This window comes from Spongiibacter thalassae, from assembly GCF_012272835.1.
In the GTDB taxonomy this organism is placed as follows: domain Bacteria; phylum Pseudomonadota; class Gammaproteobacteria; order Pseudomonadales; family Spongiibacteraceae; genus Spongiibacter; species Spongiibacter thalassae.
In genome coordinates this window covers 57,672-113,545 of the sequence record NZ_JAAWWK010000004.1, presented here as the reverse complement: position 1 = coordinate 113,545, position 55,874 = coordinate 57,672, and the positions used below count along the sequence as shown (strand labels likewise).

Sequence of the window (55,874 nt, the reverse complement as noted above, 5' to 3'; positions counted from 1 at the left end):
CGAGCCGAGAGGGTCTACCTCAAGGTGCAGCCCGCTCTTCAACTGATTACCGAAGGGGTCAGTGTCGGAGAGGTGTTTGACTCCGCCACGGAAGACCGGGAATTTGCCATAGCGGTGGACAGCTACATCGAGGTCGCGGCCCTGGGTAGTATTCTGTGCGGTCTTCAGGCCGCAGGGCCAATGTTGCGCCTGCGCAGTGAAAATTTGATCGGTGTCGATGTCAGCGCGGCATTGAATCGCCTTGAGCTGGATGTGGTGCTGGACTATTTGCAGGTGGATTCTCCCCGGGTGGACAGCGAGGTGCTGGGCACCGAAGAGCTTGTGGTTGTCGCCGCCGCCGATCACCCTGCATTGGCGGAGGGGGGCTGCACCATGGAAGCGTATCTGTCCTGTCGCCATGTACTGCTGCGTCAGCGCAGCGCAGCGGCGAGTCAGCTGGAACAGGCGCTGGGGGGCGCGCGTCTGGATCGCCAGGTCGCCCTGCATGTTCAGGATTACGCCGCGATGGCTGCGGTGGTGGCACAGAGTCGCGCCCTGGGCACCATGCCTCGACGACTGGCGCACGTGTACGGGCGTGCCCACGGCTTAACGGTCGCGCCCTTTCCTCTGGATATTGCACCGGTGTCACTGTGGATGATGTGGCCAAGGGCCTTGAGCGGTGATGCTGGCCACCGCTGGTTTCTCGACTTCCTGCGCCAACTGGCGTTGTGATGGGGCTTTGTGTTTGTCTGTGGAGCCGCCATAATCAAGGTTCTATCCCCCAGCTGTTGGAGCGGCACTGGCCATGACTCGAATTTCATCAATCGCCGCACTATTGCTGATGGTGGCCACCCTGCCTGCGACGGCTACCGAGGTGGTGGTGCGGGGGCTGTTTGATGGCGCCGCGTTGCTGGATGTGGCGGGAGAGCAAAAATTGGTGCGGGTGGGGGAGCATCACCCCAGCGGTGTGAAGCTGTTGTCCGCCAACAGTCACCGGGCGGTTGTTGAAATCAAGGGCCAGCGTCACCAGTTGAGCTTGAACAAGGGCATTGGCGCGATTTATCGCGAAGCGGATAAAAAAGAAGTGGTGCTACAGCGCAATGCCAACCGTGAGTACCGCACGCGTATTTATATCAATGGTCGGGGCATCGATGCGGTGGTTGACACCGGGGCGACCTCGATGGCACTCAGCTCGGCCCATGCCCGCCATCTTGGTATCAGCTACCAGGGCGGGGCGGAAATTGCCGTGGCGACGGCCTCGGGGGTCAGTCAGGGGTATGCCGTGCAACTTAATAAAGTCTCGGTGGGGAGTATCGAACGCCACCATGTCGAGGCGATCGTTATCGAGGGCAGCTTTCCCCATGTCGTCCTGCTGGGTATGACCTTTCTGGAGCATGTGGACCTGAGCGAGTCGGGCAATATACTCACCATGAGTACCCGCTGAGGCTGTTTCTGCGCGCAATTCCGGCGCGCGGTTCACGTTAACGAGCAAGAAACTCGCCTGCGGCGGCGGTCGCTGATAAAATGCGCGACCGGATTTTTTTGGAGATACCAGTGGCGGTCAGCTTTGTAGAATCCTCCAAGCTTCCCACCCCGTGGGGAGTGTTTGATATTCATGGGTTCGACGACCCCGATGTTGGCAAGGAGCACGTGGTGCTGAGTCTTGGTGATATCGGCGACGGCCAACCTGTGCTGGCGCGTATTCACTCTGAATGTTTGACCGGTGACGCCCTGTTCAGCATGCGCTGTGACTGCGGCTCACAGCTGCAGGCCGCGTTGCAGAAGATTGCCGAGGAGGGGCGCGGAGCGCTGTTCTATCTGCGCCAGGAAGGGCGTGGCATTGGTCTGCTCAACAAAATTCGCGCCTACAAATTGCAGGACGAAGGTGCTGACACGGTAGAGGCGAATGAGCAGCTGGGCTTTGGCGCAGATATGCGCGACTACAGTTTGCTTAAGGTGATGTGTAGCGAACTGGGTATCAGCAAGGTGCGCTTGATGACCAACAACCCCCGCAAGGTCAAAGCACTGACCGATCAGGGTGTGGATGTGGTTGAGCGCCTGCCCTTACAGACCGGCCAAAACCCCCACAATGCCAAATACCTGGCAACCAAATCCGGCAAGCTGGGTCATTTGTTCTGAGCCTCGCTCAGAGCTTTTGCCCCTGGAACGCCTGCATCTAGAATTCCTGCACATAAGTATTGCCGCCCTCATCGACAATAAAGCGCACCGGGCTGCTGTCGTAGGGTAGCTCGAATTCGTGTGTCGCTCCCGCGTAAATACGCTTTGCGCCAAGCATTTTGCAATTCTCCCCCTGATCATCACACTGCTGCCCGTCGAACAGCAAAAAATTGCTGTTGCCCAGATTGCTGACCGCCAGGCGTCGCTCCCGGCGTTCTGCGGCAAGGGTGCTCACCGGCGTGATCGGGCGGCGGATCAACAGCAGGTCGTAAGACAGGCTGATGTTAATCAGCTTGCCCGGTGACGCCGAGGTAGTTTGGCTCAGTGCTCTGGGCGCCACCCGCAGGCGATAGATAGCATCCTCGGCTTCCGGTGGCCTCAGCAAGGAAATGCGCACCTTGCGCTCCTCGCCGGGCTCGAGTTCGAATTGCCTCGGTGTCGCCAGCACGCCCAGCTCGCGGGGGTTATCCAGGGTATAGCGTTGTTCTGTCGCCAGCCCGGGAAAGGCTATGCGAAAAACGTCGATATCCACGCCGACCGCCTGTTGGCCGCTATTACTGATGACGATGTCGGCACGGCGGGTTTTGGCATCGGCGTCGATGATGTTCTTATCGACATTCAGTCGTGCCTCGGCGATTGAGGTATAGGCGCTAAGGGCGATCAAGCCAATCCACAGTGTGGTGCGGGAGAAGAATCCGTTCATGGGGGTCCTGCGATTGTGTCGAACTTGGTGTTAAATTTTGGTGAACGCACGCTATCTTCTCCCAAGAGCACCATTGTCGGCATGGTTGCCAAGTGAAAATGTGAATCCAGTCCCATATTTGCATGATTATATCGTAAGCGATTGACTCGTTCGCGGTGGGAAATAATAATTGCGCCCGCCTGCCGAACTGCGCGCATACCCTCTTGTGCGTCGTAGTGTTGTCGGCTGGGGCTCGGCCTGCAGCGAGGGAATCGTGCTGCAACGGCCACACCAAGGATTGGATGAGTAGTGGTTCGAGTTGTCCTAGCACCCAATCCTATAAAAGCTATTCATGAACCGACGTCGCGGGCATATGCGGCACGAGTTTTTACTATTGGCCATAAATCTAGGGAATTTGGATATGTTGCATTTACTTCGTCAGTCAAAAGGTCTTCTTGTTATTGCGCTCGCTGGCGCATCACTGTTTGCCGAGGCCGCCAGCCAGGGCACAAAGGGCAATACCTCGTCAGGTAGCGCACAGGTATCCAGCTCTGTCCCCAATAAAATCCGCATTTCAGGCTTGACCGATCTCGCATTGGGCGAATGGTCCGGCAGCGGCGGTCAAAGTGGTACTATTTCTGACATCTGCGTGTGGTCTTCCACCCGTGGTTACAATCTGACCGCAACCGGCAGTCTGACCGGCGGCGCTTTTGGTCTGGTGCACAGCACGGATTCCAGCTATGAAGTGCCCTTCGCGGTAACCTGGGACGACGGCGACGGCGATGCAGTCGACGCACTGACTGCCGGCACCAATGTGGCGGGTTTGACCGCAGACTCCAAGACCAATCAGTGTAATAACCCCTCCGACGTGACCGCCAGCCTGGGCGTGGCCATCACCGAAGCAAACCTTGAGGCGGTGATCGCGGGCAGCTATGCCGGCACGATCAATCTGACCGTAGCACCCGAGTAAGATCGCTACCTGCGTGGGGCGGGCCAGGATGGCCGCCCCTTATTTTCGGAAACTTCGTATTTCTTCCCATTGGCGTCTATCCTTTAATTGACGTTTTGGCGCCAATAAGCGAAGCATATTTATGTTGCGATGCCGACATTTCCATGGATTGATGACTCCACTACGCGGCCTGGTGTGGGCAGCGATGGCAGTGTGTTCTGCGCAATCTTACGGCGCAGACTCGGCAACGGCCTCTACTTCTGTGACCCTGTCAGTGCCGCCCTTGGTCAAATTGTCGAACCTTCAGGACATGGCCTTCGGCGAAGTGGACAAGGGTCAGGGGCTGGAAGCCGAGCAGAGTGTCTGCGTGTGGTCGTCAAGTCGTGGATACTCGCTGGCGGCGTTCTCCGAAAATGCGTCGGGTAGTGATTTTGCAATGATTGCTGCGGATGAATCCAAAGTCATCTACACGGTCTCGTGGAACGATGGGCAGTCCGGTGTTCAGCAGTTGTCCCACGGACAGGCGGTTGTCGCTGTCAGCAGCACAAGCCGCTCTGACTGCAGTGATGCCGCTGCGCAGCCCCAGCTGCGACTGGAGGTGGGCAAGGACCAAATGGGCCAGGCCAAGGCGGGGGTCTATCGCGACACGATCAGCCTCCTGGTGCGGGCGGAATAGACCTCCGTTAGCGTCGCTGGTCCGCTTACCGTCGTTCTACCTCTTTCTGATCGGACTGCTGTCCCTGTTTGCACCGCTGTCAAAGGCCGGTGAAATGGCCTTCGTCGATGTGTCCTATGGCGGCGAATTTCTGGTGTCCACCTTTGCTGAGTTTGACGGCGAAACCCTGCGATTTGATGTCCCTGAAGAGATTGCCGAGAGCCTGCCCGACACCGACAACGATAGCGCTGTAGCATCCGCGTTGGCCGCGGTACAGCGCTATAATCGCCCCGGCCATTGCCAGCGAAAGTCCCTGCAGCACTGCTTTGCCCCGCAGCAGTTGTTGCGAGTCGAGTTTGATCCGGCGAATTTCAGCGCGGAAATTCTGCTTAATCCGCGTATCCTAAGCCTTCAACAGGCCCATCATGCCGAATTTTTGCCTGAGCACCGTCACCGGGTCTCCTCGCTTTCCAGTCTGGCCCTTGCTGTCGATTACACCGAAGTCCGCCACGTGTCCCGCGACGAGCGGATCAACCTCGCGTGGCGGCAGCAGCTGAGTGCCGGCAACCGGCGTCTGCAGTTTGATACGGGCTTGCATAACAGCGACGAGACCTATCTGGGAGAATTTAACTTTGTTTATGAGCGACGCGACGAACGGCTGACGGCGGGTCGTTACTTCCTCGACGGTGATCGACTGTCCCCCAGTGCGATGGCGCTGGCGGTGGGTGTGCGTCAGGTCAACGAATTGCGCCTGGACCTGCAGCAATTGGGGGCGACTTCAATCGAGGTCTTTCTCGCCGAGGACAGTCGCGTGGAGTTCTACCGGGACGGGCGGCTGTTGGCCAGTAAAAACTATGGCTCCGGCCGACAGCAGCTCGACGTGTCGGAGCTACCCGATGGTGCTTACACCCTCACTGTGCGCGCGACCGCGGGGGGACGAGAGTTGCTCAATGAAGAACACTACTTTGTGAAATCAACACGGCTGCCGCCGCTGGGGGAATACCGGCTGGAAATGGATATGGGCGTGCTGGCAGAGGCGCTGGACCCGCAGTTGCTGGAGGGGGGCGAGTTTTTTCGCATGGGCTATGGTAGTCGCCTCAATCAATCGCTGTATAACCACAACTCGGTGTTGGTGACACCGCGCTGGCTGGCATTGCAGGGTGAACTGCAATGGCTGGCGCCCACCGTATTTGCCGAATTGAGTGGCCAGCTTGCCAGCGACCGCTATGCAGCGGCCACCGCGACATTGCGTTGGCAAACGCGTTGGGGAAGTCTGGCTGCCGAATGGTATCGCGCGGATAGTCGTGCGATGGCAACGGGCATCGAGCCCGACCCGCTGCGGCGCAGCAATCGGGATCAGGAGTCGGTGTCGCTCCGGTATTTGCGGGTAGCCCCAACCACTACCGTAAGTGCCGGGGTGCAATACCTTGAGCAGGAGGCACAGGAGTCCTACAGTTTTGGCGGTCGTTGGGACCACTACCTGCTGGCCGGGAAGCTGCGTGTATCGACTATGTTCCAGTACGACAACCTCCTGCGCGCAGCGGCGGGGGTGGAGCTGCGCTGGTCGCTGTACGGCGAGTCCGGTGTCGGCTGGGTGGCGGCCACCAATGGCGAGGGCGAGCGTTTTGCCGAGCGCTATACACTGGGTGCGATGACCCATCACTGGATGGAGGATGGGGCCGGGGTAAACGTCAATGTGCGGGGAGAGTCGGTGGATCACCGGCGCCTTGGCTTTGCTCAGGTGGATTACCAGTCGCCCCGGTTGCGGGCGTCGATGGACTGGGCCGATGAGTGGAGCGACAGCCGGGCAAGGACCGGGCGCCTGACCATGAGTACAAATATGCTGGTCAGCGATGGTGAGGCCGATTTTTTTACCGGGGGCGGTGTGCGTTCGGGGCTGTATGTGGTCGTTGCGGGTAAGCCCGGCTACCCGGTTGAGCTGGTGATCAACGAGCGCCGCCGTATTTCCCTGGTAACCGGGCAGCGCAAATTCATCGCTCTGCCCTACTATCGGGTGTACGACCTGCGTATTCAGGCGGCAAAGGCGTCGCCGCTGGAATTTGCCAATGCGCGCCAGCGGGTGGTGCTTTACCCCGGAAGTGTGCCATTGGTGCGCTGGCAGGCGGCGTCAATTGTAGCGGTGTATGGGCAGATCAATGCGCCCGAACTGGCGGCGACGGCGCCCCTGGAGGTGCGCAGTGGTATGAGTCGAGACCGGGTGCAAAACGGGGATTTCTTCGCCCTTGATGCCGCCAGCGATGAGCGCGCGCTGAGGGTCTACCAGCGGGGGCGATTGCTGTGCGAGCTGACACTGCCTGCGGAGCTTGCGACCGAGGAAGTGGTCGACCTGGGTGAGCAGGAGTGTCGCGGGGCGTCGAGCGAGAAGGGCAGCTAGCGGTTAATTGACGGCGGCGGTTTTGCTCAGCCCGAGCAGGGTGCAACGCTCGCGTATCGAGGCGGTGATGCCGGCGGCGTCCAGACCTTCCTGGGCCAAAAGCTGCCCGTGCTTGCCGTGGTCAATAAAACTGTCTTTCAAGCCGAGGTGAAGTATCGGCAGGCATACCCCCTGAGCCGCCAGGTATTCGGCCACGGCGCTTCCTGCACCTCCGGCGATGGCGTTTTCCTCCAGGGTGACCAACAGCGCATGTTGCGCAGCCAACTCGTCGATTAACGCGGTGTCCAGGGGCTTAACGAAACGCATGTCGGCCACCGTGGCGTCCAGGCTATCGGCGGCTTGCAGGGCATTGCCCAGTAGCGTTCCGAAGCTGAGAATGGCGACTTCCCGACCGCTGCGGCGCAGCAGTCCTTTGCCGATTTCAACAGCTTGCAGGTCTTGCTCAATCGGGGTGCCGGGACCGGTGCCGCGGGGGTAGCGCACCGCGGCGGGGCCAGGGTGGCGGTAGGCGGTGTGCAGCAGCTGCCGGGTTTCATTTTCGTCGGAGGGCGCGGCAATTACCATATTGGGAATGCAGCGCAGATAACTCAGGTCGAAGGCGCCGGCGTGGGTGGGGCCGTCTTCACCAACCAGCCCTGCGCGATCAATGCCAAAGGTGACGTCGAGGTTTTGCAGGGCGACATCGTGAATCAGCTGATCGTAGCCCCGCTGCAAAAAAGTGGAATAAATGGCGACCACCGGTTTGAGCCCGTCGCAGGCCATGCCTGCGGCCAGTGTCACCGCATGTTGTTCGGCGATGGCCACGTCGTAAAAGCGGTCGGCAAAGCGCTCTGAAAACTCGACCATGCCGGAGCCCTCGCACATGGCGGGAGTGATGCCGACCAATTTGCTGCAGTGTTGGGCTTCGTCGCACAACCACTGACCAAAAATATCCTGATACTTGGGCTTTTTCGGGGGTTTGGGCGCGACCGATGGTGTGGCCTCCGGTTCGATTTTGGAAATCGCATGAAAGCCCACCGGATCTTCTTCGGCGGGGGCAAAGCCCTTGCCCTTCCGGGTCATGATATGCAGCATCTGCGGGCCGTCCAGCGCGCGCAGGTTGCGCAGTGTGGGCACCAGCATATCCAGATCGTGACCGTCGATGGGGCCGATATAGTTAAAGCCCAGTTCTTCAAAAAGGGTGGCGGGGGACACCATCCCCTTCATGTATTCTTCCAGCCGCGCGGCGATATCGGTGGCGGACTTGGGGAACTTCTTCAGTACACTCTTACCGCCACTGCGCAACTGGTTGTAGGTTTTCGACGCCCAGATTTTGGAAAAATAGGTATTCAGGCCGCCGGTATTTTTGGAAATCGACATTTGATTGTCGTTGAGTACCACCAGCATATTGGCCCCGGTGTGGCTGGCGTGGGTAATGGCCTCAAAGGCCATGCCGGCGGTCATCGCGCCGTCGCCGATCACCGCGACGGTACGGCGATCAATACCCTGCTGGCGAGCGGCAATCGCCATACCCAAAGCGGCACTGATGCTGGTGCTGGAGTGGCCGACTCCAAAGGTGTCATAGGGGCTTTCTTCCCGTTTGGGGAAGCCCGCCAACCCGCCGGCCTTGCGCATGGTCGACATGCGGTCGCGGCGTCCGGTGAGAATTTTGTGGGGGTAACACTGGTGGCCCACGTCCCACACCAGCCGATCTTCGGGGGTGTTGTACACGTAGTGAAGGGCGATGGTCAGCTCGACGACACCGAGACCGGCGCCGAAATGCCCGCCGGTCTGGCCAACGGTGTACAGCAGATACTCGCGCAATTCGTTGGTCAGCTGGGGTAATTGTTCCTCGTTCAGGCCCCGCAGATCCTCGGGCGACGCCAGCTCATCGAGGAGCGGTGTGGCGGGGCGTTGCAGGGGAATGGTCTGAAACATGAAAATTGAAACCCGGAGCGGTGTAAAGTGGCAATTGTAAACGAAAACGCGCCGGGATACCCAATCGGCGCGTTTTCCCGGTCAGTGGCGGCGCTCGATAATATAGCTGGCCAGCAGGCGTAGCGATTCGGCGCTGTGGTCGAAGTCGCTCAAGGCCGCCAGCGCCTGCTCGTGGAGCTGCCGGGCCAGTTGCTTGGCACCGTCGAGGCCGAGAAAGGCGGGGAAGGTAGGTTTGTTCAGGGCGATGTCGGCACCCTGGGTTTTGCCGAGGGTCTCGGTGCTGCTCTCTATGTCGAGAATATCGTCCTGCACCTGGAAGGCCAGACCGATGGCGGCACCGTAAGTGTCCAGGCTTCGGCGCTGGTCGTCACTGGCACCGCAGGCCAGGGCCGCGATGCCAATGGCTGAGCGAATCAACGCGCCGGTTTTCAATTGGTGCATGGTTTGTAATTGTTGCAGGTTGATCTGCTGGTTGATCGCGGCGAGGTCGATGGCCTGACCTCCTACCATGCCCCGTGGGCCGCTGGCGGCGGCGACCAGCCTGATGATCCTCAGGCTGCATTCGGCGGCTAGCGGCAGGCTGGTAAGCAGTTCAAAGGCGCGGCTTTGAAGGCCGTCGCCGACGAGAATGGCGGTGGCTTCGTCGAAGGCAATGTGGCAGGTGGGCTTGCCCCGGCGCAGGTCGTCATTGTCCATGGCGGGCAGGTCGTCGTGCACCAGTGAGTAGGCGTGGATCATCTCCAGCGCTCCGGCGCAGATGTCCAGTGCGCGGTCAGATACCGATGCACTCAGCGCCTCGGCGGTGGCGTAGACCAGTGCCGGGCGCACCCGCTTGCCACCGTTCATCAGGCTGTATTCACAGGCTTCAAATAATCGAGCCAATTGGCTGCGGGCGTCGGCGTCGCAAAGTTCGCTGTCGCCCGCTGCGAGCAGTCCGGGTAGTACGGCGTGAAGGCGGTTTTGATAGGTGCTCAGCCGCACGGCAAAGCTGTCCGTAGTGGGGGCGGTAGTGGTCATTGCGTCGGGGCCGCGTTGTCTTTGTCCATTAATTGCTGAACTTTCAGCTCGGCATCGGCCAGGGCTTTTTGGCAGTCGCGGCTCAGTTGCATGCCCTTTTCAAAGGCCTGCAGTGAATCTTCCAGGCTCAGTTCACCCGATTCCATGTGCTGTACCAGGGCCTCCAGCTCGGTCAGTGCTGACTCAAAATTGTCGGTTTTTGCTTTGGGCATAGTGGTCTCCGCAGGTCGGGCGAGATAGTGGCCGGCATTTTAGCATGACCGCCGATCACCGCCACGGCAAATGGGATACGGTGTCGGCAGCACTATTGGCAGCGCATTTTGATATGATCGTGGCTGCGCGACAATTGAGCAGAGGGTGAGGACTGAGGTTGTGAAGGTGAAAAATATTGTGGTTTTACTGGCGGTCATGCACGGCAGCAGCCTTTGGGCGGCTTGTGATTTCCCCGATAGCGAGCGCGCAGAAGCACCGGCCTGGCTGTGTGGTGAACCGCGTTTCGAAGACGCCAGCTTTCTTGCGGTGGGGGATAAAAGCCGTATGCCGTCTGTGTCCCTGCAAAATCGCTTTGCCGGCCGAATGGGCATTGAGCAGGTATTGAGCAAGTTGTTTCTCGCTGCCCACGACACCTTGCAGGAGGAACTGCCCGTTGCGGTTAAGCTGGAAATTCCCGATAACTCCGACCCGGTTGTCGCGCGCCGCTTTATGGGAATTCGAGTATTTGACAAGGCCAAAAGTCCACAGCGTCATCTCTATGTGTTGGTGGGGGTGCCCGAGTCGGAGCGAGCAGCACTGATGGCCCGAGCGCGACAGGATATCGTCAGCCTCAACCGCGATCGGCTGCTCGCCGCGCTGGGCCCTGCGGGCTATAAAGCCTTTGCCGACAAGGTGATGGCGCCGCCACCGGAATAAGCGGTGAATGGCCTTTGCCACGCGCCATGTCATCCTGCGACCTTGCGCCAAGGTCGATTCGCACTTCCTAAAACATGAGAACCACTATGCTTGCGCAACACTCCTCAGAGATCGCCCTGATTACCGGGGCAACATCGGCGCTGGGCGGCGAATTCGCCCGGCAGCTGGCACCCTTTTGCAAATCCATGATTCTGGTTGCACGGCCAGGTGCAGAACTTGGCGAACTGGCGGAGACGCTGCGGGCGCCCGGGCGGGAGGTGCAGGTGATCGCCGCTGACCTGAGTCAGCCCTTGGCGGTGGCCGAATTGATGGAGGCAATTCGTCAACGGGGGCCGGTCACGCTGCTGGTAAATCACGGGGACCTGGTCAGTACCGGTGAGTTTGCCCGCAGTGATCTGGATGCTCAGCAGGCCATGGTTGCGTTGCACTGTCAAAGCACACCGGCCTTGAGTCGCGGGGTTTTGCCTTTTATGCGCGCGGCGGGAGGGGGCGCGATTATCAATGTCGCTGCCACCGTTGCACTGGCTCCGGCCCCGCAGTTGGCGGTTTACAGCGCCAGCATGGCGTTCCTGGCAGCATTTACCCGCAGTCTGGCGCAGGAATTGGTCGACGACAATATTGCGGTGCAGTGTTTTTGCCCTGCGCCGGAATTGGGCTGTGTTGAGGCGGTGGCCAGCAGCCTGGCCGCCTTGTCAGCAGAGCCGCCTTCGACAATCGTGGTGCCGGGAGACACACAGCGGCAAGAGTTGGGCGCCGCGCTGCAAAAGATGATCGCCGACCTTTAGCCGGTCAGCGGCACCACCTTGCCGTCGCGCAAAATCTGATAGGTCTCCAGATCCTTGGCCATAAACAGAGTGCCGGTGTAGTGTTGTTGTGCTTCCCGGCGCAGATCTTCAATACTGTGCTCAACATGGTCACCATCGCCCAGTCGATAGCGCTGGCTGAAATGGGTCAGCAGCAGGTTTGGCAACTCACTGCGCGCTGCACTTTTGGCGACCATCGCCGCGGTGCTGTGCATATACTTCGGGCCGACCTTGGCCAGAACGTCCTCGCTGAACGTGGCTTCGTGAACCAGCACCTGACTGCGGCGCATCGCATCCTCGAGCAGTTCAGGGCGATCGTTGTCGCCACCGACAATGATGCTTCGCGGCGGCCAGGCATCGGCAGTCATCTCGCTGGCTGGTACAACGCGGCCATCATCCAGGGTGACATCCTCACCCCGCTGCAGCTGGTTCCACAGTGGGCCCCGGGGCACAGCCCGGGTGTCCAGTTTTTCTTCCAAAAGGTGGCGGGGTGGCCGCTCCTCAAAACGGTAGGCGAAGCAGGGCACCCGATGAGACAAGGCGGTAGCGGTAACGGCGACCTGCGCGTCTTCGAAATGAAATTCAGTGGCATCGCTGCGCACGAACTCCAGCGGAAAGCGCAGTTCGCTGATGTCGGTGTACAGAAACGCGGCGCGAATAAATTGTTCGATGCCGTCGGGCGCACAGATGGTCAGCGGTGCGGTGCGCCCGCTCATATTGGCGCTGGCGATCAGCCCGGGCAGGCCGTAACAGTGGTCGCCGTGGACATGGGTGATAAAAATGGCGCGCAATTTGGCCAGTGAGTAGGGGCTGGCAAGCAGTTGGTGCTGGGTGGCTTCTCCGCAGTCCACCAGATACCAGTCGCGGCTTTCGTCGCAGCTTAGCGCAAGGCCGGTAACGTTGCGGCGTCGGGTGGGTGTGCCGGCGCTGGTGCCGAGGAAGGTAAAGCGCATAATCAGGTTCCGCTATTGTCGATGGCACTGTCCGCCAGCTCATGGCGGGCGAGCAGGTTCAGGCTCTGTGCCGAGGGTGTGGCTTCGATAATGGCGGTCATACTGTCGATCAGATTGCTGGCCATAAATGCGGTGTCGCGGCTGAGTGGGTCGTAGGCATTGTTGCGACGGATGCGGGCGTGGTCCGACAGGCCGTGGAAAGCCAGCACATTCATCAGCAGTACCCGGTGGCGGGTGATTGCCGGGGGCAGGTCAGTGAGTTGTTGCGCGGCGTAGCGCACCAGTTTGGTTTCCCTGGGCAACTTGATGGGGTGCTTGTCGTGCAGGCTGTAACCGAGGGTGTTGCTGGCAATCAGTTCCGCACTGATATGAATATAGGCTTCACCGCCGTCTTCGTCGGCGAGTTTTTCCAGCAAGGGCTCAATGAGTGCGGTGGCGATTAGTCGGGCGGGGCTGAGGTCTCGGCCCACCAGCTTGTCGATCAGCTCGCCCCGGCGTTGGGTCAGCTGCGGGCTGTGCTTGTCGAAAATGGCCTGCAACAAGCCGGTTTTATTGCCAAAGTGGTATTGCACCGCATTGCGGTTACTCTGGCCAGCGGCGCGGGTAATATTATTCACCGACACGGCCTCTACCCCCTGTTCGGCAAAGAGCTGCTCGGCAGCGCGAATAATGACATCGCGGGTGCGCTGGCTGCGAGCGTCCTTGATGGTGTTGGCGGCAGTGGCGGCGGTCATGGTCGATTCCGGGAATGGCAATCGCGCCAACGGCGGGCGCGGTGGTGAAATATGCTATTCAGAATAGCAAAAAAGGCCTTTGTATTCCCATGTTTACGCCGTCTTCCCAACAAAGGGCCTGAGCAGGGCCTCATCCGTTCGGAGGTTATGCGGTGCACCGCCCCCCTTTATAGTGATTGGCGGCTCTGCTGCGGCCAGCGAATACAACAATAATTTTGGGGGAAAGATCGCGATGAAGTTTGCCTATCACCACAGTATGTGCCCATTGGAGCAATACCTGCCTCTGGCGCAGATCGCCGAAGAGCTGGGTTTCGACACCATTACCATGCCCGACAGCATCTGCTACCCCAAAGAGGCCAGCTCCAAATATCCATACAATGCCGACGGCAGCAGGGAGTTCCTCGACGGTGTGCCCTTTGTCGAGCCCTTTCTGTTGGCGGCCTTTCTCGCCGGACAAACGCGCAATATTCGCTTTACCACCTCGGTACATAAACTGGCGGTACACGAGCCGGTGTTGATTGCCAAAACCCTGTCGAGTCTGGCCTTGCTAAGTGGCAACCGCTTTGGCTATGGCGTTGGCATCAGCCCCTGGGCGGAGGACTTTGAAGTCACCCATGTTCCCTGGGAGGCGCGCGGCAAGCGAATGAACGAAATGATCGAGATCATCAATGGCCTGATGAGCGGCGACTATTTTTCCTATCAGGGCGAGGTGTTTGATATTCCGGCGATTAAAATCACGCCGGTGCCCAGCGAGCGGCCGCCGATTTTGGTGGGGGGGCATTCAAAGGCCGCACTGCGTCGTGCGGCGGGCTTGGGTGACGGTTGGATCGCTGCCGGTGGTGATGTGGCGTCGATCAAGGAGATGATCGACCAGATCAATGTTTACCGCCAGGAGTATGGTCGCGACCATTTGCCCTTTGAGTTTCACGCCATGAGCGCCGATGCCTACACCGCAGAGGGTATTAAGCAGTTGGAGGACATCGGTGTGGATGAGGTGCTGGTGGCCTTTCGTGACGTCTACGCGGCAGAGCCGGATGACAAAACCGTGGAGGAGAAGCGGGCCATGATGGAATGGTACGCCAACGAGGTGATTGCGAAGTCCCGTTAAAGGGGGGCGCGACGGTTTAGCCGGGCGGCCGCAACAGTTCGATAAAGCGGAACAGGTATTCGGCACGGGCCTCGCGTTTGTCGAAGGGGGTCATCAGCAGATTGCTGGCCATGCCCATCACAATATCGAAGGCGATCAGGGTGAGGTCGTCGGGGCTGATATCACTGCGCAGCCGCTTGCGGCGTTGCATATCGGCGATCATCTCCCGCATCAGTGTGCGAAATTGGGTGTTTTTATCCCGCTCCGCCGCCATGCTGGCCTGATGGCTGAGGGCAAAAGCGTGGAGGTTCAGTCGCACCCGCCACTCTAGGTCCGATTCCTTGTCCAGAGGTAGTCCCGCTTTTATCACCGGGAAAAAATCCTCCAGCCCAGGCGCGTCGTTGGCGATGGCCTCCTGCATGCGCAGGTCGATGCGCTGGTCAGCCCAGCGAAAAGCGGCGATGACGATGTCTTCCTTGCTGTTGAAATAATGTGACAGCACGCCGATGGAGCAGCCGAGGGATTTTGCCAGTGCCCGGGTGGTGAGGGCGTCCAGCCCTTGCTCTGCTATCAGTCGTGCGGCGGCCTCTGCCACCTCCTCTCGCCGACTGTCGTGGTCTACCTTTCTCAACCGATTACCTCAAACTTCCGAGTTGCGTATGCAGTGAAGCGAATGCTGTTTTTGGGTAAGTATACCTGATCGGAAATGCCAGCTGTTCACGGGGCGGTGGATCAGAGTGTGACCTGGCGCGCCCCATTGAAAATTATTTATATCGAACGATTGATATGTATGTTGCGGAGGCCTATGATGGGCCTCAAATAACAGTAACAATTCCCCAGTGGAGGTATGGCAATGGCGACGGCAGTGAATACCGGCTACAAGCAGGCAAAAAATAACGAGAATCTGGATCATATACCCGGTTCCTTTGGCTGGCCGGTGATTGGCTATACCTTCCCGCTGGTCAAGGATCTGTACGGCACCATCGACAGCCAGTATCGCCGCTACGGTAATATTTCGCGGTTTGGCCTTGCCGGGTTCAAGGGTGTGTTGTTGGTGGGGCCAGACCTGTACAAGGAAATTTATCTCGACCGCGACAAGAACTTTTCGACTGAAATGGGCTATATGGGGTCGCTGGGTCGCTTTTATAAAGGGGCGCTGCTGCTTCGGGACCACGAGGAACATCGCTTCCAGCGCCGAATGATGCAAACCGCCTTCAAAAATGAGGCGATGAAGGGTTATATCGACACCATGGGGCCGATGATCGGCGATGCGGTGGAGCAGTGGGACAAACAGAAGGACTTCCATTTCTTTCCGGCGATCAAACAGAATTTGCTCGATGTCGCTGCACGGATCTTTGTTGGCCTTAATGAAGACGACGACCGCGCGGAAAAACTGAATACGGCGTTTTTGGATATTGCCAACGGCCTGATGGGCATTGTCACCAAGGAGCTACCGGGCACCAAATACCGCAAGGGAAAAATTGGCGAACGCTACTTGCGAAAGCTTTTCGGCGACTTGATACACGAGCGCCGAGCTGGCAACGGCATTGATACCTTCAGTTACTTCAGCCGCGAAAAAACCGAGGACGGTGATTACTTCTCTGACACCGATATAATCGGTCATATGAGCTTCCTGCTGTTTGCCGCCCACGACACTACCACCAGCGCCCTGAGCCATTTGCTCTTCCATGTCGGTCAGGACAAAGCCTTGCAGCAGCGCCTGCGGGAGGAGGCACAGGGGATCGGCAAGGATTACCTGGAATACGAAGATCTTGAGAATATGCCCCTTGCTGAAGCGGCGGTGAAAGAGGCACTGCGCCTGCATCCCTCGGTAATGATGATGCAGCGCCGCACAATCAACGACTGCGAGCTGGGTGGTTATCATATTCCCGCCAATACGATTCTGTTCCTGGCGCCACAGCATAATCACCGCATGGAGGAGTACTGGGACGAGCCTAATCGCTTTGACATCGACCGCTGGCTGGAGCCGCGTCTGGAGCACAAGCGTCACAGCTTCAGCTTTGTTGGCTTTGGCGGCGGTGCCCACAAGTGCATCGGGATGCACTTTGCGTTGATGCAGGTGAAAAACTTCCTGCACCAGTTCCTCACCCGCTACGAGTTCCAATTGGCTGAGGGCTTCAGTGACAAGATGCAAACCCTGCCGCTGCCCAAGCCCGCCGACGACCTGCCTATCGTGCTCAAGCGCCTGTAAACGCGCCTGCAAAGCCCGCTGAAACCTGCGGCGGGCTGATCTTTTTCGCCACCCTGTACCTCGGCTTTGAGCAGTTTTGCCATAGTGCCCGCGCGATCGCTGTTCCTATACTGACCCTGATATCCACCCTTTGCAAAAGAGGCCCACGATGAAATTTGGTTTACACCTGGGGTATTGGCAGAAGCAGCCCACGGATCGCTTTATTGAACTGGCGCAAACCGCCGAAGCTCTGGGCTTTGATTCGGTCTTCACCGCCGAGGCCTATGGCTCGGACTGCTTTACGCCACTGGCGGCGATCGCCGCTCAAACCAGTAAGATCAGGCTGTGTACCGGTGTTATGCAGCTCTCTGCGCGCACCCCGGTGTGCGCGGCCATGTCGGCGATGACGCTGGATCACATTTCAAATGGGCGCCTGAGTCTTGGGGTGGGAGTGTCCGGGCCACAGGTGGTCGAGGGCTGGTATGGTCAGCAGTTCAAGCGGCCGCTGGAGCGCACCCGCGAATGGCTGGATATTTTCACCCGCACAGTGGCGCGGGAAGCGCCGGTAGAATACCAGGGGCGTCAGTATCAATTGCCCTATCAGGGCCCCGACAGCCTCGGTCTGGGCAAGCCGCTGAAAAGTATTACCCATCCGCTGCGCAAGAAAATACCGGTGTTTCTCGGGGCCGAAGGGCCGAAAAATATTGCCCTGGCGGCGGAGCGCTTCGACGGTTGGATGCCGATTTTTGTTTCGCCCTACCGCATGAACATCTTTGCAGACAGTCTGGCCAACAAGCCAGAGGGTTTTGAGATCAGCGCAGCGGTGAACTGCATTGTCAGCGACAATCTGGAAGAGGCCCTGTATCCGGGAAAAATGACTATGGCCCTGTACCTGGGAGGAATGGGCGCGCGCAAGGACAATTTCCACAAGAACCTGATGGGTCGAATGGGCTTTGGTGACGAGGCGGAAAAGGTGCAGGACCTGTGGTACGAGGGCAAGCACGAGGAGGCAATCAAGGCGGTGCCGGATGCGCTGGTCGATGAAATCTCCCTGCTCGGGCCGAAGGAGCGGATTCGCGAGCGTCTGCAGGACTGGCAGAAGTCTCCGGTGACAACCATGATTATCGGCCACCGGGACCATTTCGAAACCTCTGTAAGCACCATGGAGACCGTTATCGAGGCGCTTTGAGTCAGAGATTTTACGCCGGGATATATCCCGTCTAATCAGCGTTGCTGGCCGCTGAGGCTAAAGCTGCCCTGGCCGTCGATACCAAGCAGTTCGGCCAGCACCGGCAGGGCTTCTTCCAGCTGTCCGCGCAGCAGCCAGGGTGGATTGATGACGAACATGGCGCTGCCGTACATGCCGCGCTCACCGCTCGCCGCAGACACTTCAAGGCTGGCGTGCAGGTAATTTTCCGGCGACAGGCGGGTCAGCTTTTCCTGCAATTTCAGTGACTCGCCCTGGGGCAGCAGGGGATACCACACCGCGTATACACCCTGGGCGAAGCGTTTCAGGCTGTCTTCCAGGCAGCGACACAGGGTTTTGTAATCGGCCTTGTTTTCGTAGGGCGGGTCGATCAAAACCAGTGCGCGGCGGGACGCCGGGGGCAGCAGGGCGCGCAGTCCATCGAAGCCGTTTTTCAGATGCACCGAGGCATGGCGGTAGGCACGGCGCTGTAAAATATCGCAGTCGGCCGGGTGTAATTCAAACAGCTCCGCGTGGTCCTGTCGGCGCAGCATCTCTAGCGCGATGGCGGGTGAGCCGGGGTAGCTGGGCTCGGCGTCCTGCTCCGTGCAGGCTTCAACAACCGCCAGATAGCGTTGCAATGGTGCAGGCAATACTCGCCAGGAGGCAGCCCGCAGGCGGCCAATGCCGCTGTCGTGCTCGCGGTTCTTGGCGGCAAAGCCCTGATTCAGCAAGTAGCTGCCGGCACCGGCGTGGGTATCCACATAGAGCAGGGCCTTGTCTTTCTGTTGCAGATAATCGAGCAGCAGCACCTGCACCAGATGTTTGAGCACGTCGGCGTGGTTGCCGGCGTGAAAGCCGTGGCGGTAACTTAGCATTGGCGGGTCGCCGGTGAATTAGCTCTGATGATAGCTGACACAGAGATCCACCTCGTTGGCGGCGCCGAGAATGACCGGCACCCGCTGGTGAATCTGTTCGGGCTGAATATCCAGAATCGGGCCATCCTGAGTACAAATACGCCCACCGGCTTGCTCAACCAGCAGGCCCATCGGGTTGGCTTCGTACATCAGCCGCAGCTTGCCCGCTTGCTCTGGTTTGCGCTTGTCCCAGGGGTAGCAGAACAGACCGCCACGGCACAGAATGCGGTGCACATCGGCGACCATTGCTGCGACCCAGCGCATATTGTAATCCTTGCCTCGGGGCCCTTCTTTGCCCTCAAGCAATTCCGCAATGTAGCGCTGCATCGCCGGTGCCCAATGGCGCTGGTTGGACATATTGATGGCGAATTCCTTGCAGTCGGCAGGAATGTTCACCTGATCGTCGGTGAGCAGATATTGCCCGGATTGAGGATCATAGGTAAACATGACCACGCCCTTTTTCACAGTGAGCACCAGCATCACCGAGGGGCCGTAAAGCATATAGCCGGCGGCAATTTGCTGGCGTCCTGGCTGCAAAAACTCCTGCTCGCTGAGGGGGCCGTCGGCGTTGCTGCCCAGAACGGAAAAAATCGTCCCGACCATGCTGTTGATGTCGATATTTGACGAGCCGTCCAGGGGATCAAAGGTCACCAGAAACTCTCCGCCTTGGTGGGCGGGCACGACATCGTCTTCCTCCTCGGAGGCAATGCCGCGCACACAGGGCAGTGCCGCAAGGGCCGCCTTGATGCGGTCGTTGGCAATAACGTCGAGTTTTTTCTGCTCCTCGCCCTGAACGTTCTCTGCGCCCGCAGCACCGAGAATGTCGTTCAATGCGCCGCCGGCCAGATCCTGACGAATGTCGATGCTGGTGTCGGCAAGGGCGATAACAAGTTGTTGCAGGCTGGTGGAATCGGTATGTGTGGTCAGGTAGTCGGCGAGGGTGGCGCGGCTCATGGGTACAGTTCCGGTCTGGGCGAGAGAAGGGCGTAAGTGTGTATTATGCCAGTGCCAGCGGTTCAGGAACAGCAACGCCGTCCTGTGCGGGTCTTGCGCGTAGAGTAAGTGTGGCATAACGTACTCACACTGTGTTCCAACAGGCGCCGCAAGGATGTGGCGAAACGCAAACAGGGAGGTGCGCGTGAAGCGATATTGGTTTTTGGTGGTGGTTTTACTCAGTGCGGCGGAAGTGCAGGCAGCGGACTGGCCAGAGTGTGAAAGTGCCAAGCGCGAGGCGGTGCGATTGCAGCAGGCCTTGCGGGATGGGCGCAAATTGCGTGGCTACAGCAGCGGTGCGGCAATGAAAAAAGCCCGACGCAGTCGCGATGAGTGGCTGCGAAAAAACTGCCGTAGTTATACACGGCGGTTGCGGGACGTCGAGCGCAGCCTGATGTAGGCGAGTTTATTCGGCCGGTAGCAGCACGGCCGTCACTGACCCTATTCTGCGAGAGTGCCAGAACCTAATAGATAATGCTGTAAATCAAATAGTTCAGAATGGTCATCGCTCCAGCATAACTGCTGTCGATCAGCGCAACTTTGTTGTTTTTGCCCTGTATCAGCCGAGTGGCCCAGGTGCTGACCACAAACATCGCCAGAAGCAGTATCATGGTGCCGGCAGGTAACAGGCCTTTTTGTAACAGCATTACGTTTACGCCAATCAGCCAGCTGATGAGCAGGGTGGCGAGCATTTGTACCATCAGTGCCTGGGGGCTTGGCTTGAGTGCTTCGGGGGGCAGGCCCTGCTCTGTTCGCCAAGCGGTGCCCATGATCTGGGGTAGATACCACAGATAGCCAAGCAGGCTGCTGGCCGCGAAGGCAATAATGGCGGCAATCGGGTTTACACCGAAGATCGACATAACTCAGGGTCCGTAGTAAAAACGTGGTTTTAGTCGTAGGAATTAGATTGTAGTCGTAAAACCGTACTATTCGAGAATATTCAGGGGGAAGAAATGCGTATTGGTAAATGGTTGCTCTGTTTTGTGGGGTTTTTCGCGGCAGTGGCGCAGGCGGGGGTGAGTGAAAAGAAGATTGTCTTGCCCGACAACCTCGGCACAGCGTCGCTGTATCAGTCTGAGCGCAGCAGTGGCCCGGTGGTTGTGGTGGTGCACGAGTGGTGGGGGCTGAACGATTATGCGCGCAAGCGCGCGAAAATGCTGGCCGAGGCGGGTTACAGTGCGATCGCCGTCGATATGTATGGCACAGGCAAAAGCACCAGCCACCCCAAGGATGCCACGGCGTTTATGAATGCCGCGCTGGCCGAGCCGGAAAAAATGAACGCCCGGTTCGAGGCGGCGGTGGCGGCGGTAAAAAAGGCCAGTTCGCAAACATCCCCCAAGGTATACGCGATTGGTTATTGCTTTGGTGGAGCGGTGGTGTTGAATCAAGCGCGGCGCGGGCTGGAGTTGGCAGGGGTGGCCAGTTTTCACGGCTCGCTTGGCACCGAGAACAAGGCTGAGCCCGGCGTTGTAAAAGCGAAAGTGTTGGTCGCTACCGGTGGTGCCGACCCGATGGTGCCCGCTGAGCAGGTGGGGAATTTTGTTGCCGAGATGTCGGCGGCGGGTGTCGATTTACAGCTGCTGAGTTTCCCCCAGGCCAAACACAGCTTTACCAATCCGGGGTCGACCGCCATCGGTAAAAAGCACGGTTTGCCGCTGGCCTACAACGCCGAAGCGGATCAGCAGAGCTGGTCGGCCCTGCTGCGTATGCTGGGGGGCGAGTAGCGGATGGCGCCGCGCAAGTCTTACGCCGTTCGGCGCAGCGCGGTGCATGGCAAAGGATTGTTCGCCACCAGACCTATCGCCAGTGATACGGTGATAGGTCACTGTGAGGTCAAGCCCGCTGACGAAGCCGGGCTGCATACCCTGACCCTTGCCGACGGGCGACTGGTGGATGTGTGTTGCACCCTCAAGTACATCAACCATGGCCGCCCGGCCAACGTGATTTACTACGATGATTTTACCGTGGTCGCTCTGCGCGATATCGCCGCAGGTGAAGAGCTGTTGCACGACTATGGTGACGAGTGGTAACACCGCCCCGCCTTGACTTCACGCCCGTCCGCTGCCAGCTTGGTCGCTATGACTGACGATAATGAATCGACATTGCACCGATTGACCACAGGGGGCTTCGCCCGTCGGCTGGAGCTATCCAGGCTGGGGCTGCGTTATGGCAGTCGCGCGGTAGGGCAATCGCTGCGCGAGCGCTTCAGCCACGACGAGGCCGCAGCGTTGGCGCGTCGACGGGAAAATATTCGCTTCTTTATCGAGGAGTTGGGCAGACTCAAGGGCAGCGTAGTGAAAATCGGCCAGCTGATGGCGACCTATGGTGATTACCTGCTTCCCCCTGAGGTGGCCGAAGCGCTGCACTCTCTTGAAGACAATACTCCGCCAATGTCCTGGGCGGCGATACGTGGTGCCTTGCAAAAGGAACTGGACAGTTACCGGCTGGCTGAGCTGGATATCGACCGGCAGCCACTGGCGGCTGCCTCGCTGGGGCAGGTGCATCGCGCCAGAGTAGAAGTTTCCGGTGAAGAGTTGTGCGTAAAGGTGCAGTACCCCGGTGTGGATCGCACCATCGATGCCGATTTTCAGGCGGTTATGGCGTTGATGCGAATCTCCCGCTTGCTGGAATCGACACGCAATATCGACGACTGGTTTGGCGACATCCGCCAGCTGTTGCACAAGGAAGTCGACTACCAGCAGGAGCGGCGGGACCTCGACTTTGTCGCCGGCAAGCTGTGTGAAGACTCCCGCTACATTGTGCCGCGCAGCAGCGCCCGCTACAGCACCATGCGGGTGCTGACAATGAGTTACGAACCCTCTCTGGCGGTGGCCGCGCCGGAGGTGCTCGCACTCAGTCAGGCGCGGCGCAACGCTCTGGGAGAGGCGGTCCTGCACTTGTTCCTGCTGGAGCTGTTCAGCTGGCAGCGGATGCAGACAGACCCCAATTTTGGCAATTACCGAGTGCGTATCGACCCCCGTGGGCGACGCGACCAGCTTGTATTGTTGGATTTCGGTGCGATGCGCCTGTTGCCCAGCCAGTTCGCGGGTCAGTTCTGCGAGATGATGGTGGCTGCTTATCGACAGGATCGCGAGGCCTTTCTGCGTTGCAGTATTGGTCTGGGCTTTATGAAGGCTCATTTTCCTGAAGAGGTGCTGGAGTCCTTTGTCGATATCGGTTTGGATATCGCTGAACCCCTGCGCAAACCCTCGCAGCAGCTGCCCGCCGAGGCCCTGTCTGCGGACGGTTTGCGCTATGACTGGCGAAACAGCAATTTACCCAAGAGGGTGGCCAAAAAAGCGGTGGCGGCGTCAATGAGTAAGTATTTCGCCCTGCCACCCAAGGACTTCCTCTATGTAATGCGCAAGTTAATGGGCGTTTACGCACTTATCGCGCATTTTGGCGCCGTTTTTGACGGTGAAGCGGTATTTGCACCTTTTGTGGATAGCTGGGCGTCGGACAAGGACACTGATATACAGAGGTAACAGCACGTTAATGCCCCGCTGTGTCGCGATTTCTGGGGCTTTGGCATAAATTTGCCCTTGAACTTTTGGCCGTTTAGGCATCTAATAATCAGTCGATTTCGAGGTCGCGCCCGCAGCGTATTCCGCGGGCGATTGGTCTATTTTTACTTTTTGACAGGAGGATGTGCATGAGCACCCATCTGCAGCCAGTACAGCAACTTGTGCCGGGTGGTGATCTCTCTGCATATATTCAGGCAGTTGGCAGCATTCCCCTGCTCAGTGCAGAGCGGGAGCGAGAGCTGGCAGAAGAACTCCATTTTCGCGGCAATCTCGAAGCGGCCCGGCAGTTGGTTATGTCGCACCTGCGCTTCGTGGTGCACATTGCCAAAAGCTACAACGGCTACGGTCTGCCCCAGGCGGATCTGATTCAGGAGGGCAATGTCGGCCTGATGAAGGCGGTCAAGCGCTTCGACCCAAGCAAGGGCGTGCGTCTGGTGTCTTTTGCCGTGCACTGGATCAAGGCCGAAATCCACGAGTATGTGCTGCGCAACTGGCGCATCGTCAAGGTGGCGACCACCAAGGCCCAGCGCAAACTGTTCTTTAATCTGCGCAGTGCCAAAAAACAGCTGGCGTGGTTGAGCAACGACGAAGCCCACGCTGTCGCCGCCGACCTCGGCGTGGATGTCAGCGAAGTGCGTCGCATGGAAGGGCGCCTCAGCTCGGTTGATGTGGCCTTCGATGCCTCTGGCAGTGATGACGACAGTGACAGCAGCAGCTACGTCGCTCCGGTGCACTACCTGGAAGACCATTCCCAGGATCCTGCGCGTCTGCTTGAGGCAGATAACTGGGAAGAAAGCAATCACCAAAGTCTGGTGTTGGCGCTGGACGAGCTGGATGAGCGCAGTCGGGATATTCTCCAGTCGCGCTGGCTGGCCGACGATAAAGCCACCCTGCATGATCTGGCTGATCGCTATGGCGTGTCTGCCGAGCGGATTCGGCAGCTCGAAAAGGCGGCAATGAAGAAACTGCGCGCCGCGATGGAAGCCTGATTGGTCGCCCTGGAACACCGCTGACGCCCCGCATCACGTCGGGGCGTTTTTGTTTCTGCCGTTTGTGACTACTGGTTTTTCCCCGACTCCCCCCGCAGAAGTACGCATAGCACTATGGCGTCCACTGGGCTTTACTTTCCCCTCTGGTGATGGGGGTTAATATGGCGGCAAAGTGGTTTTCCGGGTGGGTGTTTTTGTGGTTGTTATTGTGTGCGGCGGTGGCCCAGGGAGCGCCAAGTCAGCGGGGTTTTCTGGATTTCAACCTGTATCCCTATCTCAGTGATGCGAGCAGCGACAGTGTCGCGACCCTTAACGTCGGTGCACAGCTACCACAGCGCCTGTCGCTGTTTATGTTTATCAATTTCTACAACGCCCCCGCGGAGGAGGAGCTGACAGAAACTACCACCTTCTACAGCGAGCAGACACTGAAGTGGCAAATCAGCGACGGCTCGCCCTTTGATTTGACAGTGCAGAGCAATCTGCGCAGTGGCGAAGACAACGATAGACTGCGCTTCGGTGCGCGCTGGCGGTTTCACGACACCCCTGTGATTGGCGAGTTATTCAAGGCAATTCACCTGAGCTATTCGATTAATTTTCACGCCATTCAGATCGACGAGCGCGACGAGTCGGTTTGGCAAATGGAGCACGCTTTCCGTATGGGCTTCCCCTGGCTAAGCGAGCGCCTCTATCTGGGCGGATTTATCGACCACACCTTTAATGAAACCCTGCCCGAGGCGATTCCGGCAAACCCGATGGTGGCGGAGGCGCAACTGGGCTGGCGCTTGGTCGAGGATCTGTATCTGGTGGCAGAGTATCGGCTCAACCAGTATCGACGCTCGGATGTGAATAATCTGGCGCTGGGATTGGAGTACAAAATACTCTGGTAAGTGGCTTGGGCGCGTGTGGTCGCCCATAGTCGCGGCGCAAAACCCGCTTTGTATTGCCGACGCCCCCCCTTACAATAGCCACCTTAAGAAATTCAGGGGGCGATATGGCGTCAATCAGTTTAGGCATTGCTGCGGTATACGGTTTTCTGGCCGTCGCATTGGGCGCTTTTGGCGCCCACGGGCTCAAGGCTCGACTGAGCAGCGAAATGATGGCGGTGTACGAAACCGCCGTGCAATACCACTTCTATCACGCGTTCGCGCTATTGGCAGCGGCCCTGTTGCTGCACAGTGGTGTGCAGCACGCGGCGTTAAGGGCATCGGTTTGGCTGTTTGCGCTGGGTATCGCCCTGTTCAGCGGTAGTCTTTATGCTCTGGCGCTCACCGAGATCAAGGTGTTGGGTGCGATAACCCCCGTTGGTGGTTTGTTGTTTTTGCTAGGCTGGGCCTGTCTCGCCGTAGCGGCGATTAAGGGGCTGTAATTCGCAATGACTTCCAATTCAGAGAATGCCGCTGCGGGGTCAGCGACCAAAATGCGCCGTATTCGCAGCTTCGTGTTGCGCACCGGTAGAATGACGGAGGGCCAGCGTCGTGCCTACGACATCCATTGGCCCAGCAAGGGCTTGAGCCTTGCCGATGGTGAGGTGGATTTCGAACAGGTCTTTGGCCGTCGCGCGCCGGTGGCGCTGGAAATCGGTTTTGGTATGGGCGACTCGTTGGCGACCATGGCCAGAAACGATCCGGATACCGACTTTGTGGGCGTCGAGGTGCACAGTCCCGGGGTGGGTCGATTGATGTACCTGATTGACGAGCAGGGTATTGAGAATCTGCGCGCCTATTGCGATGACGCGGTAGAAGTCCTGGAGCGCTGCGTTCCCGATCAGAGCCTCAGTCGGGTGCAGATCTACTTTCCCGACCCCTGGCACAAAAAACGCCACCATAAGCGCCGTTTGGTGCAGCCGGAATTTGTTGCCCTGCTCGCAAAAAAACTGCGTGCTGGCGGAGTGCTGCACTTGGCGACTGACTGGGAAAACTACGCCGAGCATATGATGGCGGTGATGACGGCCTCGCCGGATTTCAGCAATACTTGCAGCGATGGTGGCTTTGCGCCGCGCCCTGAGTATCGCCCGATAACCAAATTTGAAAAGCGCGGAGAGCGCCTTGGTCACGGCGTTTGGGATCTGCTATTTGCGAAAAATGCCGAGTAGGTGGTTTGCCTGCTGCGGCTAGCATCACGATAGTCAAACAGGTTCCATAAAAACTTCCCATAAAAAAGCCGCACCTCAGCTCTGGCTGAAGGTGCGGCGAAGCTTGCGATCAAGTGCTAGAGCGGCAGGCACTCCCCGCCAATGCCGGGCACTTCACCGGGGGCGCAGCTAGGCAGTTCGGGTATTCCTCCGCCGTTGTCGCCGCCGTTGCTGGTATTACAGGCATCGGCGTTGTCGTAGCTGTTGTCCACCACATCATTGATCCAGCGGCTGACCAGATTGAAGGCAGTGGTGTGTACCTGCCCACGGGCCAATGGCGGCATTTTTGCGGCGATGGTGGTCGCCTCAGGCCCTATGCGGTAGGGCAAAATGGAATCGGCGGCGCTGCCTGGTACGATGTCGTATTCACGGCCACCGCGCCCCTCGGTACCGCTGGCTGTCGGGCCTTTGCAGATGCCGTAGGTGTCGTTGACCGGACGGAACACATCCATGTAAAAGCCGGTATTCTGGGCCAGACCACGGCGGTTGTGGCAGTGGGCGCAGTTGACTTCCAGGTAGGAGCGTACCCGCGCCTCGATGTCCTCGTTGGAGTTGGCGGCAAAGCCGGAGTCGCCAGCAATATTAAACTTCGGGTTGCGCTCGAGGTTGGTAATATAGCTGGTGGTGGGGTCCAGTTGCAGGTTGTCCGGGCAGTTGCCCATCAACCCGGTCTGACACCAATACAACAACTGGTTTTCGCCATTGATCGGGTGCAAGTCGATGCCTGATGCAATCGGCGACTCGCTGGCGAAGGGTCGGTTGAGATTGCGGACTTTCGGGCCGATCGGGGCGGCGCCGGTTTCGGCATCGTCGTTGGCATGGCAGCTCAGGCACTGGTTGGCGTTGGGCAGCGAGTAATCGTCACTGGCGCCGACATAATGCTCATCGCTGTCTACGTCGTGGTAGTTCCAGGCAACGCTGGCGCTGCCTCCCTCCTGGGCGAGTACTGCGACACGCTGGCCATTTTCTTCCTGCCAGCGGTATTCCAGACCGTCCCAGAACACCTGGCCACTGCTGCTTTCACGTTTGATCAGCAGCCGTGTTTCCACCACGGTTTCGGTGTTGGTGGTCTCGTCGGCGAAGGCAAAACTCTTGCTCAGAATGGTGCCAACCGGAAACAGGATGGTGGCGTTATTACCATCTTGGCCGTCGCGGTAAATGGCCTGCTCGCCCTCGGGGATGTAGGCCACTCGGTACTTGGTTGAGTAGTCAGAAAACAACTTGCTGTTCAGCACAAAGGGTACGCCGCGGCCGTTGGGCAGGCTGCGGGGATCTTCGGGGTCGCTGAACAGGTGGTACTGATCCAGTCGTGGGCAATTCACAGTGTAGGCGGCGGCGTTAATCTCTCCGTCGGCGACGCTGGCAGAGCACAGTGCGTCGATTTCCGTTGCAGTGGGTTCCGGATCAAACACCACGGAGGGAACGAACTCCGGGATCACCACCGGCGGTAGCAGCGCCATGTTGCCGCCGTACTGGTCGACACATTTGTGCGGCGTGATGTCGGTGTCTGCGGCGAAATCCTCGATGGCCTGGGCACCGGCAATCAGTTCATCCAGGGACGAGGGTGCGCCGTAAACCAGCAAGTTCATGCCTTCAAGACCGTGGAAATTGGCGTAGGTCAGGCTGTCGTCGGCGAAGGTATTGTCGTCGTCGATGCAGCTGAACCACCACAGGGGCTTTTTGCGCTCACCGGCATTGTCGAACTTGTAGCCGTTATAGCGGCAGTCCGGGTTGGGGTAATGGTTGCCGGAGATGGGTTTGCCATCTTCGTCGGCGGGAATTGGCTGGCCCTGTTCATCAACGGGGTAGGGGCAGTCGGCGTCATAGCTGTCTTGGTAGCCATCCCAGGCGATATGAGCGCCGCGGTACTCACCTGTGGCGGCGGCAACCTTCAGGCCTACCAGCATGGGAAAGGCCGAGGTTACCTGTTCGCCTTCGGTGGCGGCGATGGTGGCAAAGTCGGGCTGGGGAACGTCGTTACCATTGTTAATAAAAGTGTTATTGAAAATATGTACACCTTCAGAGTACATATCCAGGCGACGATCGCCGGGGGCGCCAAGGAGTTTGTAGCTGGTGTGTACAATGCCGGCGGTGCCGTGGTTTTCAAAGGTGTTCTCAAAAATATCGATCTTGTCGTAGCCGAGAGTCAACATGCCGGTGCCGCGGGGAATGTTGGCTACCAGGCTGCCGGGTTCGGCAAAGTTATAGGTATTGTTGTTGCGGGCATGGTTGCGGTACATGCGGGTGCGGCTGCCGTAGCGGGTCAGGCCGTCAAGGTCATAAACCAGGAACCCGCCGGTATTGCACTCTGATAGGTTATCGACATATTCGCCGCCGCGTACGTTCTCTATCTCAAAGCCGAACACGTTAAACGCGGCGCGGCTGTTGCGGATAATGGCATTGTCGGTTTGGCCGACATAAATGCCTGCGTCAGAGGCACCGATTGACTCCGCTCCGTCAACGAGAATGTTTTGCGAGTTCACCGGATAGATGCCGTAGCGCCCGGATTTTATGCTAACGGTATAGTCGGGAGAGGTGGTGTCGGTCTCGCTGGGATTGGGGTTATTCGGGTTGTGGCGCGCGGGGTCAGTACAGGCGACCTGCAGTTTTTCCCGGTAATTGGCGGCGGTCACCGTGTCTTCATTTTCCAGCTTGCGACCGCTCGACCAGAAGGCGCGTACTCGGCGCAGAGTGCCGTGATCAACGCCCTGGAGCTTGAAGGCATCTCCCGGTGGGTCGAGAACGGTCAGGTCCTGTACGGTAATGCCACGAACGGTAGTGGCAAGAAAGCCCTCTTGGGAACTGCTGTTTTTAAAGGACAGTATGGTTTCATTCATGCCCTGGCCTTTGACCAGAATATTTTCCGTGCTGGCAATTTGAATGCCGGCGGTCAGTTCAAAGTAGCCTTTGCCGAACTCGATGGTGTCGCCGGGACGGGCGCCAATCATTGCGCTAAGCATCTCAGCGGTGGCGTTGGGCCCGGTTTCGATAATGAATGTGCGACCGGCAGGTAGCGGAGGGGTGCCGCCTTGATCGCCGTTGTCACCACCGCCGTTATCAACGATGTCGTCCTCGACCGGCGGGGTGGAGCTGCTGGAAGAGCTGCCGCCGCAGCCACTGAGCGCAAGCAGCAGCGCTAAAATTAAAGCGGAATGATATTTCATAGATTTAAACCCTTGGTATACGGCTGTAGAGCGCACCTTGATGAAGGCGCGTTTGTAGGCGTCTGTGCGCCCTCTAGTCTCAAATTGAATCTATAGCAAGGGTGGGGGCTATCCTATCGTTGTAGCGAAGAGGACCAGGTTGGCGCTGGGGCCATTTACAGTTTTAATGGAATATGGTTTTGCGGTGGGCCGCCGCTGGTGTGCGGTCACCGCAGCAGGGTGGGGCTTAGCCTACGTGCTCCCGGTGGAAGCGGAGGTGTTCTTCAATAAAGCTGGCGATGAAAAAGTAGCTGTGATCGTAACCGCTTTGCATGCGCAGGGTTAAATCAGCGCCACCGGCGGTGGCGGCGGCCTGAAGTAATTCCGGTTTGAGCTGATCTTGCAGAAAAGGATCGGCGTCTCCCTGGTCAACCAATATCTTTGGGGCTTTGTTGCCCCGTTTTTTCAGCAGTTCACAGCAATCTTCTGCTGCCCAAAGGCTGGGGTCGTCGCCGAGATAGGCGGTAAGAGCCTTTTTCCCCCAGGGGCAGTTACTTGCCGAGCTGATCGGTGCAAACGCCGAAATGCTGCGAAAGCGTTCAGGGTACTTGAGGCCAAATTTTAATGCGCCGTGGCCGCCCATCGAGTGGCCGGCAATGGCGCTGCGCTTGCCGTCGACGGGAAACTCGCTCTCGACCAGATCGATCAGCTCCTTGCAGAAATAATCTTCCATTCGATAATGCTGTGACCATGGTGAGCGCCGCGCGTTGAGGTAAAAACCTGCACCGAGTCCAAGGTCGTAGGCGCCGTCTTCGGCATCGGCGACACCGTCGCCCCGGGGGCTGGTATCCGGCGCGACGATAGCCATGCCATACATGCTGGCATGATGCTGGGCCCCGGCCTTGTTCACGAAATTTTCATCGGTGCAGGTCAGGCCCGACAGCCAATACAGCACCGGCACTTTACCCAGCTCTGCCTGGGGCGGAAGATAAATGGAAAAGGTCATGTCGCAGCCCACGCTTTGCGCGCGATGGCGATAGCGCAGCTGTTTGCCGACAAAACTTTTGTGCTCTGCAATTTTTTCCATAATGTTCACGTTGCGTGGCAGCGCTAATTCTCCGCAGTTTAATACAGGACGACTGACCTTATACTCTCGCCAGAGTGCATTAGATCAAAGCCTTTGTTGATGTCGCTTAATGGCATAGTGTGGGTAATCAGTTCGTCGATCTTGATTTTGCCATCCATATACCAATCGACAATTCTGGGTACGTCGGTTCTTCCCCGTGCTCCGCCAAAAGCGGAGCCGCGCCATACTCGACCCGTTACCAGTTGGAAGGGGCGGGTGGAAATTTCCTGCCCAGCGCCGGCGACTCCAATAATTATAGATTCACCCCAGCCCTTGTGACAGCACTCCAAGGCCTGGCGCATGGTGGTGACATTGCCAATACATTCAAAGCTATAGTCAGCGCCACCCTTGGTAAGTTCCACTATGGCTTCGACGATGTCCGGCACCTCCTTGGGGTTGAGAAAGTGGGTCATGCCGAATTCGCGGGCAAGCTGAACCTTACCGGGGTTGATATCGACGCCGACGATCATATTGGCCCCGGCCATTTTTGCGCCCTGTATCACATTCAGGCCAATTCCTCCCAGGCCAAAAACCACCACATTGGCGCCGGGTTCGACCTTGGCGTCGAAAATGACGGCACCAATGCCGGTGGTAACGCCGCAGCCGATGTAGCACACCTTGTCGAAGGGGGCGTCCGGGTGAATTTTTGCCACGGCAATTTCCGGCAGAACGGTGAAGTTGGAGAAGGTTGAGCAGCCCATATAGTGCTTGAGCGGTTTGCCGTCCAGTGAAAAGCGGCTGCTGCCATCGGGCATAAGGCCCTGACCCTGAGTGGTGCGAATGGCCTGGCAGAGATTGGTTTTGGGGTGCAGACAAAAATCGCAGTGGCGACACTCGGGGGTGTACAGGGGGATTACATGATCGCCGGGTTTGACACTGGTGACCCCCGCGCCCACTTCAACCACTACTCCTGCGCCCTCGTGGCCGAGAATGGTCGGAAACTCGCCTTCCGGGTCATCGCCGGAAAGGGTGAAGGCGTCGGTGTGGCAAATGCCCGTGGCCTTTAGTTCGATCATCACCTCGCCAGCGCGGGGGCCCTCGAGATCGACATCGACTACTTCCAGTGGTTTGCCGGCGGCAAAGGCGACAGCGGCTTTGGTTTTCATGATGGCTTCCTGTTTTATTTTCGGCGAAGAGGCTATGCGAGCAGTGTATAGCAATACCTGGGAAGGATAATCAGTGTTGCGGTAAACTGATTGTTTCTATATGGCAACAATGAAAGAGGGCGTATGAGCCGCTGGACAGAGGTCGAGGTGTTTGTGCAGGTGGTCGAAAGCGGCAGTTTTTCCTCTGCGGCGCAGCGCTTGGGAATGTCGAAGTCCCACGCCAGCCGGCAGCTCAGTCGTCTGGAGGGACGGCTGGGGGTGCAATTGCTTAAGCGCAGTACCCGCAGTTTATCGCTTACCGAGTCGGGACGGGCTTACTTTCAGCGGTGCAAGAATATTCTGCAGCTATTGGACGATAGCGATCAGGAGCTGATGGCCCAGGGCATTAGCCCGCGGGGTACGTTGCGGGTGAGTGTGGCGGGGGCTTTTGGCGAGCGCTATGTTGCACCCGTTGCGGCGGAATTCCTGCGTCGTTACCCCGAGCTGAGTCTGGATATCGACTTCAGCAGTCGCAACGTCGACCTTGTGGAGGAGGGCTTTGATCTGGCCATTCGCGCGGGCACTTTGCGTGACTCCTCGTTGATCGCGCGACGGATCGCCGAGCGCCGGTTGATTGTCTGTGCGAGTCGGGATTACTTTGATGAGTTTGGCCGCCCCGACAGTATCGCGGACTTGCGCCATCACACCTGTCTGGTGGGGTCTGTCCCCACCTGGCGGTTGCGTGAGGATGGCCAGCATCGCGAGTTGAAAATAGCGGGGCGCTGGCGGAGTAATAATGGCCATGCCCTGCTGGCGGCGGCGCGACGGGGGCTGGGATTGGTGCAACTGCCTGAATTTTACGTGTATGAAGACATCAAGGCCGGGCGCTTGCAGCCGGTGCTTGACCACTGTCAGCCTACTGATACAGCAGTGTGGGCGGTATATCCCGGCAACCGCCATGTGTCGGCGAAGGTGCGGCTGTTTACCGAATTTCTCGTCGCGGAATTCCGTCAGGTCGATTACCTCAGCCAGGGGGATGAAGCAGGTTTGTAACATCGGGGTGTGGTGAGCGTCTTATCGGGGCCGATCACTCAAGGCGTCGTTCAAAGGAGTGTTATATGTCGCTGATTCGCAAGGCGGGTGCGCCACACGTGGTGAGAAATGCGCTGAAACTCGCTGTGGTGGTGGGGACCTTGCTCAATATCATCAATCAGGGGCCGGTAGTACTGGGGGGAGATATGCCCTCCTGGCCCCATGTTGTGCTTAACTACCTGACGCCTTATCTGGTGGCAAGCTACAGTGCGGTGAAGGCCCAGCAAAGGGCCGAAGTAGCTGATGGCTAACGAACAGCGTGCAGGTATTCGCGCTGGTTAATGGTTAGCTTGACCATTGCCGCTGCGGGCACCGGACTGTTATTGATATGCCATTCGTAGCTCGACGTGTGGCCTGCGGGAATGTACAGGTCGAGGTTTTGCTTTTGCAGCGGTGTTGCATCCCGCTGCTGGAGCTGGATTTCGCTGAGGTGCAGGTGAGTATTGCCGCTGTTGCTGAGGGTGACTGTAAGGCCGTGGCTCTGCTTTTGCGCGGTAATTTGCGGTGCCAGGCTCTGGCGATTCATCGGGGGAATAAACACCGGCACTTTAACCGTCTGATCGGGCGTTGTGTCACTGCTGATGAGCAGCTGATAGCTCTGCTCAATTTCCGGAGCCTTGGCGTCGCGCAGGCGACCAACGCGCACATCGCGGCTGGTGTTGGCGGGCAGTGTCAGCATCATCGGGCTGACCAGCAGCCCGCGGGCGATACGCGGGAACAGTTCATTGTCCGACGGCCACTCAGTCAGGCGCAGTTTAAGCGAGAGGGCCTCGTCGCTGGTGTTTTTAATGGTCAGTTGCCGGGTGCTGGCCGAGGCGGGCAGGTCAATGCGCAGTGGGTGTACCGTCAGCGCCGTGTCGCGAGTCTGCTGGGCGAAAGCCGTCCCGGCGGTCAAGGCGACGGCGATCAGTCCCGTGGCAACGGCAGTGATAAAGGCGTGGCATTGTCTGAACATGGCAGGTTGGCTTATCTGTAAGCTGAGTGGGTCGGTCACCGTCGTCAAAAGCGGGCGCAGCATAGCAGAAACGCAGGGGCGATTCAGTGGGAGGAATGCGCCCTGCTTGGCATTTTGGGGATTTGTCGGGGCCTGAATCACAGGCCCTTAGCGCAATTGCAGTTCGAGCCAGTCCAGTGCGTCGCCGTAGTGCTCCGGCAGGAGGGGGCGCACCTCATCGATAGCGCCGCGTATTGCGGAGCGCTGCGGATGGTTGATATTGATATGACCCAGTTTGCGGCCGGGGCGCACATCCTTGCCATACCAGTAGCATTGCAGCGCCGGAATTTCCAGCCAGCGGTGGTCGCGCTCAACTCCGATCACGTTGATCATGGCGCTGTTGCCGCGTACTTCCGGCGATTTGATCGGCAGTCCGGTGACGGCGCGCAGGTGCATTTCAAACTGGCTGACGCAGGCGCCGGCCTGGGTCCAGTGGCCGCTGTTGTGTACCCGTGGTGCCAGTTCGTTAACGATTAGGGTGTCGTCAACACGGAAGCATTCCATGGCCATAACACCCACGTAGTTCATGGCGTCCATGATTTTGCCGAGCATACCCTCGGCCTGTTCCTGCAAGTGTTGTACGCGCTCCAGCGGCGCCACTGAGGCCATCAGAATACCGTCGCTGTGCAGATTGAGGGTCAGCGGGTAATACACGGTTTTGCCGTTGCGGTCACGGGCGCCTACCAGCGAAACCTCTTCCATAAAGGGAATTTTCTGTTCGGCGATGGCAGCACCCTGCCAGTCTCCGGGGACTTCATCTCCCTGGTCGCTGTAAAGCCAGTACTGGCCTTTGCCGTCGTAACCGCCGGTGCGGCGCTTGAGCAGCACGTCGCTGCCCAGATCCTGGTGCAGCGCTTCTGCCCGGGTGTCGTCGGCGACATTGCGCCAGGGTGCAGTGGCGACCCCCAGACTGTCGAGCAGGCTTTTCTGGTGGAAGCGATCAGCGATGCGCCAAAACACGTCGGCATTGACGAAACTGGAGTGGCTGCTGAGGAAGTCGGTCAGCGGCGTGCTTGGCCACTGCTCCCGCTCTACGGTGATAATATCGCCGGGCTGAATCGTGGGTAGCTCGGTCAGGTCCGGGTCCAGGGGCACTACCCTCAGGGCGAGGGGGTAGGCCGCCTGTTGCAGCATGGCGCCGAGTTGTCCGGCACCCAGAATCCATACCGTTTGCATCAGTCCTCCCTCGGATCCGGGTTGTCGAGTACAGTGCTGGTCTGTGCTTCGCGGAACGACTCGAGCCGCTCGGCGAGGGCGGGGTCCTGCACAGCGAGAATCTGGCAGGCCAGCAGACCGGCGTTAAACGCGCCGGCGGTGCCAATGGCCAGCGTGCCTACGGCAATGCCCTTGGGCATCTGCACTATCGACAGCAGGCTGTCCATGCCGTTGAGCGCACGGCTCTGTACCGGCACGCCCAGTACTGGCAGGCGGGTTTTCGCGGCGACCATGCCGGGCAGGTGGGCGGCACCGCCTGCGCCGGCAATAATGACAGAGTAGCCACGCGCTACGGCGTTTTCGGCAAACTCCATCAGTTTATCCGGTGTGCGGTGGGCGGATACCACCTCGACATGGTGTTCTACACCCAGCTCGGTCATGATCTCGGTGGCCGGGCGCATTGTGTCCCAGTCGCTTTTGGAGCCCATGATCAGGGCGACTTTTGCTGCCATTGGCTTGGTCTCGTCGCATGAAAACCGCGCATTATAGATCAAAATTACCGGTGGTGGCGCGCTTTGCCGTCGATGTTGTGGCTTTCTTTATTTTGGCCTTGCCTCGGCCGCTCTCCCTTGAAACTTTTCGGCGCCATCCCCATCGTAGCTGTTGTCACATTTTTACATCGGAGACCTATATAAATCAGGAGGTTATGACATGTACGTGGAAGCATCGCGACGTGCCGAACTTCACGGCGACAGAATATTTACGACACCTGCCCGGCAGGACCCCTACCCCAGCCGCCTCTCGGCCCCACCCCCAAAACGACTATTACCCCGCCACGAGTCACTTGCACAACAAATTTCGAAAAATGGCCCGCTGACGCCGACGCAGTGCGCAGACTTTGAGCGCGACGGCTTTCTGTTTGAAGAGAGCTTTCTCGGTGCGGATGACATTGCCCTCTTTCAGCAGGAGTTGGACCGCTTGCTAAGCCGCGACGCCTTTCGAGGGCGGGAATTCACCATCACCGAGCCGGACAGCGCGGCCATTCGCTCGTTGTTCGCGGTACACTTTCTGTCCACGGCCTTTAAAAAGCTGGCCTTCGACCCCCGCTTGCTGGGCCGGGTGGAGCAATTGCTGGGCGGGCAGGCCTATATCCATCAGTCGCGGATCAATTACAAACCGGGCTTTGTCGGCAAGGGCTTTGACTGGCATTCTGATTTTGAAACCTGGCACGCGGAAGATGGGATGCCGGCAATGCGGGCGATCAGTGCCTCGATCGTGCTTACCGACAATACCCCGTTTAATGGCCCCTTGATGCTGATTCCCGGTTCCCACCAGTTTTTTGTACCCTGTGTCGGTGAAACCCCCGAGGACAATTATCGCCAGTCGCTGAAAAAACAGCGTATTGGTACCCCGCCGGAGGAGGCCCTGCGAGAATTGATCGACCGCGGCGGTATTCAAGCGCCGACCGGGGCTGCGGGTAGCCTGTTATTGTTCGACTGCAATACCCTGCACGGCAGCCAACCCAATATGTCACCGCAGCCGCGCTCCAATGTGTTTTTTGTCTATAACCGCCGGGACAACCTGTGCACCGAGCCCTATGGGGCGGCAAAACCCAGGCCGGAATTTCTCGCCCACCGACCGGATAAGAACTGGACGCCAATTATGTGAGTGCGCTGTGCGGCCATCGGTGAAAACCGCTGGCCGCGTTTTCGCGTAAGGGGCGATAGTGCTGCGATGGCAGTGCGCCAAACTGTAACAATCCTTCGCCCTGTGAAACTATAGGGTATCTGTACTGCTTTTCTGGAGATGTATGCGCGATACCCTGCCACTACTCGAAGTGACTGACTTCCCCGCCATTCGGCGCGCCACCCTGGACACCTTGCAGGTCAATCTCGGCTACAAGTGTAATCAGCGCTGCCTGCATTGCCACGTAAATGCCGGCCCGACTCGCACCGAAATGATGTCGCGGGAACTGGTCGAGATGATCCCCGAGGTGCTGGCAAAGCGCGGTATCGGTCAGTTGGATCTGACCGGCGGCGCGCCGGAGCTGCACGACGACTTCCGCTGGCTGGTCACTCAGGCCCGGGCACTGGGTGTGCAGGTGATTGACCGCTGTAATCTCACCATTTTGTTTGAACCCGGTCAGGAGGGTTTGGCGGAGTTCCTCGCTGAACAGGGGGTTGAGGTGGTGGCGTCCCTGCCCTGCTATTCACTGGACAATGTCGATGCCCAGCGGGGCGAAGGGGTGTTCGACAAAAGTATTGCGGCCCTGCAGCGGTTGAATGCCCTGGGGTATGGCCAAGTGGATTCAGGCCTCAAGCTAAATCTGGTGTACAACCCGCAAGGGCCGTCGCTGCCGCCGAATCAGCAAGGGCTGGAGGCGGATTACAAGCGCGAGCTGATGGCCCATTTCGGCGTGCAGTTTAACCAGCTGTATGCTCTGGCCAATATGCCGATAAAACGCTTCGGTTCCACCTTGGTGTCGAAGGGGCAGTTTGACGGCTATATGACGCTGCTGAAAGACAATTACAGCCGTGCCAACCTCGACGGGGTGATGTGCCGTTCAATGATCAGTGTGGACTGGCAGGGCGGTTTGTACGACTGCGATTTCAACCAGCAGCTCGCCATGCCGACGCTTGGCGGGCCGCGAAAACTGGCGGACTTGCTCGGGGCTGAGCCGATAGAGGGGCCGATTCATGTTGCCGACCACTGCTATGGCTGCACGGCGGGCCAGGGCAGCAGCTGCGGCGGGGCACTTTAAATAATAACCGGATGACACCATGAGCACCTACGAAACCGTACAGGATTACTACGGCAAACAATTACAGAGTTCGGCGGATCTGAAAACCAGTGCGTGCTGCGACATCAGTGCGATGCCCGAGTGGCTCAAGCCCCTGTTGGCCAATATTCACCCCGAGGTTCTCAGCCGCTACTACGGCTGTGGTCTGGTATGCCCCACTGAATTGCGTGGCTGCCGCATTCTCGACCTGGGCAGTGGCAGCGGTCGGGATGTTTATGCGCTGGCCCAGCTGGTCGGCCCGGAGGGGGAAGTCATCGGTGTCGATATGACAGATGAACAGTTGGCGGTTGCCCGCTCTACCCAGGAGTGGCACGCGGAAAAATTTGGCTACGACAATGTACGTTTTCTCAAGGGCTACCTCGAAAAACTCGATGAATTGGGACTGGAGGACGGCAGCTTTGATGTGGTGGTGTCTAACTGTGTGATTAACCTGTCACCGGACAAGGACGCGGTGCTGGCCTCGGTGAAGCGTCTGCTGAAACCCGGTGGCGAGTTCTATTTTTCCGATGTGTACGCCAGCCGTCGAGTGCCTGCGGCAATGCGCGATGACCCCATGCTGTACGGCGAGTGTCTGGGTGGTGCGCTGTATTGGAATGACTTTCTGCACCTCGCTCGACGACAGGGATTCACTGACCCTCGTCTGGTGGAGGATCGACCATTGGAAATGACTGACCCCGCCGTGGCACAGCGAGTTGCCGGTGTACAGTTCTTTTCGGCGACCTATCGGCTGTTTAATCTCGATGGATTGGAAAACGACTGTGAAGACTACGGGCAGGCAGTGATTTATCGCGGCACGCTGCCCGAACAGCCGGTGTTTTTCGTGTTGGACAAGCATCATTGCATCGAGCGGGGCCGTGTTTTTCCGGTGTGCGGGAATAGCTGGCGAATGTTGTCTGACACGCGATTCAAGTCGCACTTTGAATTTATTGGCGACTTCAGTCAGCACTACGGTATTTTTGAAGGCTGCGGTGTTGCCATACCCTTCACTGAGGGCGGCGCCGAGGGTGCCGCGCCCTGTTGCTAGGGTGCCCCCCGGTGACGATTAAAAGATCAGCGTGAGCTGGGTGGTCAAGGTATAGCGTTCCTGCAGGGTATCGCCGTGCTTGTCGGTGACCATCAGGGCGGAGTCCCTATGGTTGAACTTGCTGCGCATAAACTCGGCGGCAAGATTGAGTCGCGGCATAAATTGCCAACCCATACCGACCCCGTAGCGACGGGCGGGGGCGTCGGCCAGGTCGCGGCTTTCCTCGTAGCGCCAGGCAAATTGCCAGGTTTCCGCCGGAAAAACAGCCAGCTCCAGATTGACTGAGGCCGGGCGTTCCAGGCCAGCGGGCATGTCAGGCATGTCCTCGGCGGCGACTACCATTTCCGCGGTGACCTCGCCAGCCAGGCCATCGCGCCAGCCATACAGTGCGCTGGCACCGTAGGCGCCGACCCGTTTGCCGTAGCCATTGCCCTGGTCCAGCAGCAGTTGGCCTTCGCTGTCGGCAATGTCGGCGATATAACTGGCAGTCAGATGAAGGGAGCCGTTCCGGTTCACGTAATGGGCGTTAAAGCCCCAGTCGCTGTCAGGGTTTTTACTGCTGTGATCCGCCTCGCCCTCGTAGATAAAGCCACCGAGGCTCAGCCCCTGCCAGGTGTAGGTGAGCAGTGCGCCGGGCTGGCGGGTTTCGGCAAATTCCAGAAGCGGCGGGGTGATAAAGTGACCGTGAACCAGGGCGATAGGGTAGTACATAAGCCCTGCGTTAAGGGCCAGGCCGCCGCCGGCGACCGTAACATAGGCTTCGTCAGCGCGGTTGTAGCCGGTCTTGGCGTACTCGGATTCCAGCACGACCACGGCACTGAGGTGCTCGTTCCACTCGGCATAGGCTCCCAGTTGCAGGGTGCGCAGGGCGTGCTCGCTGCGGTCGCGGTCATAGTGGCCGGCAACCGACCCGGCAACGGGTTTTTGCCAGTGCAGGGATTTTTCCAGTTCGGCGATGCCGTAAAGCTGCAGCCAGGACACCGGCTGATGTTGCAGGGTGTTAATCCGTTGCTCGTAGGGGCTTTGGTAGGTCGCTGTGCTGTCGGGGTCGGTGGACAGCGTGTGAATTTCCACTGTCGGCTCGGAATCTCCAAACACGGGGTTGGCGAGGGTCAGGGCTATAACGGGGGAGATCCAGCGGAGGTGATTCATCGGGCGACACTTTCCTGTAAGGTTTCTGAAGTATAGAACAGAAGTACGGGCTTGCATGACTGGCCATGTTTACGCAAGCTGCGCGGCATCGGTTGTTTGCGACGACGCTTTAATTATTCTGGAGGTACTATGCGATACCGGACATTGGGTAAGTCCAATATAGAAGTGAGTGAAATTTGTTTGGGCACCATGACCTGGGGCCAGCAAAACTCCAAAAGCGAAGCCTTTGCGCAGCTGGATTACGCATTGTCGCGGGGGGTGAATTTTATCGACGCCGCGGAAATGTATCCGGTGCCGCCGATACCCGAGACTCAGGGGCGTACTGAGCAGTACATTGGCGAGTGGTTGCGCGAGCGCGATTGCCGCGAGGAGGTAGTGCTGGCGACCAAGGCGACGGGGCCGGGGCACGCCCATGTGCGGGATGGTCGTGGGCTGAATCGCGCAGACCTGATGGCCGCGCTGGAGGGCAGTTTACAGCGCCTGCAAACGGACTATGTCGACCTTTACCAGATTCACTGGCCCAATCGCGACACCAATTTTTTCGGCAAGCTGGGCTATCAGCACAGCGACAGTGATAGTGATGATGCAGAAGGCGAAATACACGAAATTCTGAAAACCCTGAGCGAGCTGGTGGCAGCGGGTAAAATCAAAACAGTGGGGATCAGCAACGAAACTCCCTGGGGACTGATGACCTATTTACGGCTTGCAGACCGTTACAATCTGCCTCGGGTCGCCAGTATTCAAAATCCCTATAACCTGTTGAACCGCAGTTTTGAAATTGGTCTCGCGGAGATGGCCGTACGTGAACAGGTGGGGTTGTTGGCATATTCGCCGCTGGCCTTCGGCATGCTCACGGGCAAATACCGCAACGGTGCGCGCCCGGACAATGCCCGGTTGACACTGTTCGAACGTTTTTCCCGTTACAACAAGCCTCAGGCCGTTGTCGCAACAGAAAAATACTGCGCACTGGCTGAGGCTCACAACCTCGATCCCGCCCAGATGGCACTGGCGTTTATTAATCGCCAGCCCTTTCTGACTAGCAATATTATCGGTGCCACCTCGATGGAGCAGCTGCGCAGTAATATCGATAGCGCTGAGCTGGTGCTTGGTGAAGACGTTCTGGCGCAGATTGAAGCGATACACACCGAGCTTCCCAACCCGGCGCCTTGAGTAGCGCAGCCTGACGAGTTGACTTGCCCGGGCTGGCTGCGTGGTTAAAAGGTATAGTGCAGTCGTGCGCCGACCTCTCTTGGGTCGCCGACAAAGACCGCATCTATGCCCAGTGAGGGGCTGTTAAAGCGATCGGTAACGTAGAATTTGTCGCCGAGGTTTTGTGCGTAGATCTCGGCGCCGATATGATCGCCCTGATATCCCAGGCGTGTCGCGAACAGATCACGGGCATCGGCTTGTAGACTGTCATTGTTGTCGCGATCGACAAAGCTGTATTCGGTGCGCGCCCAGCTGGTGTTGACGAAAAAACCACTGGGGTGGTGATAGGAAAGACCGGCATTGGCGGTTAGCCGCGGTGCGTTGGGAAAGTGATTGCCCGCATAGTCCACGCCGTCGTCTTCGTAGTCGGTGAACTCGGTGTCGGTGTAACCGATACCGGCAAATACACCAAGTGTCGCAGTCAGATCGCCGCGAAGCTCAAGTTCCAGTCCCTGGGCCCTGGCGCTGCCGGCGTTGTCGGTGCGAAAGTTGGAGGCATCAACACGCACGCCGATTTGCATGTCCTCGTAGTCCACTCGGAACAGCGTGCTTTGCACAAACCAGTTATCCAATTGGAGTTTAACGCCCAGATCGGTATTGCGGGTGTACTCCGGCCCGTAGGTGGGGGATTCGCCGTCGCTGACAAAGTCCACAGACCCCGCTCGGTAGCCGTAACTGTGCGACACAAAGGTGCTCAGGGTATCGCTGAGCTGATAGCTCAGCGCCAGCTTGGGCAGAAATACGGCGTCGCTACTATCAGCGGTGGTGTCGCTGTCCAGTACGGCGGCCAGTGCGGGGCTGATATCCGTCGGTGTGGTGGTGCCGGTCACCGGGTCGATGGGATAGGCGCCGGTCACAAAAAACGCGCTGCGATTGGTGGCGGTATTTTCCTCATAGCGTCCACCCAGCGTGACTGTAACAGCGGGGGTGATGTCGATATCGGCTTCGCTGTACAGGGCGTGGGTGTTCGCCTTACGCAGGGCGAATAAATCCGCGTCGGCGCGGGCCTGTACGCCACCGAGATTGTACTTCAAGCCCTTGGTTACAGAGCTGCCGTCCAGCTCGTCGCGGCTGCGGAAAAAGCCCGCCACTGCGCGCAGGCCCTCACCGCGATAATTCAGGCGCAATTCCAGCGCGGTGTTCAGGGTGTCTGTGGTGTTGACGAAAAAGCCGTTGTCCTCGGCAGACACGTCGTAGTCGCCCTTGCGTTGGTTGTAGCTGTCGGAGTGGGTGAGAATCAGTGCGGCGGTCACCGCCTCGCTCAGAACCAGCTGCTGGCGCAGCAACACCACAAAGCTGTCGTCGTTGTAGTAGCCCGCAACGTTGTCGGTGGAAATGCGCTGTTCGGCGGTATTTGGCGGCAGGTATTCGTTGCCTTCGCGGAGCTTGCTGCCTTGTACACTCAGTAGTGCCGAGTACCTGCCGTCACCAGCCCAGCCGAGTTTAATGCGTTGCATGTAGCGGTGGCGGGCCTGCCAGGTGTCGTCGTCGAGGGTAGTGTTGGTGACCTCCCCATCGGTTTGATTGGTTTCGGCGGCATAGCGAAAGCCCAGGTTGCCGGCTATTGGCCCGCCGAGGGCGATACCCGCTTCGCGGCCGGAATCATTGGCTGCGCCGAGTTTCAGTTTGGCGGTGTAGGCGTCGGTTGACGGCGGCGTGGTTTGAATGACGATGGCGCCGGCGAGGGAGCCGGGGCCGAAGGCGGTCGATTGCGGGCCGCGGTAAAACTCTACCTGCTCGACGTCCCAGGTATTGCCGACGCCCCGCCCCGCTTGGCGGGCGCCGTCGATAAACACGCTGACCGTGGGTCGGCCGGTGCCGCCGGGGCCAATACCTTCGTTGGAGATGCCGCGTACCGAAAACTTGTCTTCCTTGGCGGCGCTGACATTGGGGGTGCGTAACAGCAGGTCGTAGATGTCGCGAATATTGCGGGCCTGAATATCTTCACCGGTGACGATGCTGATACTTGATACCGTGTCGATGGCCTGCCGTTGCATGGGCTCGCCGGTGACCAGTATCTCCTCCAGTTTTGGCGAGGGGTTTTCGGCTCGGAGCACCGCGGGCGAGCCGAGCAATGTCAGGGTGGTGACCGCGACGGTGGCGGAGGGTAGTGGCTTGCCGAATAGGGTGGGGCTGGGCATGGGGCGTCCTGCGATCATAACAAGGGTCGCAGGGCATTCTATGTTTCGATAAATACAAATGCAATTGATAATATTTATCAATTGCATTTGTTGGTTAAGCTTTCCCGTCTAGCCCTAGCCGCAGTGCCAGGCTTAGTTTCGGCTGATTCGGCTTAACACTGCCTTGAGATAGCGGGTTTCAGGAATGGCCGCGTGCACAGGGTGGTCGGCGCCCTGCATACCTTCGGCGAGAACCTGGGCATGGCGATCGACGTGGCGGGAGGCCGCGCGGACAATATCCAGCAGTTCTTCCCGGGGCATGTGCATCGAGCACGAGGCGCTGATCAGATAGCCACCAGGGGTGAGCAGTCGCATAGCCAGCTCGTTGATTCGCCGGTAGGCCAAAATGCCCTCTTTCTGGTCTTTCTTGCGTTTGATGAAAGCCGGTGGGTCAACAATGATGACATCGAAGCGCTCGCCGTCATCCTTAAGCTGGCGCAGGGCGGCAAAGGCATCGCCGTGAAGGGTATTGAGCCGGTCACCGACGCCATTCAATGCGGCATTTTCGTGGGCTTTTTCCAGGGCCAGTTCCGATGCGTCGTTACACCAGACCTCGGCGGCCCCGAAGGCGGCGGCCTGCACACCAAAACTGCCGACATAGCTGAATACATCCAGTACCCGTTTGCCGGGTACAAGGTCGCGTAACCAGGCGCGGTTGGGGCGCTGGTCGTAGAACCAGCCGGTTTTTTGGCCGCTGGCCAGCGGGGCGAGAAAGCGCACGCCGTTCTCAATCAGTTCTACATCCTCCGGAGAGTCGCCATAAACGCTGACAATCTCGCTGGGCAGTCCTTCAAGTTCGCGCACCGAGGCGTCGTTGCGCAGCAGGATAGACTTGGGTGCCAGCAGCTTGTGCAGGGCGGCGAGCACCGGCTCGCGCAGGGCTTCCATTCCGGCGGTATTGAACTGCACCGACAGGTGGTCGCCGAACCGGTCGACGACCAGACCTGGCAGCAAATCGCTTTCGCCGTATATCAGTCGATAACAGGGCTGGGGGAACAGGGTGTCACGTAATTCCAGCGCCTGCTGAATCCGTTGCTCAATCTGCTTTTGGCCAAAGGCTTTGTCACCGTTGCCGAGCATACGGGCGCAGATTAATGACTGGGGATTGACGTAGGCGACGCCCAGGGCCTTGCCCTGGGAGGACTCCACAATGACCTGCTGGCCCGCCTCGAAGGTTTTCAGTGGCGATGCCTGCTTATCTACCTCGTTGCTGTAAATCCACAGGTGTCCCCCGCGCAGTCGGCGTTCTTCGTTTTTGGCAAGGCGCAGGGTGGCAAGGGTCATGGGTGGCTCCGGTATGGGCAGGTGGAGGCGCATTATCGCGGTTTGGGCGGAGCCGCGCCAGCACCGATCAATGCCCGGAAGTGGAAAGCTGGTTACCGGATTGGCATATGCCTTGGCCCATTATGAACTCGATTGCGGCATGGGGCGTTGCTAGTCTTGGTTATCGGTGCTGGTTACAGCAACAGTAATAGACCGCCCTCCTGTCAGGCCGCGGCAATTTTTGAGGAAATAACAATGAGTCAATGCCCCTTTGCCAATCTGTTGAGCCTGGATACCTACGCCAAGGGTATGCCCTACGAGGAGCTGGCGAAATTTCGTCGCGAAGGTTCGATGGTGTACATGGAAGATGCGGAAAACGGCGTGCCTTATTGGGCGGTGGTGAAGCGCGACGCGCTGGACTTCGTTTCCCAGAACCCTGACCTGTTTTCGTCCAACCTGAAGGGTGCCTTCCCTATGGAAGTCCCGGCGGGAGAAGAAGAGATTCAGGCGATTATGCAGGAAAACATCATTATTGCGATGGACCCTCCCAAGCATATGAAATACCGGAAAATTGTCCGTGATGCCTTCACCCCCAGAGCGGTCGCCGATATGGAGGCCTGGCTGCGCCAGAGTGCTCGCGCCATTATCGACCGGGTAGCAAGCCGTGGCGAATGCGAATTTGTTGAAGATGTTGCCGCTGAATTGCCGCTGATGGCGATTCTCGAGTTGCTCGGTGTGCCACAGGAAGATCGCAAACAGTTCTTCGAATGGACCAATGTGATGGCCTTTGCTGACGACCCGGACTTGGCGACCACCCGCGACGAAGCCAATGCGGTGAGCTTTGAAGTGATCGCCTACGCCGCTGAGTTGGCTGCCAAACAACGGGAAAACCCCACCAGCCCCGTCGTTGCAGCACTGCTGAACGGCGAAGTTGACGGCCAGCCTATGAACGAAGAAATGTTTGCATGGATGTTTATTCTGATTATGGTGGGCGGCAACGAAAGCACCCGAACCGCGACCGCCCACGGTATGCGCCTGCTGATGGAGCACCCCGACCAGCTGGAGCACCTGGTACAGCACCCCGAGGACATTCCCGATGCGGTTGAGGAAATGCTCCGTTACAACACCGCCTTTATCGCCATGCGCCGCACTGCGACCCAGGACATCGAGTGGAACGGTTACAAGATTAAAAAAGGTGACAAGGTGGTGCTGCACTACCATGCCGTCAACCACGACGAAGACGCCTACGGCGACGACGCCATGACCTTTGACATCCACCGCGCTAAGCGGCTGCCCAATATGCGCCGGGAAATTCGCTCATTCGGCATCGGCGAACACTTTTGCCTCGGTATGAACCTGGCAAGAATGGAACTGAAGATTATTTTTGAAGAACTGATTCCACGCCTGCGCAACCCGAAATTTGCCGGGGAAGTGACTTATATGCGTTCATTCTTTATCAACACCATCAAGTCGATGCCGATTACCTTCGACCCCGGATGAGTTGAACACCCGTTGCTTGCGTGAGCAGTGGGTGCCATGGTGATGGGGGGCTCTACCCCCGTTTTCCTGTCCGTCGCCGCAGCTGTTCCAGCTCATTTCGTTCGCCTGACCTCTTACAGCGTTCGAGTAGGGCTGGTGCCGGCGTGCTCCTCTTAAATGGCCCGCCTGAGAGGATTCGAAACTCAGACCTTTGCCTCCGAAGCACAATAAAATGCCTTTTCAAATCAACTGACTAATTCTAAATAATTTAATTCACGAATAATTTTTCCCAAAATCACCAGGGCAATGAGCGATAAAATTCGCGGACTACTTCGTAAGCCTCACTGAAAACCGGCAGCTCACCTTCTGTATCGTCGGCCAGGGTGTGGTACTCGTGCTCTGCCCGCCGTCGAAGCTCTTCGTTGTCCAGGGAGTCCATGTGAGGCTCAATATCTCTTGAACGGGCTTTGGTCATCAGCGAGGCTAATATTTGACCACGATCCTCGTCGTCAAAATTGGCAATCCCTGTCAGCACCAGGTGCAGATCGAAAATATCTTGCCGCCGGTAGCGGTTTCGAGACTCCTGCTGCAACAGAGAGCGCAACTTTTCAGCCACAAGGTCTATCAGTGAATAGGCCAATAGCTCGTCGCCGTTGAGAATTTTGAGGCTCTCGGGATTTGGCAGCTCTTCATTTAAGCTGTAGTCAATACCGATGACCGTAGGCGATTGCCCATTCATCAGTCGTCGATGCTTTGGGGTGCCCTGATACGCGTAGCCGATCTTGATGGACATCGACGGGTAAGACGGGTTCTTAACACCCTTGGGCTGTATGGTGAGGCGCTGTACTGCGCAGGCCACCCCGTAGTCCAATATCTCTGTGGCGAGCGCGAATCCGTCATTTAGCTGCCTCGACACGGCATCTTGATCAAGATCGGCCAGTGAATATGATGTCGAAACGTCAATGTCCTTGGTAAACCTACGGCTTTTGTAGCGAATCGCCATAAGAATGCCGCCTTTCAACACCATACAAACCCGAAGGTCTTGCTGGAGTGAGATGCCCTGCAAAATGGTGTGAACGGCCTGGCGAAACTCAAGGTTATCTGGAGTGGTAGCTGCCTCAACCCATTCGGAAATATTGTCGGTCTCTTCAATCCGGCTCAAGAGGTTGCTTCCGGCAAGTTGAGAGAGATACACCAGCGGTCAGACCACTCAGGAATATACTCTGCTGAGGGGTCAAGCTTCCGGGAGCCGCCTCGTTGGACAAACTCCGCCCAGGAATTGATTGTTGCATTGTCGTTCACGCCCAGGCGTTCCTGAAGCAGGTAGCCTGCGCGAACTTTATCAATCCCCTTCCCGTGGCGATCCACTTCGTCAGTTATCAGTCTCAGGTAGCGCAAGGCGTTCTCGTCAAACACGCGCAGAACATGACTCATGCCACCACAAAGCTCAGGATTCCGAAGCATGTCGAGAAACGTTCGACCGATTGTTGATACCCGTAACTGCCGGTTCGTCAGCTTCTTGAAGGCTCCAAGGTGTTTGGAGTGGAACCATTGAAGGCGAGTCTGCCCCAATCGATCAAAAGTGTACTTCCGCAGCGTGGGCATGCCTGCCTCAACATAATCCGGGAAGTCATCCCCCAGCTCTGCTTTCATGAAGTGCTCGGCGGCGACTTTCCAGTCAGCTGGCGCGGGTCTGGAAAAATGCAAGCTGCTAGGTATGCGGTCTGTCAGGCCGTGAAACGACATGGCGCTCAAATGGGATAGGTAGCAAAAAGGGTCGATTGAACAGGCAGCATCCTCAGGAGATTCAGGCTGCTTGCCCAAGAGGGTATAAGTTGAGCCAGGAAACTGCCGGGGGGGTTCGATCACCCCCAAATCCAATAGCTCACGAGTGATTCGACCTAGATCAGCTGAATCTGGTCGATCTTTTTGCAAGCTCGCGATTGGCTCACCCCGATAGCTCTTGTGCTTGTAGAGCCCATAGAGAATCCGCCCCAAATCGTAGGGAGTTGCTACAGGCTTTTCCAAGTCGCCTATTGATAAAGTTACAGCGCGTATTAATTTCATTGAAGATGCTGGAGGTATATATGTCCTTAGGACATATATACCTCCAGAGGAATAAAGTCAAGAAATTGCGGCGTTGACAAAACCATTAAAAATACTCTACCATCCGTCCTTAGGACGGATGGTAGAGTATTGAAGTTGCTTTTTTCAGGCAGCCTCAAAGAAAACGCTCCACTCCAGCAAAGTTTTCTTTTGAGAAAGCGGCACATTCGGGCATCGTCGCTAACCTGTTGATTTTTAGTTGATGTTAATAAGTAACACCTTTTGCAAATGCCCGGGTAACTCACACAATCTCTTGATATATGCGACTTTGTGACTATAGGGTGTGAAGAAGCGTTCTCCGGGCCAAGTTACTAAGAACGATTGACCACCACTCCAGAACAGAGCGATACCTGCAAATGCTACCCCGGCGAAGCCAAATATTAGGCTGAGGTACTCTCTCATCTTGTGACAGACGCTAAATTGTATGGGATTTCAGGATGACAAGAGCAATGCTTATGCACCCGCCAAGAACAAAACAATACAAAGTCCATGTAAATCAAGCTCCATGCTGCCTTGAATAATAAACCGCACTTGATAGCCTAGCCTTAAATGTATAGCTCATCAAACCAATAGTTATCGGAGCTTCTCGGCTAAACCCTCCGCTTTTGGATGCGTATGCCGCATCGGCTTCGCCAAATCTTTGTGCCCCGTAATTGCGGTTACTTCCATTATCCCAAGCCCCAGCTAACACAGACGGTTCGTCGCCTCATGCCTCAGGTTGTGGAAGCGTAGGTCTTCAGTCCCCGCCTTTTTGTAAACCCGATCACGCGCCTGCGTAATTGAATCGCTGTGGATAGGGTATACCCTGCCGGAAATATGACGCGGCTCTTTTGCGAGGATTGATACTACCCTGCTGGACATAGGAATTGTCCGATCCTCACCATTCTTCGTATCTCTCGGCGTAGCTGTACTTCCTTTCCAGCCGTATCGCCACTGACCGTTTGCGCCCGAAAATCCCGATACTCTTGGATTGTACCAGGCGTGACCGCCGCTAACGTCAGGTGCCCCAAGTGGCGATCTAGCCGCTTCAACCGACAATTAATCGATTCGACCGATTTTTTGGTGGGGGCCACTTCTTTGCCGTACTGGGCGATGGCCTCGGCAATGGTTGTCGCTTTGGTCTGGTTGGTAGGCAGGAATCCCCCTGATCCATCTCGGACTGGACGAGGCGCGCCCACTGTTTGGCAAGGGTTAGGTTTGCAAAGGTTTTGGATTGGGGCTCATAGCCCTTTCTGCGAAGTATGGCTTGAACCTTATTGCCGGCTCGCTTGGTGAAAGTGGCCACTTTCTCACCCTGATTTCTGTCCTTGAAATCCTGAGTGCCCCAGAATTGTCTCAAAAGCGCAATTTTCAGGGTTTCGAGCTATTTTAGGGTTTCGCTAGTATCTATTTGTTTTTATTGTATTTTATCGGCATAAAATGGCCCGCCCGAGAGGATTCGAACCTCTGACCTTTGCCTCCGGAGGGCAACGCTCTATCCAGCTGAGCTACGGGCGGTTTTGGGACGCGCAACTATAGCAAAGGGATGTAAGGGACTCAATTGGCTTGGGTCATTTATCGACGGTTTCTTGTTCAACATCAGTGCTGGCTATTGGCAAGCCTTGTTCTCGTCATGCAGCCACCGCTTGCCATCAACGTAGAGATGGCTCTTGGCGAAGTCCCATCGTAGTTGGTAGGTACTTACTGCGCCGCTCTGATTATGCAGGTGTAATTGGCCGTGTTCGCCGGCACCTGTGGCCCGCCATTTCCCGGTATAGTGACTTTGGGCCGCGCCGGAGGCGCCTCCTCCCCAGCCGCCGCCGTTAAAGCTGCGGTAGTAGCCGCCATCGCTGCACAGCCAGATATGTTGCTCCTCGGTGTAGCCGGAGCCGCTAAAGAAACGCACGATGTGTTTGCCTTTCAGGTAGTCGGCCCAAAGGTCTTTGCTCGTCTCCTGAGTGACGGTCTTGCTGGTGGTCGGAGAGGTGTGTCGCTTATTGAAGGTGACGCTGTTTGCGGCGGCTTGCAGGGACGGTTTTAGCGCCGCTAAATCTGTGACGGGGGCGATGAGAAATAGCGCAATGCTTGTGCCGTTGTGGTCGGTTTGCGCATGGCCAAGGGCGCTCAGGTGGGATTGGTAGGGAATGCGGTAGCTGGCCGATAGCTCTCCACTCCTGGCTTGGGTAACTTGCCCTTCAAGGTGCAGTTGCAGCCCTGAATCCAGCGGGACAGGCCCCTGCATGGTTTCAAGGGCCTTGGCCTGATTCATGGTGTCGGCGAAAACCAAAAGCATTGCGCCGCCGCTGAGGGGTTCCATGTGCAGGGCTTCGCCGTCGGGGGAAAGGGCGGCGCGCCAGCCCTCCGGTATGTTCAAGGAGACGCCGAGGCTGGTTATGGTCAGGGTGGTGCCGCTGGAGTATATCTGCCCGGGCTGAGGCTCCAGTGTCCACGCGGAGGAGGGCTGGAGTGTCAGCGTTATCCATGCTACCAGCAGGGTGAGTGTTCTTGTCGCATCCATTGCGGTGCCTCCTGGCGTTGTTATAGCGCACATTATATGCAGGACTCGCCAGAGAGGTACATTCCTCCGCGCTGCCTTATAGCCGCATCGACGCTTTTCGACTATTTTCGCCGCCAAATTCGGTACTACTTCATAAATTTATTAAATTGTGACTATAGGCTGCGGCTATTGGTGTAAGTTCAAGATGTGAATCTATATTCACTTTGTCGTCCGCTGTGTTCGATTTTTGAGTGGTCATGGTGGAAGGCACCTCCAGGCAGTGCGGTTTACTGCCCAAATAATTGATAAAAAGGGGAAAACTCTATGAAGAAGCTGTCTTCAGTGCGGCGAGCACTGGGCGTACTATTGTTGATGGTCGCGGGAGATGCCCTTGCGGCACCCTGTTTGATATTTGTCCATGGCAAGCAGACCGACACAAATACCTACACTTCTTATACCGCTGCCCGAAATTACTGGGTGAATGGCTCCGATGATTTTGTGCGCACGGCCACCAAGAATTATCAGGCGTCATATTATGTGGTGGGCTACAACGGTACCAAGCCCTATTGGGAGGCCGAGTCGGCGGGCGAAGTCGCCAATGAAATCGTCAACGCGACCAATGGCGGTAGCGACGGCGGCGGTAATAGCTGTGCTCAAACCTATGCCCAGGGCGGCACTTTCTGGATCGTGGCCCACAGCATGGGTGGTGTCATCACCGACTATATTCTGGGTAACAACGATAGCTCAGATCCCAATTACAACTACAACGGTCCCTACGATTTGGTCGCCAGCCGCGTAAGCATGGCAATTACGACCGGTGGTGCTCACCGTGGCTCTGAAGGGGCGGACGCGGTATGCGGGCAGTCCAGCGGCGGCTGCAACTGGTTTGCAGGCTGGATTCAGAGTTGTGACGATGCGACCTGGTGGCTGCGTAGTTCTAACGACGTCCAGGTGCGTACCTACGCTTCGGCACCGGCGAAGAATATCTACCTGACTGGCGGCTATGAGGCCATATTTGGCGCAAGCGCCTGCTTGAGCGGTGAGGACGACGGGGTGGTGCAGTATGCTTCTATTTTTGCCTGTGACGGCAGTGCCGGTGCCAGCTATAACAACAGCAACGCCTGCGGCAACAACTACAAGCAGGAAGTCTCCGGGTTCTTCAATCTCGACGCTGCTCATGAAAACCACGGCGATGAGCGCGACGACAGCGATTCTGACACCCGTCGCCAGATTCCCGATGGTATCTGGACGTGCAGCGGAACGAGCTGTGCGCCTAACACCCAGGTGCAAAGCTCCATGACCACCGCGAAATTCATCAGCATTCTTTACTAAGTCAGCGATTGGAGAACCACAACAATGAACAAAACGACGAAAATTTCGCTGCTCAGTGGCGCTTTAATGACTGTGCTGTCCGGGCCGTTGTTTGCGCAATCCGCTGCAGTGCCCAACCTCGCGGAAAAGGCCGCCGCCAGCTATCGAGACATGGCCCGCTACCCGGAGTGGTCGCAGCCATTGCTTACCGAAGTAGACCCGCTGATATCCGAGCGCGAACCCGCGCGGGTAAGTCAGGGTGGGGGCGATGGCCCCATGCTGACGGTGTGGGCCGATGCCAGCCGCTACGAGGCGGGTGACATCGTTACCCTTCAGGCTCAGCTGAGTTCGGCGGTATTGCCGTTGAACCATGATAACTGGACGGTGGAGGCGGAGCTGATGCCCTCGGCTGACGCGGTGATTGCTTCACTGCCGTTAAAGGACGATGGTCGAGGCGGTGATGTCACTGCCGGCGATGGCATTTACACCGGACAGCTGGTGATCAGTGAAGACTGGCAACCCGAGCTAGGTGCCGCTCGCAATATGGGTCTGAAGGTCGCCGCCACCGACGGTAAAATTCGCCGTGGCACAATGACCGGCTTTCTGCTGAGTCGCCCGGCGGCGCAATTGACCGGTAATTATCGCGACAGCCTGGCCGATGGCAACCTGCGCATTGGCGCCAAGGTGCGGGTGGAAAAGGCGGGTCGCTTCCATCTGTCGGGGGTGCTGGCAGGACTGGATTCGCAGCCTGTAGCCTTTGCCCAGCAGAGCTTTGAGCTGGAGCCGGGCGAGCACTGGATCAATCTGGAGTTTTACGGGTTGATCCTCCGCGAACTGGGGGCGACCGGCCCTCTGCAACTGCGTTCTGTGACATTGGGCACCACTGGAAGCATGCCTAATGCGCTGGGGGCCGTGGAAAGCAACGTGCTGATTACCGCGCCCTACTTACCTACCCAGTTCACCGCAAAACCCTTTGGTCGCAAGGACTTGCTGGAAATGGCTGGCCGGCTGGATGGCATTGTCGCCGAGTAAGGGTTGATTCCTCTCCACACAGGGCCGCGCTCAGCGCGGCCTTTTTTTCGCGGTAAAAAATGGCAAAAATGCCTCAGGGCCTAAGGCAGTGGAGTAATGGGGGGCTTCCCGTTATAATGCGCGCCAGAATTTTAGGCTGAGCGGCCGCTATTTTCGAGAGGGCGAAAAACAGTGATGAATCAAATGGTTAAAAAGCTGATTGTGGTAGTGGCGCTGATGGCAGGTATGTCTGCCTGGGCACTGACTGACAAGCAGCGTGCTGAGGTCGAGTCGCGTATCAGTGCCGAAGGCCAGGTGTGTTTGCAGGGTGACAACAGCTGTGGGTCAGCAATGGCGGCAGCAGGTGGTGAACCAAAATCCGGCAAGCAAGTGTATGAAAGCAGCTGTCAGGGCTGTCACGGCGTAGGCGCCGGCGGCGCACCGAAACTGGGCGATAAGGCTGACTGGGCCGAGCGCACCAAGAAAGGCATGGATCAGGTCTATGCCAACGCAATCAACGGTTTCAGCAATATCGGCATGATGCCCGCCAAGGGCCTGTGCATGAGCTGCTCCGACGAAGAAGTCAACGCAGCTGTGGACTACATGGTTGAAAACAGCAAGTAACACGCTGTAACGCTGTCGAATGCCGCGCTTGTCGCGGCATTTTTGTTTCTGCTCCCTCTCTTCGTCGCCCCCTGTAACCCATTCCCCGGTGCGGCCACTGCGGCACAAAAAGATCCTTACGTACAATTGCTACGTAGATATGCCATAGTGAGTACGTTACATTAATTGGCAATTTGCAGCGGGTATCGGTTCAATGAAGTCCCTTCTATTAGTGAGTCTGGCACTGTGCCTGGTCGCCTGTGGTGGTTCCAGCAACTCCAGCACAACCAAGTCTTCACACAGCGACACGCCAGTGACCCCGGCCGATGGCGGCTCACCCGGTGGGGCGTCCAACGACTTTGGCGACCCCGTTAACAGCCAGATTCGCCCCGGTGTGCGGGTGAGTGCCGACGGCTCCGGTTGTACCAGTAATTTTCTCTACAAACTTAATGATACAACCGTGTATCTGGGCGTGGCTGCTCACTGTTTCAGCCCCGATACCAACCAGAATATCGATCCCTGCGAAACCAATAATCTGCCTATAGGATTCAGCCAAATTACCATCGAAAATGCGAGCAAGCCGGGAGTGCTGGTGTACACCAGTTGGCGGGCGATGCAAGAGGTTGGCGAAGAGCCGGGTGGCGAGACCTGCCGGCTGAATGACTTTGCTCTGGTTCAGTTAAACGTGGCGGATATCGCCAATATTCATCCGGCGGTGCGTGCCTTCGGCGGGCCGCGATCACTGGCGACCAATGTCGTACCCACGGGTACGGTAATACATTTGTACGGTCGTTCCTCCAACCATGGCGGCAACCGCAACCTGGAAACCATGACAGGTGAAGTGGTCAGTGTCTCTCCGGAGCGCTGGTCCTATGACGTGGTGACAGATACACCTGCGGTACCCGGTGACAGCGGAGGCCCGGTGCTCGACGGCGCAGGGCGAGCGCTGGCGGTGACCAGTGTGTTAACGGCGGGGGTGTCGATCAATCCCTTGCGCAACGGTGTGGTCAACCTGAACAAGGCGCTGAACTACGCCAAACAGCACGGCTTTATTCAGCAAGGGGTCACATTGATGGCCTATGACGAGTTTTCGGCGGCGGGTGATCTGTAAGGCCTGAAGGGCGCGTTAGCTCAGCATATCCCGCAGGCTGGCCAGGGTTTCACCGCCGCGCTTCTGGTTTTGCGCGGGGTCGGCGCCGGCCTTGCCCTCCCACTCAACATCTTCCTGTGGCAGCTCCTCAAGAAAGCGGCTGGGTTCACAGGTGGTGAATTCCCCGAAGCTCTTGCGTTTGGCGCAATAGGTCATGGTCAGGCTGCGCTGGGCTCGGGTGATGCCAACGTAGCAGAGGCGGCGCTCCTCCTCGACCATATCATCGTCAATACTGTTCTGGTGGGGGAGCAATCCCTCCTCCAGCCCGATCATAAACACATGGGGGAATTCGAGCCCCTTTGCGGCATGCAGGGTCATCAGCTGCACCTGGTCGGCGGATTCTTCTTCGTTCTCCTGGCGTTCCAGCAGGTCGCGTAATACCAGTCGGCTGATCGCCTCCTCAAAACTCTCGTCGCGCTCCTCGTCGTTGAGCATTTTTTCCAGCGATTCAATCAGCGTGTTGACGTTGGCCATGCGCCGCTCGGCGACGGCGACCGATGAGCTGTTTTGAATCAACCAGTCGAGGTAATTAATGTCGTTGCACAGTTGGCGTACTGCGGCTATGGCGTCATCTTCGTAGCAGCGTCGGCGCAGGCCATCCAGCCAGCGGGTAAATTCCTGCAGACGGGCGAGGGCGGCTTCGGGCATGCGCTGGGCCAGGCCCATTTCCTCACAGGCCTTATACAGGCTGATTTCCCGCTCGGTGGCATAGCTGCCCAGAATTTCCAGTGTCGAGGTGCCCAGTTTTCGGCGGGGAACGTTAACGATGCGCAGAAAGGCGTTGTCGTCGTCCTGATTAATAATCAGCCGCAGGTAGGCCATGATGTCCTTGATCTCATTGCGCCCGAAAAACGAGGTGCCGCCACTGAGTTTGTAAGGAATCTGGTGGGCCTGTAATTTCAGCTCCAGCAGACGGGACTGGTGGTTGCCCCGGTAGAGCACCGCATAGTTACCGAAGCGCCCGCCGGTGCGCAGTTTGTGGTCGAGAATCTCGGTGACCACCCGCTCGTTCTCGGCGTCTTCGTTGCGACAGCGAATGATGCGGATCGGGTCGCCCATGCCCAGTTCTGACCACAGTGCCTTTTCGAGGTCGTGGGGGTTGTTGGCGATAACGGTGTTGGCCGCCTTGAGAATCCGCGCGGTCGAGCGGTAGTTCTGCTCCAGCTTGACCACTTTCAGGTGGGGGTAGTCTTTGCCCAGCAGTGCCAGGTTTTCCGGCTTGGCGCCCCGCCAGGCGTAGATAGACTGGTCGTCGTCGCCCACCACCGTCAGCCCGCCGCGATTGCCAATCAGCTGTTTGACCAATTTGTACTGGGCGGTATTGGT

The 55,874-nt window shown here is 57.8% G+C and carries 53 protein-coding genes and 1 tRNA gene (2 of these 54 cut by a window edge); 30 read left to right on the top strand and 24 right to left on the bottom strand.

What is annotated here, in order from left to right; all coding sequences use genetic code 11:
• The 3 genes from HCU74_RS11800 to ribA all read left to right on the top strand — a co-directional run.
• Window positions 1–711, top strand: the 3' portion of a protein-coding gene (locus HCU74_RS11800; protein ID WP_168450620.1) for a LysR substrate-binding domain-containing protein. Its footprint begins 198 nt before the window's first position; the window shows 711 of its 909 coding nt (coding positions 199–909); its start codon lies beyond the left edge, outside the window; its stop codon occupies window positions 709–711.
• Between the two features lie 73 nt (window positions 712–784).
• A complete protein-coding gene (locus HCU74_RS11795) occupies window positions 785–1,423 on the top strand; it encodes a retropepsin-like aspartic protease family protein (RefSeq protein WP_168450619.1) in 639 nt (212 codons plus the stop codon).
• Window positions 1,424–1,533: 110 nt separating this feature from the next.
• The gene (gene ribA / locus HCU74_RS11790; RefSeq protein ID WP_168450618.1) at window positions 1,534–2,118 is read left to right on the top strand and encodes a GTP cyclohydrolase II; all 585 of its coding nucleotides are present in this window, start codon (window positions 1,534–1,536) and stop codon (window positions 2,116–2,118) included.
• Between the two features lie 37 nt (window positions 2,119–2,155).
• On the opposite strand, the gene HCU74_RS11785 is transcribed toward ribA, so the two are convergent.
• Complete coding sequence (locus tag HCU74_RS11785) at window positions 2,156–2,860, bottom strand: fimbrial biogenesis chaperone (RefSeq protein ID WP_168450617.1); 705 nt, start codon at window positions 2,858–2,860, stop codon at window positions 2,156–2,158.
• Between the two features lie 400 nt (window positions 2,861–3,260).
• Here HCU74_RS11785 and HCU74_RS11780 point away from each other — a divergent pair, with 400 nt between their 5' ends.
• From HCU74_RS11780 to HCU74_RS11770, 3 genes are all read left to right on the top strand, one after another.
• Window positions 3,261–3,809, top strand: coding sequence for a hypothetical protein (locus tag HCU74_RS11780; protein ID WP_168450616.1), 549 nt, complete (start codon window positions 3,261–3,263; stop codon window positions 3,807–3,809).
• Between the two features lie 151 nt (window positions 3,810–3,960).
• Window positions 3,961–4,464 (top strand): hypothetical protein, encoded by a 504-nt coding sequence (locus tag HCU74_RS11775; protein WP_168450615.1) that lies wholly within the window; start codon window positions 3,961–3,963, stop codon window positions 4,462–4,464.
• Between the two features lie 94 nt (window positions 4,465–4,558).
• The gene (locus tag HCU74_RS11770) at window positions 4,559–6,838 is read left to right on the top strand and encodes a TcfC E-set like domain-containing protein (protein ID WP_168450614.1); all 2,280 of its coding nucleotides are present in this window, start codon (window positions 4,559–4,561) and stop codon (window positions 6,836–6,838) included.
• 3 nt (window positions 6,839–6,841) lie between these two features.
• Here the strand turns inward: HCU74_RS11770 and dxs are convergent, their stop codons facing one another.
• From dxs to HCU74_RS11755, 3 genes are all read right to left on the bottom strand, one after another.
• The gene (dxs, locus tag HCU74_RS11765; RefSeq protein WP_168450613.1) at window positions 6,842–8,755 is read right to left on the bottom strand and encodes a 1-deoxy-D-xylulose-5-phosphate synthase; all 1,914 of its coding nucleotides are present in this window, start codon (window positions 8,753–8,755) and stop codon (window positions 6,842–6,844) included.
• A gap of 81 nt (window positions 8,756–8,836) precedes the next feature.
• Window positions 8,837–9,772, bottom strand: coding sequence for a polyprenyl synthetase family protein (locus HCU74_RS11760; protein ID WP_168450612.1), 936 nt, complete (start codon window positions 9,770–9,772; stop codon window positions 8,837–8,839).
• Complete coding sequence (locus tag HCU74_RS11755) at window positions 9,769–9,984, bottom strand: exodeoxyribonuclease VII small subunit (RefSeq protein WP_168450611.1); 216 nt, start codon at window positions 9,982–9,984, stop codon at window positions 9,769–9,771. Before HCU74_RS11755 ends, HCU74_RS11760 begins: the two co-directional genes overlap by 4 nt.
• Before the next feature lie 160 nt (window positions 9,985–10,144).
• Between HCU74_RS11755 and HCU74_RS11750 the strand changes: the two genes are divergently transcribed.
• Complete coding sequence (locus HCU74_RS11750; protein ID WP_168450610.1) at window positions 10,145–10,681, top strand: hypothetical protein; 537 nt, start codon at window positions 10,145–10,147, stop codon at window positions 10,679–10,681.
• 86 nt (window positions 10,682–10,767) lie between these two features.
• Window positions 10,768–11,466, top strand: coding sequence for an SDR family NAD(P)-dependent oxidoreductase (locus tag HCU74_RS11745; RefSeq protein ID WP_168450609.1), 699 nt, complete (start codon window positions 10,768–10,770; stop codon window positions 11,464–11,466).
• Here the strand turns inward: HCU74_RS11745 and HCU74_RS11740 are convergent.
• Window positions 11,463–12,437 (bottom strand): ribonuclease Z, encoded by a 975-nt coding sequence (locus tag HCU74_RS11740; protein ID WP_168450608.1) that lies wholly within the window; start codon window positions 12,435–12,437, stop codon window positions 11,463–11,465. The two genes, HCU74_RS11745 and HCU74_RS11740, sit on opposite strands and share 4 nt — an antisense overlap.
• 2 nt (window positions 12,438–12,439) lie before the next feature.
• On the bottom strand, window positions 12,440–13,171 hold the full coding sequence (locus HCU74_RS11735; RefSeq protein ID WP_168450607.1) for a TetR/AcrR family transcriptional regulator: 732 nt from the start codon (window positions 13,169–13,171) through the stop codon (window positions 12,440–12,442).
• A 232-nt stretch (window positions 13,172–13,403) separates the two neighbouring features.
• On the opposite strand from HCU74_RS11735, the gene HCU74_RS11730 reads away from it, so the two are divergent.
• Entirely contained in the window at window positions 13,404–14,279 is an 876-nt protein-coding gene (locus tag HCU74_RS11730; protein ID WP_168450606.1) for a TIGR03619 family F420-dependent LLM class oxidoreductase, read from the top strand.
• A gap of 16 nt (window positions 14,280–14,295) precedes the next feature.
• On the opposite strand, the gene HCU74_RS11725 is transcribed toward HCU74_RS11730, so the two are convergent.
• Complete coding sequence (locus HCU74_RS11725; RefSeq protein WP_168450605.1) at window positions 14,296–14,889, bottom strand: TetR/AcrR family transcriptional regulator; 594 nt, start codon at window positions 14,887–14,889, stop codon at window positions 14,296–14,298.
• 222 nt (window positions 14,890–15,111) lie between these two features.
• Between HCU74_RS11725 and HCU74_RS11720 the strand changes: the two genes are divergently transcribed.
• Together HCU74_RS11720 and HCU74_RS11715 are read left to right on the top strand one after the other, a co-directional pair.
• Complete coding sequence (locus HCU74_RS11720; protein ID WP_168450604.1) at window positions 15,112–16,470, top strand: cytochrome P450; 1,359 nt, start codon at window positions 15,112–15,114, stop codon at window positions 16,468–16,470.
• Between the two features lie 148 nt (window positions 16,471–16,618).
• Window positions 16,619–17,638 carry an LLM class F420-dependent oxidoreductase gene (locus tag HCU74_RS11715; protein ID WP_168450603.1) on the top strand — a complete coding sequence of 340 codons (1,020 nt, stop codon included), beginning with the start codon at window positions 16,619–16,621 and terminating at the stop codon, window positions 17,636–17,638.
• 35 nt (window positions 17,639–17,673) lie between these two features.
• Here HCU74_RS11715 and HCU74_RS11710 read toward each other — a convergent pair whose 3' ends face one another.
• Both HCU74_RS11710 and HCU74_RS11705 read right to left on the bottom strand, forming a co-directional pair.
• On the bottom strand, window positions 17,674–18,513 hold the full coding sequence (locus tag HCU74_RS11710; protein WP_168450602.1) for a 23S rRNA (adenine(2030)-N(6))-methyltransferase RlmJ: 840 nt from the start codon (window positions 18,511–18,513) through the stop codon (window positions 17,674–17,676).
• Between the two features lie 18 nt (window positions 18,514–18,531).
• Window positions 18,532–19,506: a class 1 fructose-bisphosphatase gene (locus tag HCU74_RS11705; RefSeq protein WP_168450601.1), complete on the bottom strand. Its 975-nt coding sequence runs from the start codon at window positions 19,504–19,506 to the stop codon at window positions 18,532–18,534.
• 184 nt (window positions 19,507–19,690) lie between these two features.
• Here HCU74_RS11705 and HCU74_RS11700 point away from each other — a divergent pair, with 184 nt between their 5' ends.
• Complete coding sequence (locus HCU74_RS11700; RefSeq protein ID WP_168450600.1) at window positions 19,691–19,945, top strand: hypothetical protein; 255 nt, start codon at window positions 19,691–19,693, stop codon at window positions 19,943–19,945.
• 64 nt (window positions 19,946–20,009) lie between these two features.
• On the opposite strand, the gene HCU74_RS11695 is transcribed toward HCU74_RS11700, so the two are convergent.
• Entirely contained in the window at window positions 20,010–20,405 is a 396-nt protein-coding gene (locus HCU74_RS11695; protein WP_168450599.1) for a DUF1761 family protein, read from the bottom strand.
• 93 nt (window positions 20,406–20,498) lie between these two features.
• On the opposite strand from HCU74_RS11695, the gene HCU74_RS11690 reads away from it, so the two are divergent.
• The 7 genes from HCU74_RS11690 to trmB all read left to right on the top strand — a co-directional run bounded on the left by HCU74_RS11690 (window position 20,499) and on the right by trmB (window position 26,150).
• Complete coding sequence (locus tag HCU74_RS11690; RefSeq protein WP_168450598.1) at window positions 20,499–21,269, top strand: dienelactone hydrolase family protein; 771 nt, start codon at window positions 20,499–20,501, stop codon at window positions 21,267–21,269.
• Between the two features lie 3 nt (window positions 21,270–21,272).
• Window positions 21,273–21,575 carry an SET domain-containing protein gene (locus HCU74_RS11685; RefSeq protein ID WP_168450597.1) on the top strand — a complete coding sequence of 101 codons (303 nt, stop codon included), beginning with the start codon at window positions 21,273–21,275 and terminating at the stop codon, window positions 21,573–21,575.
• Window positions 21,576–21,623: 48 nt separating this feature from the next.
• Window positions 21,624–23,030, top strand: a complete 1,407-nt coding sequence (locus HCU74_RS11680) for an ABC1 kinase family protein (RefSeq protein ID WP_168450596.1) — start codon at window positions 21,624–21,626, stop codon at window positions 23,028–23,030.
• A gap of 167 nt (window positions 23,031–23,197) precedes the next feature.
• On the top strand, window positions 23,198–24,058 hold the full coding sequence (rpoH, locus tag HCU74_RS11675) for an RNA polymerase sigma factor RpoH (protein ID WP_168450595.1): 861 nt from the start codon (window positions 23,198–23,200) through the stop codon (window positions 24,056–24,058).
• A 161-nt stretch (window positions 24,059–24,219) separates the two neighbouring features.
• Window positions 24,220–24,945, top strand: coding sequence for a hypothetical protein (locus HCU74_RS11670; RefSeq protein WP_210425255.1), 726 nt, complete (start codon window positions 24,220–24,222; stop codon window positions 24,943–24,945).
• Between the two features lie 104 nt (window positions 24,946–25,049).
• Window positions 25,050–25,424, top strand: a complete 375-nt coding sequence (locus HCU74_RS11665) for a DUF423 domain-containing protein (protein WP_168450594.1) — start codon at window positions 25,050–25,052, stop codon at window positions 25,422–25,424.
• A gap of 6 nt (window positions 25,425–25,430) precedes the next feature.
• Complete coding sequence (gene trmB, locus HCU74_RS11660) at window positions 25,431–26,150, top strand: tRNA (guanosine(46)-N7)-methyltransferase TrmB (RefSeq protein ID WP_168450593.1); 720 nt, start codon at window positions 25,431–25,433, stop codon at window positions 26,148–26,150.
• Between the two features lie 116 nt (window positions 26,151–26,266).
• Here the strand turns inward: trmB and HCU74_RS11655 are convergent, their stop codons facing one another.
• The 3 genes from HCU74_RS11655 to HCU74_RS11645 form a co-directional block, all read right to left on the bottom strand.
• Window positions 26,267–29,353: a parallel beta-helix domain-containing protein gene (locus HCU74_RS11655; protein WP_168450592.1), complete on the bottom strand. Its 3,087-nt coding sequence runs from the start codon at window positions 29,351–29,353 to the stop codon at window positions 26,267–26,269.
• Window positions 29,354–29,579: 226 nt separating this feature from the next.
• A complete protein-coding gene (gene fghA, locus HCU74_RS11650; protein WP_168450591.1) occupies window positions 29,580–30,419 on the bottom strand; it encodes an S-formylglutathione hydrolase in 840 nt (279 codons plus the stop codon).
• A 38-nt stretch (window positions 30,420–30,457) separates the two neighbouring features.
• Window positions 30,458–31,564, bottom strand: a complete 1,107-nt coding sequence (locus HCU74_RS11645; protein ID WP_168450590.1) for an S-(hydroxymethyl)glutathione dehydrogenase/class III alcohol dehydrogenase — start codon at window positions 31,562–31,564, stop codon at window positions 30,458–30,460.
• A 123-nt stretch (window positions 31,565–31,687) separates the two neighbouring features.
• On the opposite strand from HCU74_RS11645, the gene HCU74_RS11640 reads away from it, so the two are divergent.
• Window positions 31,688–32,596 (top strand): LysR substrate-binding domain-containing protein, encoded by a 909-nt coding sequence (locus tag HCU74_RS11640; RefSeq protein ID WP_168450589.1) that lies wholly within the window; start codon window positions 31,688–31,690, stop codon window positions 32,594–32,596.
• Between the two features lie 65 nt (window positions 32,597–32,661).
• Window positions 32,662–32,886 carry a nitrate/nitrite transporter NrtS gene (nrtS, locus tag HCU74_RS11635; protein ID WP_168450588.1) on the top strand — a complete coding sequence of 75 codons (225 nt, stop codon included), beginning with the start codon at window positions 32,662–32,664 and terminating at the stop codon, window positions 32,884–32,886.
• Here nrtS and HCU74_RS11630 read toward each other — a convergent pair.
• From HCU74_RS11630 to purE, 3 genes are all read right to left on the bottom strand, one after another.
• Window positions 32,883–33,590, bottom strand: a complete 708-nt coding sequence (locus HCU74_RS11630) for a fimbrial biogenesis chaperone (RefSeq protein WP_168450587.1) — start codon at window positions 33,588–33,590, stop codon at window positions 32,883–32,885. The genes nrtS and HCU74_RS11630 overlap by 4 nt on opposite strands.
• Window positions 33,591–33,737: 147 nt before the next feature.
• Window positions 33,738–34,805, bottom strand: coding sequence for a 5-(carboxyamino)imidazole ribonucleotide synthase (gene purK / locus HCU74_RS11625; RefSeq protein ID WP_168450586.1), 1,068 nt, complete (start codon window positions 34,803–34,805; stop codon window positions 33,738–33,740).
• Entirely contained in the window at window positions 34,805–35,296 is a 492-nt protein-coding gene (gene purE, locus HCU74_RS11620) for a 5-(carboxyamino)imidazole ribonucleotide mutase (RefSeq protein ID WP_168450585.1), read from the bottom strand. The genes purK and purE overlap by 1 nt, the downstream gene beginning before the upstream one ends.
• A 199-nt stretch (window positions 35,297–35,495) precedes the next feature.
• Between purE and thpD the strand changes: the two genes are divergently transcribed.
• From thpD to HCU74_RS11605, 3 genes are all read left to right on the top strand, one after another.
• Complete coding sequence (gene thpD, locus HCU74_RS11615) at window positions 35,496–36,452, top strand: ectoine hydroxylase (protein WP_168450584.1); 957 nt, start codon at window positions 35,496–35,498, stop codon at window positions 36,450–36,452.
• A gap of 142 nt (window positions 36,453–36,594) precedes the next feature.
• Window positions 36,595–37,545, top strand: a complete 951-nt coding sequence (arsS, locus tag HCU74_RS11610; RefSeq protein ID WP_168450583.1) for an arsenosugar biosynthesis radical SAM (seleno)protein ArsS — start codon at window positions 36,595–36,597, stop codon at window positions 37,543–37,545.
• Window positions 37,546–37,564: 19 nt separating this feature from the next.
• Window positions 37,565–38,608, top strand: a complete 1,044-nt coding sequence (locus HCU74_RS11605; protein ID WP_168450582.1) for a methyltransferase domain-containing protein — start codon at window positions 37,565–37,567, stop codon at window positions 38,606–38,608.
• 18 nt (window positions 38,609–38,626) lie between these two features.
• Here the strand turns inward: HCU74_RS11605 and HCU74_RS11600 are convergent, their stop codons facing one another.
• On the bottom strand, window positions 38,627–39,760 hold the full coding sequence (locus HCU74_RS11600; RefSeq protein ID WP_168450581.1) for a porin: 1,134 nt from the start codon (window positions 39,758–39,760) through the stop codon (window positions 38,627–38,629).
• A 129-nt stretch (window positions 39,761–39,889) separates the two neighbouring features.
• Here HCU74_RS11600 and HCU74_RS11595 point away from each other — a divergent pair, with 129 nt between their 5' ends.
• Window positions 39,890–40,930 (top strand): NADP(H)-dependent aldo-keto reductase, encoded by a 1,041-nt coding sequence (locus tag HCU74_RS11595; protein ID WP_168450580.1) that lies wholly within the window; start codon window positions 39,890–39,892, stop codon window positions 40,928–40,930.
• Window positions 40,931–40,974: 44 nt separating this feature from the next.
• On the opposite strand, the gene HCU74_RS11590 is transcribed toward HCU74_RS11595, so the two are convergent.
• Window positions 40,975–43,110, bottom strand: a complete 2,136-nt coding sequence (locus tag HCU74_RS11590) for a TonB-dependent receptor (RefSeq protein WP_168450579.1) — start codon at window positions 43,108–43,110, stop codon at window positions 40,975–40,977.
• Window positions 43,111–43,242: 132 nt separating this feature from the next.
• Window positions 43,243–44,433, bottom strand: coding sequence for a class I SAM-dependent rRNA methyltransferase (locus HCU74_RS11585; RefSeq protein WP_168450578.1), 1,191 nt, complete (start codon window positions 44,431–44,433; stop codon window positions 43,243–43,245).
• 234 nt (window positions 44,434–44,667) lie between these two features.
• Here HCU74_RS11585 and HCU74_RS11580 point away from each other — a divergent pair, with 234 nt between their 5' ends.
• Window positions 44,668–45,912, top strand: coding sequence for a cytochrome P450 (locus tag HCU74_RS11580; protein WP_168450577.1), 1,245 nt, complete (start codon window positions 44,668–44,670; stop codon window positions 45,910–45,912).
• Window positions 45,913–46,186: 274 nt separating this feature from the next.
• Here HCU74_RS11580 and HCU74_RS11575 read toward each other — a convergent pair whose 3' ends face one another.
• From HCU74_RS11575 to HCU74_RS11560, 4 genes are all read right to left on the bottom strand, one after another.
• Window positions 46,187–47,053: a nucleotidyl transferase AbiEii/AbiGii toxin family protein gene (locus tag HCU74_RS11575; protein ID WP_168450576.1), complete on the bottom strand. Its 867-nt coding sequence runs from the start codon at window positions 47,051–47,053 to the stop codon at window positions 46,187–46,189.
• On the bottom strand, window positions 47,050–47,958 hold the full coding sequence (locus HCU74_RS11570) for a type IV toxin-antitoxin system AbiEi family antitoxin domain-containing protein (protein WP_168450575.1): 909 nt from the start codon (window positions 47,956–47,958) through the stop codon (window positions 47,050–47,052). Before HCU74_RS11570 ends, HCU74_RS11575 begins: the two co-directional genes overlap by 4 nt.
• 1,459 nt (window positions 47,959–49,417) lie before the next feature.
• Window positions 49,418–49,494: transfer RNA gene (locus HCU74_RS11565), tRNA-Arg, on the bottom strand.
• A 91-nt stretch (window positions 49,495–49,585) separates the two neighbouring features.
• Window positions 49,586–50,494, bottom strand: a complete 909-nt coding sequence (locus HCU74_RS11560) for a hypothetical protein (RefSeq protein WP_168450574.1) — start codon at window positions 50,492–50,494, stop codon at window positions 49,586–49,588.
• A gap of 303 nt (window positions 50,495–50,797) precedes the next feature.
• On the opposite strand from HCU74_RS11560, the gene HCU74_RS11555 reads away from it, so the two are divergent.
• The 4 genes from HCU74_RS11555 (at window position 50,798) to HCU74_RS11540 (ending at window position 54,509) form a co-directional block, all read left to right on the top strand.
• On the top strand, window positions 50,798–51,805 hold the full coding sequence (locus tag HCU74_RS11555) for a hypothetical protein (protein WP_168450573.1): 1,008 nt from the start codon (window positions 50,798–50,800) through the stop codon (window positions 51,803–51,805).
• A gap of 24 nt (window positions 51,806–51,829) precedes the next feature.
• Entirely contained in the window at window positions 51,830–52,816 is a 987-nt protein-coding gene (locus HCU74_RS11550; protein WP_168450572.1) for a DUF4785 family immunoglobulin-like domain-containing protein, read from the top strand.
• Between the two features lie 174 nt (window positions 52,817–52,990).
• Window positions 52,991–53,419: a c-type cytochrome gene (locus tag HCU74_RS11545; protein ID WP_345889687.1), complete on the top strand. Its 429-nt coding sequence runs from the start codon at window positions 52,991–52,993 to the stop codon at window positions 53,417–53,419.
• Between the two features lie 193 nt (window positions 53,420–53,612).
• Window positions 53,613–54,509, top strand: coding sequence for a trypsin-like peptidase domain-containing protein (locus HCU74_RS11540; RefSeq protein ID WP_168450571.1), 897 nt, complete (start codon window positions 53,613–53,615; stop codon window positions 54,507–54,509).
• Window positions 54,510–54,524: 15 nt separating this feature from the next.
• On the opposite strand, the gene rep is transcribed toward HCU74_RS11540, so the two are convergent.
• A protein-coding gene (rep, locus tag HCU74_RS11535; protein ID WP_168450570.1) for a DNA helicase Rep crosses the window boundary here: on the bottom strand, window positions 54,525–55,874 show its 3' portion. Its footprint extends 657 nt past the window's final position; 1,350 of the gene's 2,007 nt are visible here — the last part of the coding sequence; the start codon falls outside the window, past its right edge; its stop codon occupies window positions 54,525–54,527.

Coding starts and splice junctions, on each gene's coding strand:
- HCU74_RS11795 (WP_168450619.1), top strand. CDS start 785: ATGACTCGAATTTCATCAATCGCCGCACTATTGCTGATGGTGGCCACC.
- HCU74_RS11785 (WP_168450617.1), bottom strand. CDS start 2,860: ATGAACGGATTCTTCTCCCGCACCACACTGTGGATTGGCTTGATCGCC.
- HCU74_RS11780 (WP_168450616.1), top strand. CDS start 3,261: ATGTTGCATTTACTTCGTCAGTCAAAAGGTCTTCTTGTTATTGCGCTC.
- HCU74_RS11775 (WP_168450615.1), top strand. CDS start 3,961: ATGACTCCACTACGCGGCCTGGTGTGGGCAGCGATGGCAGTGTGTTCT.
- HCU74_RS11770 (WP_168450614.1), top strand. CDS start 4,559: ATGGCCTTCGTCGATGTGTCCTATGGCGGCGAATTTCTGGTGTCCACC.
- dxs (WP_168450613.1), bottom strand. CDS start 8,755: ATGTTTCAGACCATTCCCCTGCAACGCCCCGCCACACCGCTCCTCGAT.
- HCU74_RS11760 (WP_168450612.1), bottom strand. CDS start 9,772: ATGACCACTACCGCCCCCACTACGGACAGCTTTGCCGTGCGGCTGAGC.
- HCU74_RS11755 (WP_168450611.1), bottom strand. CDS start 9,984: ATGCCCAAAGCAAAAACCGACAATTTTGAGTCAGCACTGACCGAGCTG.
- HCU74_RS11745 (WP_168450609.1), top strand. CDS start 10,768: ATGCTTGCGCAACACTCCTCAGAGATCGCCCTGATTACCGGGGCAACA.
- HCU74_RS11740 (WP_168450608.1), bottom strand. CDS start 12,437: ATGCGCTTTACCTTCCTCGGCACCAGCGCCGGCACACCCACCCGACGC.
- HCU74_RS11735 (WP_168450607.1), bottom strand. CDS start 13,171: ATGACCGCCGCCACTGCCGCCAACACCATCAAGGACGCTCGCAGCCAG.
- HCU74_RS11730 (WP_168450606.1), top strand. CDS start 13,404: ATGAAGTTTGCCTATCACCACAGTATGTGCCCATTGGAGCAATACCTG.
- HCU74_RS11720 (WP_168450604.1), top strand. CDS start 15,112: ATGGCGACGGCAGTGAATACCGGCTACAAGCAGGCAAAAAATAACGAG.
- HCU74_RS11715 (WP_168450603.1), top strand. CDS start 16,619: ATGAAATTTGGTTTACACCTGGGGTATTGGCAGAAGCAGCCCACGGAT.
- HCU74_RS11710 (WP_168450602.1), bottom strand. CDS start 18,513: ATGCTAAGTTACCGCCACGGCTTTCACGCCGGCAACCACGCCGACGTG.
- HCU74_RS11705 (WP_168450601.1), bottom strand. CDS start 19,506: ATGAGCCGCGCCACCCTCGCCGACTACCTGACCACACATACCGATTCC.
- HCU74_RS11695 (WP_168450599.1), bottom strand. CDS start 20,405: ATGTCGATCTTCGGTGTAAACCCGATTGCCGCCATTATTGCCTTCGCG.
- HCU74_RS11690 (WP_168450598.1), top strand. CDS start 20,499: ATGCGTATTGGTAAATGGTTGCTCTGTTTTGTGGGGTTTTTCGCGGCA.
- HCU74_RS11685 (WP_168450597.1), top strand. CDS start 21,273: ATGGCGCCGCGCAAGTCTTACGCCGTTCGGCGCAGCGCGGTGCATGGC.
- HCU74_RS11680 (WP_168450596.1), top strand. CDS start 21,624: ATGACTGACGATAATGAATCGACATTGCACCGATTGACCACAGGGGGC.
- rpoH (WP_168450595.1), top strand. CDS start 23,198: ATGAGCACCCATCTGCAGCCAGTACAGCAACTTGTGCCGGGTGGTGAT.
- HCU74_RS11670 (WP_210425255.1), top strand. CDS start 24,220: ATGGCGGCAAAGTGGTTTTCCGGGTGGGTGTTTTTGTGGTTGTTATTG.
- HCU74_RS11665 (WP_168450594.1), top strand. CDS start 25,050: ATGGCGTCAATCAGTTTAGGCATTGCTGCGGTATACGGTTTTCTGGCC.
- trmB (WP_168450593.1), top strand. CDS start 25,431: ATGACTTCCAATTCAGAGAATGCCGCTGCGGGGTCAGCGACCAAAATG.
- HCU74_RS11655 (WP_168450592.1), bottom strand. CDS start 29,353: ATGAAATATCATTCCGCTTTAATTTTAGCGCTGCTGCTTGCGCTCAGT.
- fghA (WP_168450591.1), bottom strand. CDS start 30,419: ATGGAAAAAATTGCAGAGCACAAAAGTTTTGTCGGCAAACAGCTGCGC.
- HCU74_RS11645 (WP_168450590.1), bottom strand. CDS start 31,564: ATGAAAACCAAAGCCGCTGTCGCCTTTGCCGCCGGCAAACCACTGGAA.
- HCU74_RS11640 (WP_168450589.1), top strand. CDS start 31,688: ATGAGCCGCTGGACAGAGGTCGAGGTGTTTGTGCAGGTGGTCGAAAGC.
- nrtS (WP_168450588.1), top strand. CDS start 32,662: ATGTCGCTGATTCGCAAGGCGGGTGCGCCACACGTGGTGAGAAATGCG.
- HCU74_RS11630 (WP_168450587.1), bottom strand. CDS start 33,590: ATGTTCAGACAATGCCACGCCTTTATCACTGCCGTTGCCACGGGACTG.
- purK (WP_168450586.1), bottom strand. CDS start 34,805: ATGCAAACGGTATGGATTCTGGGTGCCGGACAACTCGGCGCCATGCTG.
- purE (WP_168450585.1), bottom strand. CDS start 35,296: ATGGCAGCAAAAGTCGCCCTGATCATGGGCTCCAAAAGCGACTGGGAC.
- thpD (WP_168450584.1), top strand. CDS start 35,496: ATGTACGTGGAAGCATCGCGACGTGCCGAACTTCACGGCGACAGAATA.
- arsS (WP_168450583.1), top strand. CDS start 36,595: ATGCGCGATACCCTGCCACTACTCGAAGTGACTGACTTCCCCGCCATT.
- HCU74_RS11605 (WP_168450582.1), top strand. CDS start 37,565: ATGAGCACCTACGAAACCGTACAGGATTACTACGGCAAACAATTACAG.
- HCU74_RS11600 (WP_168450581.1), bottom strand. CDS start 39,760: ATGAATCACCTCCGCTGGATCTCCCCCGTTATAGCCCTGACCCTCGCC.
- HCU74_RS11595 (WP_168450580.1), top strand. CDS start 39,890: ATGCGATACCGGACATTGGGTAAGTCCAATATAGAAGTGAGTGAAATT.
- HCU74_RS11590 (WP_168450579.1), bottom strand. CDS start 43,110: ATGCCCAGCCCCACCCTATTCGGCAAGCCACTACCCTCCGCCACCGTC.
- HCU74_RS11585 (WP_168450578.1), bottom strand. CDS start 44,433: ATGACCCTTGCCACCCTGCGCCTTGCCAAAAACGAAGAACGCCGACTG.
- HCU74_RS11580 (WP_168450577.1), top strand. CDS start 44,668: ATGAGTCAATGCCCCTTTGCCAATCTGTTGAGCCTGGATACCTACGCC.
- HCU74_RS11570 (WP_168450575.1), bottom strand. CDS start 47,958: ATGAAATTAATACGCGCTGTAACTTTATCAATAGGCGACTTGGAAAAG.
- HCU74_RS11560 (WP_168450574.1), bottom strand. CDS start 50,494: ATGGATGCGACAAGAACACTCACCCTGCTGGTAGCATGGATAACGCTG.
- HCU74_RS11555 (WP_168450573.1), top strand. CDS start 50,798: ATGAAGAAGCTGTCTTCAGTGCGGCGAGCACTGGGCGTACTATTGTTG.
- HCU74_RS11550 (WP_168450572.1), top strand. CDS start 51,830: ATGAACAAAACGACGAAAATTTCGCTGCTCAGTGGCGCTTTAATGACT.
- HCU74_RS11545 (WP_345889687.1), top strand. CDS start 52,991: ATGAATCAAATGGTTAAAAAGCTGATTGTGGTAGTGGCGCTGATGGCA.
- HCU74_RS11540 (WP_168450571.1), top strand. CDS start 53,613: ATGAAGTCCCTTCTATTAGTGAGTCTGGCACTGTGCCTGGTCGCCTGT.